Here is a 57,671-nt window from a genome sequence, read left to right on the forward strand (position 1 = left end):
TGCGACCAGGCGAAGCCGGCGAGCTGCGGCAGGAAGCGGCAGTAACTCGTCGGGCAGCAGGAGCAGTCGAACCACGGTCGACGCTCGCGGGTAACTGTTTCCCGATCATAATTCGTATCATCCACTGTGAGCGTATTAGCATAGAAGAAACGATCTCCCGAGAGGGAAATACCCGAGAGGCAGCCGTTGTAGAGCGACTGTTCCATCGCGTCGGCGTACCGTGCCTCTCCGGTCGCGTCGGCCATGCGGCGCGCGAACTGCGCGAACGCCATCGAGGCGCAGCTCTCTGCATATGCGGTTTGATTCGGCAGGTCGTAGTCGACGGTGAACGCCTCGCCGATGGCGGTCGATCCGCAGCCGCCGATCAGGTACATTCTTTTTTTCGTAACGCTGTCGAAGAGTGTGCGACAGGCGTCGAGCAGAGTCTCGTCGCCCGTGCGCATGGCAACGTCGGCCATGCCGATGTAGAGGTAGAGTGCTCGGACCGCGTGGCCGACCGCATCCTTCTGCTCGCGGACCGGAAGATGAGCCTGACGGTTCTCCAGATCGGCTTCCGAGAGAGGTACATTGCGTCGTTTGGCCTCTTCGAGGAAGAAGTTGGGTTTTCTGCCGCGTTCGTCGATGAAATATTCCGCAAGGTCGAGATACTTCTGTTCTCCGGTCGCGTCGGCGAGTTTGCACAGCGCAAGTTCGATCTCCTCGTGTCCGGGATAGCCGTGGAGTTTGCCCGGTTCGGTTCCGAAGACCGTCGCGATGTAGTCGGCGTAGCGGCAGAGCGTGTCGAGGAACTTCCGATTCCCGGTCGCGCGGAAGTGGGCGACGGCGGCTTCCATCATGTGCCCCGCGCAGAAGAGTTCATGCCGGTCGAAGACATTCTTCCAGCGCCGATCGGGTTCGACCTGGGTTCCGTAGGCATTCAGATAGCCGTCCGGTTGCTGAGCGGAGATGACGAGGTCGACGTATCCGTCGAGTTCAGCGGCGAGCTTTTTGTCCTCCGGATTCTGCGCGAGTGCGAGCGCCATGCCTTCAAGCACCTTCGCGACGTGGGCGTCCCAGAACATATGTGGACAATTCGGCATTCCGGGTTTCCAGGCGAGGCGGAATGAGTCGAATCTGCCACTCTCCCTGCATTTTGCGACTGCAGCGGGAATCGTGAATTTGCGGCAGCTTTCGATCCGCTGCGAGAAGACCGGATCGTTCAAGTGCACGGCAGTCGGCTCCACCGGAAAAAATGCTGATCTCATGGAGAAATTCCTTTCCTCGAAATGGATGTTCTGAGCGGGAGTGATGTTTTTTTCTGAAGGACGTTGTACGGCCGCAGCCTGTTTCCGTGTTATGGAATCCGCCCGTTCGTCTTTCAGATTTCCGCAACCGGAAGAGAGAAGGACAATGAACGTGGTGTGTGCGAGGATCAGCGGAAAATAGTTTTTCAACGTCGGCCACCTCTTGGTGAAAGGAGTTTCTCTTGATTGCGAAATATTATACCTCAATTTGCTTTTTGCGGCGAGAGTGATAAATTAGATGAAAAAGGAGACAATTCCGACTTCATGAAAAAGATGGAACTAGTTGAACTCATTCATGCCGGGCGTTTTGTTTCACGTGGGAGGGGGAGGCACATAACCCGGATTATCGACAGTTACGAGTTGATTTTCGTGCAATCCGGAACGCTTGAGATGTTTGAAGCGGAAAGAAATTATGCCGTTCCGGCCGGGAGTTTTCTGCTGCTGCACCCGGGACTGCGGCATGGTGGATTGTCCGCCTACGGGAACGATCTGGTTTTCTTCTGGTGTCATTTTCTGCCGCGCGGCGTCGAACGGAAGGCGCGGCTGGAGGCGATGGACACCTGTCGGGCGGTGGTTCGCCCGGAACGGATGGGGGAGTATTTTCAGCTGCTGCTCTCCGAACTGCGCGAGGTCGGCTCCGGCTGTTCGGCGGATCTGCTGGCCGAACTGCTGCTGGCGGAAGCGGAACGGATTTCTCCTGCCGCCGAAGCAGACGATTGTGTCGCTTCAGAGCTGGCGAGCCGGGCGAAGGAGTACATCATCCTTCATTTCGAGGAGTCGCTTTCGACCGCGGTTCTCGGAGAGGCGCTTCACTGCAATCCGGATTACCTGAACCGGGTCTGTCATCGCAGTTGGGGACACACCGTGACGGAGGAGATCAATCTTGCGCGGTTGCGCTACGCCTGCCGTCTGCTCTCTCAGGGAAAACTCAGCGTGAAGGAGATCGCATTCGAGTCGGGATTCAACGATCCGGCCTATTTCCGGCGGCGGTTCCGCCGGGAGTTCGGACTCTCCCCGGCGGAGTACCGCGCGGCTCATTCTCTCGGGCACGTGAATACGGCCTGAAATCCGGATCGTTTTCCGACTCATTCGAAGAACACGACCGGATAACGCAGCGTGTTGCGCTCGTCACCGACACCGGGAGCGAGCCGGATCCATCCTTCCCGCTCGTCGCCGGGAACATCACTGTCGTTCACGAGCAGATTGAATCGGAATCCCTCCCACAGCATCTGCGGGGTCAATCCGATGGCTTTGAACGGGATGTGGATTTCACAGGTCGTGACGGATCCGACACGGCCGGCCTTCGACCGGATCGCGGAGCGCGCGGCTGCGGCCGTGAATCCTTCCGGCGCTCTCCACACCCAGTGTTCTCCGCCTGCGGAAGTCAACGCGTTTCCGAGTTCCCACTCCCCCTTCTGACCGGGCAGCTGGAAAAAGAGCTGCAAGCTGTCGCCGCGCCAGATTTCGGAACCGGAGTCGTTCTGGCGGTGAATGTCATCGGTCACTTCGGCCCGGACGACCAGTTCGTCCTGTTCGATTCCACAGCTGATGCGCGCACTCAGATCTTCCGGGCCTTCCCAGATGGAGTGTCCCGGTACTTTGTCGTAGACGCTCACAACCTGTCCGCGGCGGTTGAGCACGAAATCGGGATTCTCCGGCGACAACGCGCGCGAGAGTTTCCACGCCGGATAGACCGGAATCAAAATTTCGGCTTCGCCTCCTCCCGGAATCGCGATCCGAAGCGGGAGTTGCCGCATTTCCGTACCGAGTCCGCTGCCGACGGTCAGGGTTTTGCGGATTTTCGTCCGGCTGCCGGGGACGGCTTTCAGGAGGAATTTCTTTTCCCGGATCTGAAACGGCTTTTCCGCGGCGAGTTCGCACTTCAGCATCGGAATGGAGTCGTCCGGCAATTCGAACTCCAGCGTAGCCGGCCTTCCTTCCGCAACGGGGCCGATTGTGGCGATGTTCAGCACCGGATGGAATGCGAGACGGCTGCCGCCCTCCACAACGAGGCTCTCCGGAATTCGGCCGGGCTGAAAGAGAAAACGACCGTTTTCCAGAGGCACATCGGTCGAATTGCCCATGATGTCGACCCGGCGGACGCGGGTTCCGTCGGTCGTCCCCGCGTAAAGGCCGCCGGTGGCGTCGTCGGCGGAGACTTCCCGCCAGGCTCCGAGGATAAGTTCTCCTTTTTTCCGGAACAGAAACGCGAATTCCCCCGTCCCGAGCGGCAGTTCACGATCGAAATCCGCATCCCGGTAGAGGTTCACCAGTGCCGCGAAGGCCGGATAGACCGCTTTCGGATAGAAGTCGTTTGTGACCATGCCGTAATTGTGCTCCGCATCGGTCACGCTGAAGCCGTCGTTGCGCAGATCGTACCAGGTGTAGCCGATCGCGCCGCGCGCCCGGGCGAAGATCAGTTTTTTGAAGAGCGATTCGGCCTGAAGCTGTTCCCGTCCCCCGAGCGAATGCATGGCGGTTTCGTTTGCAAACCAGGGAACGGCCGTGCCGGTCTCGCGCCGCTGCGGCAGAAACAATTCGTCGATCACCTGCCGGAACACGCCGAATTCTCCGTGCTGATGAAATGCGTGCACGTCGAATGTTCCCCGGGCGAGTTCGAGAAAACGGCGTTGATACTCGACCTGGGCCGGAGCGGTGAGCCCCGCAAAACCGCCGTTCATCATGCGCGCTTCCGGATCGGCTCTGCGGATCTCTTCGGCCGAGGCCGCGAGCAGCCGCGCATAATCTTCCACGCCGAAGTTGGCGAAGTGTGTGAGATCCGGTTCGTTCCAGACCTCCCAGAAACGGATTTTCCCGCGATAGCGGCTCACCGTGTTGCGGACGTACAAGCGCCAGAGTTCAAGATCAGGCATGGAGCGACCGTTGTTCAACCGGTCGGGCGAGCCGTCACGCATCTTTGCGTCGGCGGCTTTGCCCCACTGGTTGCAAAGCCCGAATCCGGCCTGAAGCTCCATCCCGGAAGCGGCGTATTGTTCCACCATGCGGTCGTAGAGCGTGTAATCCCACGCGCCTTTTTTCGGCTGGACGATCTCCCAGCCGGGCGAGGAACGGATCACCTTCGCGCCTGCGAGCGCACAGGCGAGCACCTCAAGTTCCCGGTCACGGATTCCCCAGCGTTCGGTATGCGTGCAGATTCCGAAAAGAAATCCCTGCGCTCGTCCCGGAGTCGGTCCGGCGGGGGTCATGCGGGCGAAGCTGATCCGCCCGGAAACTCCTTCCGAAGAGTTCTCATCCGGATTGACAAAGCGATAGTCGACGTAGTAGATTCCGTCGCGCGGAAATGGAGTCGTGTCAACAGGAATGCGCATTGATTTTCCGGCGGGCAGAGCGATGTCCCGTTCGAACTGGGCGCATTCTCCGAAGTAGTCGGAAAGCGTGAACTTTCCCTTGAGTGTGAGCGGCCTCTCCGCCCGGTTGGTCAGCACGAGTACCGCGGTGCGGCTCTTCCCCGGCAACAGCAGATGAAGCGGATGGCCTGTATCCACCGCTGCGGAGAGTGCGGCGGCGGTTTCTTTCTCCGTCCATAATTCGAGCGTTTCGAGTTCGAGCCGGAGCGAGCCGCCGCGGTTGTCGATCCGGAGTTGCTCGATTCTTACGGGCGAGGCAAGCCCGGCAAGCGGAAACGACAGGCGGTTCCGGCCGGAAACAAGGGGGAGCGCCGTGAGCAGCTGCGACTTCCCGGCGCCGTCGCGGACGCGCACTGCCACCGTGGCGTTCCCGTTTTGAAGCGTACAGCTCAGACGCAGTTCCCGGCACTCCTCCGCCGGGCGGATGGCGAACATTCGCTCGTTCAGAAAAATTTCGCCGTTCCGGTCAGCCGAGACCGTCTGTTTTTCGAGTCTGCCGGCTCCCCAGCTTTTCCAGAACTCCGCTTTTTCATCGAAGTTCCAGGAGTATTCGAGCACCGGAATCTTCTTCTTTTCCTCCGGAAAGCGGAAACGAAGTGCGCCGAACCAGACCGGACCGGAACTCTCCCGGCAGAACCCCGCTCCAAATCCGATGAGCCGTGCGGGGAAATCGATCGTCTTGTTCCCGTCGCCTCCCCAGCAACTGTTGAAGTTGCGCGGCGTGAGGCGGCAGCGGATGGTTTTCCAGCCGGGGAGATCGTCTCCGGCCGGGCAGCTCCACTGGAACACCTCGCCGGAGGCGTCGGCGATCCGGAATCCGCAGCTGTCAAGCTGCCGTCTGCCGCTGGAACTGTAATCGAGCGCGAGTTCCAGCTCCTGAAACGAGGTGATTTGGAGCGGCTTGCGCAAATTCACCTCCGCAAACTTGAAGCGGCTGAAATCCCAGCCGAGTCGGGTTGCGGGTTTCCCGTCGGGAGCGGTTGTGAATTCCAGACTTTGGCCTCGCGTTTCTCCTTTGTACAGGTAACTTCCGCCGGCACGGAGAAATGAGTTGTCCATCTCCTGCGCGCCGGAAAGAGCAGAGGCCAGCGCCAGTGTCAGCCCCGTGAAGAATGTGTACGGTTTTCTCATGATTCAGTCGACATACCAGGAGTAATGTTCCTGGAGCAGCTGGTTGTTGTCAGGATCGAAAAATACCTGACTGTTGTATTTTTTGACATGCAGACCGATGCAGAGCCCGTTCCGCTCTCCCCCCTGACCGTCGTGCCCGTATTCCGGCTTGAACTCCCACCAGGGGGCGGTATTCGTCCCGTTCTGCTGACTGTATTCGTTGCCGCCGAGAATGATGCGGTCGGAAAGCAGAACCATGTTCGGCGTGTTCCTCCCATATTTGGAGGGGTTGGAGTTGCTGATTTTGTCCAGGCGGATCGCCCGTTCGCGTGGAATGTCCTGACCGGATTTGTAGATGGCGGTTCCGTTGGTGCCGAGCCCGTAGTTGAAGGTGTAGCTGACCCGGGTTTTCTTGCTTCCCGCGATCGGATTTTTATCGGTCGGACAGGTCAGAATCGGGGCGACCGTCCGGAAACGGGCGCCGTGGCTGCCGTCTCCTCCCATGATCTGCACGAGAATCTCGTCCCATGACCATGGCTGGGATTCATCGGTACTGCCATTGGTGCGCGGCGGAAAGTAATCCCCGTTCTCATACATCGCCAGCCCCGTGCCGAGCTGTTTGAGATTGTTGATGCAGGCGGTTGATTGACCGGCGTATCTGGCCCGGTTCAACGCGGGCAGCAGCATCGATGCGAGAATGGCGATGATCGCAATTACCACCAGCAGTTCAATCAATGTGAAATATCTCATCCGTTTCTTCATGATTTTCCTCCTTCTTGTTGAAGAGTTGAAAAATTTTACAGCATCAGATTTCTGACACTGGCTCGACGATGCAGTTCCGGAGGAGTCAGAGACCGTTCCGGAAATTTTTTCTCCGGCATCAGGATGATCTCAAACGCCCGGTCCATCAGTACACGTGCCGGATAGGAGACCGTTGTGAGTGCCGGTATCGTATAATTTTCACTTCCACAGAAACAGGATGTCGCGATGACGGAAATCTCATCGGGACATCGCCTCCCCAGCTCGTTCAATGCCGCAAGGCCTGCCTGCGCGCCGGGACACGTATCGTAAAAAATGGCCGTCACTTCCGGATGCTCCTGCAGCAGTGGCAGCGTTCCATAGTACCCGGCATCGAGAGAACTCTGCCAGGAGGCGTTCACCATGGGAGACTTCCGGATGTTCTTCCAGCGCAATCTGCGATCGTACAGCGCCTGCTTGACGCCGTTCAGAAACTCCTTGCGGCTTGGAGTGAACGGTTCGTTTGCCACATAACCGATTTCGCGATGGCCGTTTTCCAAAAGCTCATTCATCAGCAGAAATCCCTGCCGGAACTGGTCGCCGCAGACGCCGTAAAGCCCCGGCATCCGGCAATCGGTGAACTGATCCGCAGCCACGACCCGCCGCGCATATTGCAGCAGCTGGTGATAAACGCTGCACGGCACACCTTCCCCCGGGGGAATGACAATGACCCCGAGCAGTTCGGTCGAGCGCTCCGCCATGGAAAACAGAATCGAGTAATCGCTTTTCGGCCGCAGTTTCACCGGAGTCAGCCGGATGTTGTGCTTCGACGCAAGCTCTTCCGCCTGATCGACCATCTCCCAGAGGATGGACCCGAAAAAATTCGGGTAAACGATGATGATTTCTCCTTGAAAACGACCGGTCCTCCCGGTTTCGCCGTCCGCATACCGGATCTCCGTGTCGCGCGGCATGACGTAGGTCCCGCTGCCGATTCGCCGCCGCACATACGATTCCCGCTCCAGTTCCACGATCACTTTGTTGACCGTACTGCGCGAAAATCCATACTTTTCGCTCAGCTCCCGTTCCGTCGGCAGCCGCGTCCCCGGCGCGCTGACCCGGATCTGTTCGAGCAATTGCAGCTTCAGGTGTTCGCTTTTTGACATCGATCAAAACCGCTTGAATCAAAGATTTTGCTATTTTTTATTGAATTGGTCTACACATATTATACCACAAAGCTGCGCCAATGTCAACTATTTTTCCGGAAAAATTTGATTTTTCCTGCCGCCGGAGGAGCCTTTGACCCGAAACGCTTTTTTCTTTCATTCCGGCGTGGGGGGCGGGCTTGAAATCGTGACGGGGGGGAGGTATATTGAACGAAGCGGGTCATTCTCTAACACAGGAGTTTTATGATGAAAAAACAGCAGATCGCCGCTCAGCTCTACACCCTCCGGGATTTTCTGAAAACCGAACCTGAAATCGCTGAATCCCTGAAGAAAGTCAAAGCGATCGGTTACGATGCCGTTCAAATTTCCGGCATGGGACCGATCGCGGAAGAGAAACTGGCCGCCATCTGCGCGGACCTCGGGCTTGACATCTGCGCAACCCACGAGGGCGGACAGATGATCGTCGAAGAGCCGGAGCGGGTCATCGAGCGGCTCGACAAACTGAACTGCAAATATACGGCTTATCCATGGCCGCACATCATTCCGGCGACGCGCGCGGAGGCGGTCGACCTCGCGCACAGGATCAACGCTTCCGCCGAAAAACTGGCCGCCGCCGGGAAAGTGCTCTGCTACCACAACCACGACATCGAATTCATGCGCATGGAGGACGGAGCGCTGATTCTCGACCTCTTTTATGACAACGCCCCCGCGCTTCAGGGCGAAATCGATACCTTCTGGGTGCAGGCCGGCGGCCAGAATCCTTCCTGCTGGGTGCGCAAACTCTCCGGACGCATGCCGCTGCTGCATCTGAAGGATTACGGCATCCACGAGCGCCAGCGTGCGATGTTCCCGATCGGTTCGGGCAATCTCGACTGGAAGTCGATCATCGCCGAAGGGGAGGCTGCCGGCGTCGAATACTTCATCGTCGAACAGGATGTCTGCCTGAAGGATCCTTTCGAGTCGCTCGCGGACAGCTTCCGTTATCTCGTGAAAAACTTCGTGAAATAATCCCGGAAACAGCGGGAGCCGGCAGATCATCCGGCGCGACACGAATCTTCTCTCGACTGCTCTGCGGGGGGGAGGCGCCGGGCGTCTCTGCCGCAGGGCATTTCAGCCGGAGTTCCTCGGGAACCCCCGGCTCCATGGTTCCCGGGGTCTTCGAACGTGGAAGGCCGCTCCGGGCACGGGATGAAGTGGTCAGCGCCGGATCTTCTCGATGATGGTGGTCGTCGAAAATCCCGGAACAAACGGTTTGAACCGGATCTCCGTCCCGGCCTCTTCGAGCGCCGCCCGTTCGGTCGGGTCGAGCTTCTCAAGCGTGTAATCGCCGCCTTTCACATAGAGGTCCGCGGCCAGTTCGCGCAGTTCGCGGTCGCACCGTTCGCCATCGAAGACCACTGCGGCATCGACGCTTGCAAGCGCGCAGAGCATGTAACAGCGACTGTACTGATCCACGACCGGCCGTTCGGGTCCCTTCAACCGGCTCACGCTCGCGTCGGAGTTCACCAGTACGAGCAGAGCGTCGCCGAGCGAACGGCTCTCGTACAGATACGCGGCGTGACCACGGTGCATGATGTCGAAACAGCCGTTGGTGATGACGAGTTTCTTCCCCTGTGAGCGCAGGGTTTCGCGCCACTTCTTCGCCTGTTCGAGAGTCATGACGCCGTCTGCGGGATTCTTATTCATGATTCCGCTCCTCCCGGCGGGATTCTTCCGACTCCTCAAGCGCCCGGACGATGACGCCCGCCTCGTGCAGCAGTGCAAGCGAAACGTCGTCGATCGAGTAGCGCGTGTGGTAGACCACTTCGCAGATTCCCGCGTTGATGATCATCTTCGCGCAGAGCAGGCACGGGCTGTAGGTCGTGTAGAGTGTCGCCCCCTTGACCGCGATGCCGTGGTAGGCGGCCTGCACGATCGCATTCTCCTCGGCGTGGCTGCAGAGGCACTGCGTGAGATTCGTCCCGGAGGGGGCGTCCGAATTGCAGCGCGGACAGCCTCCGTCCGAGCAGTTCCGCACGCCGCGCGGTGTGCCGTTGTAGCCGGTCGAGATGATCCGGCAGTCCCGCACCAGCACGGCCGCAACCTGCCGCCGCGAACAGTTGCTGCGGCTTGCCGCCACATGCGCGATGTCCATGAAATATTGATCCCAGCCAGGCCGCTTTCTCGTACTCATTGCTGCTTTTCCTTTGGTTCTGTTTGCGGTATTTCGCGGGTATCCTGCCGGCCGGAGAGCGCGAACTGCAGAATGGTGATGACCAGCAGAAACAGAAACGCCTGCGCGACCAGAATCGCCGCAGTGCGGAAATCCCCCCAGAACACCGGCAGAATCCCGAGTCCGATGCAGAGCGCCATCAGATGAACGAGCAGCACCGCCTGCCGCCGCGAGAGTCCCATACGGACGAACCGGTGCGAAATGTGGTTGTGATCGCCGATCCAGAACGGTTTCCCCTTCAACGTGCGGATCAGCACGACCATGCCGGTGTCGAAGAGCGGCAGCGCGAGGATGAACAGCGGCATCAGGATCGGGAAGCGCGAAAGCGAGAAATCGATTCCGAACCAGGTCACTTCCGCCGAGATCACCGCGGCCATGTAACCGAGAAAATGGCTGCCCGAATCCCCCATGAAGATCGTCGCCGGCGAGGTGTTGTAGAACCAGAATCCCGCACAGACTCCGCAGGTCAGAGCTGCGAGCGCCGTGATGAAGAACTGTCCGTTCAGCGCCGCGATGACCGTGAAGAATCCCATTGCGATGGTCACGGTTCCGACCGCGAGCCCGTCCATGTTGTCGAAGAAGTTGATCGAATTCATGAGCAGCATGATCCAGAAGATCGACGCCCCCCAGACCAGAACCGGATTCGTGAAGAAGATATTGACCCGCACCCCGCCGAGTCCGACCGCGATGAGCGCGATGAGGAACTGTCCGCCGAACTTGCTTCCGGCCGAGAGCGCATATTTGTCGTCCACAAGCCCGAGCAGAACCGCGAGAAATCCGCCGAGAATCAGAAATCCGAGTTTCGGAAGCGACGCTTCCAGCCCCGGCAGATGTCCCGCGATTTCGTCGAACAGCACGGCTATGCCTCCCCACATCGTCATTCCGACCGCACCCGCGATGCAGATGAACCACCCCGTGAAGATCGCCGCCCCTCCAAGCAGCGGCGTGGCGCGGCCGTGTCCCTTGTGGTTGGCCTGCGGCACGTCCATGAAATTGAATTTCCGCGCAAGCCAGCCGAAGAACGGTGTCGCCAGCAGTGTCGAAACCGCCCCCGCCAGAAACGCGAAGAGATAGATTTGATTCCAGACCGACATGAGATTCACCCCTTCCTGCACTCGCTGCGCCGGACATATTCAAAGAGAAAGATGGTCGCCGCCTGCGCCGCGTTCAGCGACTCGTAGTTGCCGGGCATCGGGATCATGACGTGCCGGGCTCCTTCGAGCGGCGTCACGCCGTTCGCTTCGCCTCCGATCACGATCACACTGCGGTCGTAGAGGTTCGGCGCGGTGAAGCAGCTTTCTCCATCGTGCGGATCCGTGAGCCAGGTTTCGGTATAGCCGAAATGTTTCGCCGCATCGCTCAGCGCGGCAAGTGTTTCGAACGAACGCAGCTTCAACGCGAATTGCGCGCCGAGCGCCGAACGAACCGCCTTGTCCCCGAAGGGATCGATCGAGCCTTTCGTATACCAGAGTTCCGAGAGGCCCGCGGCCCGCAGCGTCCGGCAGATCGTGCCGAAGTTTCCGGGATCTCCGAGCTGGTCGATCGCGAAGAGAAACGGATCCGCCGGGCGCACATGCGCCGGAGGCTCTTCCGGAATCGCGGCGACGGCGAGAATTCCCTGCGAATTGACCGTTCCCGAGAGTTCCCGCATCTTCTCCTCGCCGACGAGGAACCGTTCTCCGGGAATTGCGACCGCTTTGCATCCCGCCTCCGTCGCGACCGTAAAGCGAACCAGCTCCGGGCGGAGCGTATAAAGTTCCCGCGCCGCTCTCACCCCTTCGCAGACGCAGCACTTTGCCTTGCGGCGTCCGTGCCGGGTGTAGAGCGAACGGATCAGCGACTCATGCTTGCGCGTCAGCCCGTTCGAATTCATGCGAAATCCGCCTTACAGCGCCTTCGGTTCGGCGGGAACAGCACCGTATTCCCCCGATTCGATCGCCCGCAGCAGAGCCGCCGAGGATTCGTCCCAGCTGCTCGCAACACCCTGCGTCGAACCGTCTGACGGGGCCTGCTCCAGAAGCGCTCTGGCCCGGGCCAGATCGTTCTGGGCGACGAAGAGCCGGCCGGCGGCGAACCGCGCTTCGGCCCGCATCGCCGCCGGGAAGGTCGCATTCCCGCTCACTTCGGCAAATGCCCCGGCCGCTTCGGCGGGTTTGCCGGAGAGTTCGAGGACATACCCCCGGGCGAGCGCGACAGTCCCGTTGAGGAAGGGGTCCTCTCCGCCTTCGGCCAGCTCAAGCTGCTTGAGCGCCTCATCGTACTTCTTCTCCTTGATGCAGAGCTGTGCGAGCCGGTAACGTCCCGCCGGGGCGGCGGAGGTGTCGCCGTAGGTTTCGAGCGCCTTGGTCAGGGCGGCGATGTCCGCCGCTCCCGAGATGGCTTCCTGCGCCTTGAGTTCCGAGCTCTTCTGATGTTCCGCGGCCCAGCAGATCACGGCCACGAGCAGTGCGATTCCCACGACCACGAGCGTGAGCGGTTTCCAGTTGTCGACGAATCCCTGGCCGATCCGCTCAAAGTCGTTCATCATGGCTTTGGAGATTTCCGCGTTCAGCGCTTTCCTGTCGATTTGTTTCTTCGCCATACGTTCGATTCCTTATCGTTGAATTGTCTCAATCGTTGCTCATCAATGGTGCGAGAAGATGCGCTCGGGCGCGTGGTAGAGCGCAACGCCGAGTTCGTTCGCGCGCTTGATGACGTCCGCGTCGCGCAGCGAGCCGGAGGGGGCGATGATCGCGGTCACACCGGCTTTCGCGGCGGTTTCGACGCCGTCCTCGAACGGGAAGAAGCCGTCGCTGGACATGACTGAATCCTTCAGCGTGCCGCTGCCGGTGTATTTCTGGTTGAATTTTGCGATCGCCTGTTCGATTGCGCCGACCCGGTCCTGTTCACCGGTGCCGACCGAGAGCGTCTGGCCGTCTTTCATGATGACCACGCCGTTCGAACGGACGCTGAGGTTGACATACCAGGCGGCGAGGAGGTCGAGCTTCTGCTGTTCGGTCGCCTCGACGGTTGACTTCTGGTGCCCGCAGCGCTTGTTTTCCGCTTCGGCCGGAACCAGATCCTCGATGCCGTGCAGCGAGGTGAGCAGCGGCTGCGCCATCACGAGCGAGCCGTCGGCGAGAACCTTGAAGGTGTTGTGAATCTCTTTCGCCTCGCCGACAAAGCGCGGCAGCGAAGAGAGCGCGCCGCAGCGGATGATCCGGATGTGCCGGTTGAGCTTGTAGGTTTCGCCGTCATTGAAGATTTCGAGCACGCCGGGCGCATAGGAGGGGGCGACGACGCATTCGACGAATGTACCCATGATTTCGCGCGCGGTATCGGCGTCGACCTCGGAATTGAACGCGATCACGCTGCCGAAGGCGGCGCGGGCGTCGGCGTCGCGCGCCTTGAGGTAGACCGATTTCATGCTTTCGCCGGGCAGTCCGACCGCGGCGCCGGAGGGGTTCACATGTTTCATCACCGCGCAGGCGGTGCGGTCGAAGAACTTCACGATGTTGAGCGCGTAGGAGATGTCCTCAAGATTCGTCTGCGAGAGACCGCTCTTGCCGTTTTTCAGGATCTCCATGTCTCCGATCGCGCAGATTTCGCCGGCGGGTTTGTAGTAGCAGGCGGCCTGATGGGGGTTGGTTCCGTAGCGGAGATCGTCCACTTTCACGTAGGTGCGTCCGCCGATTGTGACTTCCGCGGGGAAGTCGCCGACATGTTTGGACAGATAGGTGTCCCGGGTCAATTCTTTTGCCATGATCTTATTTTCCGGTTAATGTTGAAAAAAATCATATCGTAGAATATAACACCGGTTGAACTTTCCGGCAAATGGAGCTATCTTCTTTTTGCAAGGAAAAAACGGGAATTATGGCAAACAAAGCACTCAAACACTCGTACAACGGATTTTTCATCACGTTCGAAGGTCCCGAAGGTTCCGGCAAAAGCACGCAGGTGCGGAAGCTCGCCGAACACTTCGCCGCCCGCGGACGCGAAGTCCTCGTCACCCGCGAACCCGGCGGAACGCCGCTGGCGGAACGGATGCGCACACTCGTGAAGAATTTCGACGGCCCGGAGAAGATGCACGCGAGCACCGAGCTGCTGCTCATGGAGGCTGCGCGCGCCCAGCATGTGCGGGAGAAGATTCGCCCCGCGCTCTCCGCTGGGACGATCGTGATCTGCGACCGTTTTGCGGATTCCACGACCGCCTATCAGGGGGGCGCGCGCGGCATCGAGCCGCCTGCGATCGACTTTCTGAACCGGTTTGCGATGGCCGAGTGCGTGCCGGACCTCACTTTTCTGCTGGACCTCCCGCCCGAAATCGGTTTCGCGCGTACCAGCATCCGGGAGGAGACCCGGGGGGAACATGACCGCTTCGAGGAGGAGAAGCTGGAGTTTCACGAGCGTGTGCGCGCCGCATTTCTGGCGATTGCCGCGCGCGAACCGGAGAGGATTCGCATTGTCGACGCAACCCGTTCTCCGGAGACGATTCACGAGGAGATTCGAGCAATTGCCGATGAGCTTGTACGATAGTTACCGGGAACGGTATCCGGTTATTCTTCAACATCTTGAAAACGCCTCCCGTACGGGGAGGCTCTCGCACGCGTTTCTGCTTCAGGCGGATTCCGAGCGCATCCGGCAGGAGTTTGCGACGGTGCTTGCGCAGCTTGCGGCGTGTCCCGAAAGCCGCGCCGGAAGGCCGTGCGGAGTCTGCCGTGTCTGCCGCGGGATTGAGGCACGCACCTTTCAGGAGCTCTATACGCTCACTCCGGTCGGGAAGATGTACGAGATCAAAATCGGCGACCGGAACAATCCGGAGCCGAACACGCTGCGCCATTTTGAAAAACAGTTTCACCTGACCAGCGTCTCCGGAGGGCGGCGCAAGGTCGGGATCATCTTCGACGCGGACCGGCTCAACGAAGAGTCGCAGAACGCGCTCCTGAAAACCCTTGAGGAGCCGCCGCCGGAGACGCTGCTCATCCTCGCGACCGGGAATCCCGCCGCGCTGCTGCCGACTACGCGGTCGCGCTGCCAGCTTCTGCCGCTTTTGTCGAACCGGTGCGAGTACGGGTTTTCGGGGGTTGAGGAGCTGGTTGCCGCACTGAACGAACTCGCCGGCCGGGCGCGCGGCAACCTTGCGCTTGCCGAGGCGCAGGCCGCTGTGATCTGCCGGGTGGCGGCGGGGCTCAACAACGACGCCGTTGCCCGGACTGCCGCGGAGTGGGAGGCGCGGGTCAATGCCGCCGCGCAGTCCGGCGACGCCGCTTACGTCAAGCGGGTCGAGGCGCAGGCGGCCGATGCGGGATACGGCGCGTACATGAAGGAGCGGGGAATGTTTTTAAGTGCGATTCACACCTTTGCCTCGCAGCTGTTTTTGCTTGCGTCGAACGTTCCGTTTGAAGCGCTTGCGAATCCGGAGCTGTTTCCGGCCGGGCCGCCGGAAGGTGTGACGCCGGAGTTCGCCGCACGGATGCTCAGGGAGGCGGATGAACTGCTGTTCACGCTCCGCTTCAATGTCAACGAAGAGCTGGCGCTGCGCGCGTTCGCAGTCGGCACAGCCATGAAATCATGAGGAGAAGTTCGATCATATGAAGAAATTATTCGGAACGGACGGAATTCGCGGTCGTGCGAACAGTTATCCGATCACCCCGGAACTTGCGCTGCTGGTCGGCAAGGCGACGGCGAAGGTGCTCGGCGGCGCGTCGGGTCATAAACGGGTCGTGCTCGGGAAAGACACGCGCATTTCGGGGTACATGCTGGAAAACGCGATCACGAGCGGATTGCTCAGCATGGGGATGGATGTGCTGGCGGTCGGACCGATGCCGACTCCGGCGGTCGCCCATTTGACGAAATCTATGGGGGCGGTCTGCGGAATCATGATCACCGCGAGTCACAATCCCGCCTGCGACAACGGCATCAAGATCTTCGCGGAGGACGGCTTCAAGCTGCCGGATTCGGTCGAACTCGAAATCGAGAAGGAGATTCTCGGCGGAAAACTCGCGGAGGACGGCGTTCCCGGCGAGGCGATCGGCAAGGCGTACCGCATCGAGGATGCGCGCGGGCGCTACATTGAGTTTGCGAAAGGATCGATCCGGAATTTGAGTCTGCGCGGGCTCAAGCTCGTTCTCGACTGCGCGAACGGCGCGGCCTACTCGATCGCGCCGCCGATTTTCCGGGAGCTCGGGGCGGAGGTGATCGAGACGGCGGTGAAGCCGAACGGACTCAACATCAACGATGGCTGCGGCGCGCTGCATCCGGAGAACATGGGCGAACTCGTCCGCAAGTACGGCGCCGACGCGGGAATCGCGCTCGACGGCGACGCCGACCGCGTGATCTTCTGCGATGCGGCGGGCAACGAGGTCAACGGCGACCGGATTATCGGGATGCTCGCGCTCTCGTTCCAGAGAGAGAAGAAACTCGCCTCGGATACGGTCGTGGTCACGAGCATGAGCAACCTCGGCCTCTCGCGCGCGATGAAGCAGATGGGGATCCGGGTCGAAGTGACCGATGTCGGCGACCGTTATGTGATCGAACGGATGCGCGCGGGCGGATTCAACGTCGGCGGGGAGCAGTCCGGGCACATCATCTTCATGGATTACGCGACGACGGGGGATGGAATCATCTCGGCGCTGCATGTCCTCAAGCTCATGAAGGAGAGTGGGAAGCCGCTCGCGGAGCTTGCCGGATTCATGACGGTTTTTCCGCAGGAGCTATGTTCGTTCGCGGTTGCTCGAAAGACGCCGCTCGACGAGCTTTCACTGCTTCCGGCGGAGATTGCGGCGTGCCGCGCGGCTCTCGGAGAATCCGGCCGCACGATCGTGCGTTACTCCGGAACCGAGAACAAGATCCGGATCCTCGTCGAGGCGGAGGCGGAAGCCGATGTCAAACACTGGATCGACCGTCTCTCCGCCGCCGCCCGGCGCGAATTGAACTGAATTCCTGTTCCGGAGAGCCTGCCGCGGCCGGGCGGGACAGTCATGGTTACGGATCGGTTTCGGCGAAGCGGAAGTGGCGGATGAGGAGTTCCGCCGCCGTTTCCGCATCTCCTGCGATCATCGCGTCGAGCAGACCGATCCGCTCCGAGCGCGGCGTCTCCGGGATCGTGCAGTTGCGCAGTGTCCGGTACGGCGCCGACCGTTTCAGCAGGTTCAGAGCAATCTCCCGGAAGAAGCGGTTGCCGCAGTGTTCCGCGATCAGCCGGTGCATCGCTTCATCCACAGCGAGCGACTCTTCCGGGCCGCCCGTTTCGATCCGTCTGCGCAGCTCGCGCAGTTCGGATGTCGGAATGTGCGGCAGCGCTTCGCGCAGAAGCTGCGGCTCGATCCGGCTCCGGCAGTCGAAGAGTTCCGCAATCTCCTCCGGCGAAGGCGAGACGACCCGGAGTCCCCGTTTCGGCAGCGGTTCGATCAGCCCTTCGGCCGTGAGACGGCGCAACGCCTCGCGCAGCGGAGTCCGGCTGATCCCGAACTCCGCGGCAAGGACCTCCTCGGTCAGGCGCGTTCCGGCCGGATACCGTCCGCCGATGATCCGTTCCGCCAGCAGCCGGTAGGCCTGTTCGCTCAAATTGCTCTTTCGCAGCATTAATCCACCCAGCTGACCTGCAGCGGATGCCGCTGCGGTATGCGTTTGTGCCGGTAGCGGGGAATCCCCGCGACGATCGCTCCCGTCACGATTTTTCCCTGAGGCAGTTTCAGGAGGTCGAGCAGCTGCGGGTCTCCATCCATCGCCGCGACCTCGAACAGTCCAGCCCAGCAGCTTCCGAGCCCGAGCATCGGGGCGTAAAGTTCGGCGTAGGTCAGCATGAATCTTCCATTCTGCCGGAACATCGGCCTGGTGGATTCATCCATGAGAGCGAGAATCAGGCACGGCGCATTTCGCAGGACATTGTCCCAGCCGGTAGCGCGATGAAACGCCACCATCGAGGCGAGATGAGGTGCGAGAGTCTGCCGGTTTTCCGCCCATGCCATGGTGGCGGCCGTGATCTCTTTGAGCCGGGAAGGATTGTCGATCACATGGAACTGCACCCCCTGGGCATTCCCTGCGGTTGGCGCAAAACGTGCGATGTCGAGCAGTTTCTCAATCGTTTCGTGAGGAACGCGCTCCTTTTCAAATCCGCGAATGGAACGCCGCGTGCGCAGAAAACAGGCGGCCTCCTCCGGTGTCGGGAGTTTTTCCGGATCAATGAGTTCCTGGTCGGCGCGCGGAGTTCTGGCATTGTTGAGCGCCTCTGTCGGGCAGACCGAGACGCAGTGTCCGCATTCGATGCACTGGTCCTCCCGGATCTGCGGACCATCTTCCCCCATTTCCAGCACGCAGGTGGGACAGTCTGTGATGCAGAATCCGCATTTGATGCACTTTTTTCTGTCGATTTTGATGAAGTCTGTACTCATTTCTTTCCTCCCTTCCTTTCCGCCGGAAGATTTCCCCCCGCATTGTACAGGCGGTCTTCTGATACAATACTGCATTTTTGGGAAAAGTTACAATCCGAAATCGAAAAAATGAAAATATTCCGAATTGTTCCGCGGAAAACTTGTATTTCAATCCATCTCTGTATACAGTATACAAATGATTTTCCTTATTTACAATCAGAAGGATGCGAGGCGATGAAGAACGAGTGGAAGGATTTCCGGATACCGAATGCCGCGGCATACCGGCCGGTCCGCCGTGCCGATTTCGGAGGAAGAGGGCTGGAGGAGCAGTCGCTGTACATCAGCGTTCCGATCGGGGAGGGGCCGCATCCCGTCGCGGTCTGGTTTCACGGCGGCGGGCTCACCGCCGGAGGGCAGGAGGTCCCGGATTGTCTCTATGACGGGCGGCTGATTGTCATCGAGGCGCGTTACCGGCTCAGCCCGGCATATCCCGCGCCCGCCGCGCTCGAGGATGCCGCCGCCGCCGTCGCGTGGGCGATGATCCATGCGGAGGAGTTCGATATCGACCAGGGACGGCTCTTTGTCGGCGGCATGTCGGCGGGAGCGTGGCTTGCGGCGATGGTCGGAATGGACGGCAGCCGGCTCGCCCGTCACGGGTTCGATCACCGGAAACTCGCGGGCCTCTTTCCGATCAGCGGGCAGATGACGACCCACTTCCGTTTCAAGGAAGATCTGCACTATCCGCAGTCCCAGTTCGAGCCGGTCATCGACCGGTATGCGCCGCTCGGACACCTCTGCGCCGATCTGCCGCCGATTCTGCTCGTGACCGGAGAATCGGGACTCGACATGCCGGGACGACCCGAGGAGAACGCACTCATGGCCGCCTCCCTGAAGGCGCTCGGGCATCCGCTGGTCCGCTGTGTGCATCTGAAGGGATGCGACCACGGCGCCGCGCTCGACAACTGCGGACCGGCGCTCACTGCGTTCCTCGACGAACTTCTGGAAGGGAAGAGATGAATGCTCTCTGGATCGCCGGGCCGCTGATCGGGTTCGTCGGGATGATGTCAGGCGGATTCTGGGGTGTCGGCTGCGGCTGGATCGTTGTGCCGGCGATGCTGATTCTCGGATTCGATCCGTTCGACGCGGTCGGCATCGGGCTGCTGCAGATGGTTCCCGCCACGATTCCGACCGTCGTGCGGCAGTTTCCCGAGATCGGCTGGCGCACGGGCGATCCGGGGAGGTTGCTGGTTCTGCCGCTTGCGGTCGGCGCGATCGGAGCTTCGCTCTTCGGGAAGATGTTCAACGAGAAACTCTTCGCCCTTTTCGGCGGACCGGAGATTTTGCAGTGGATGCTGGCCGGATTCATTCTGGTTGTCGCCTGTCAGACCGCCTGCTCACGCACGCTTGTCAGGGCCGATGAGTTTCCGAGCTTTTCCCCCGCGAAACGGGCGGGTGTGTTCGTCACCGGCGTTGCAACCGGGGTGCTCTCATCGATGCTCGGGGTCGGCGGCGGGCTTCTGATGCGGCCGCTGCTGACTTCGGGATTCAAAGTGCCGGAATACTTTACGAGCCGGATCGTGCGGCTTATGGTGACGTTGACCACGCTTTCGGGCGGAATCACCTACCTCTTTCAATCCGGCACGGTGGCGTGGCAGGTGCTCTGGGGCGCGGTGCTGGTTTCCGCGGGCGGATTCGCGGGGTTTCCGCTCGGGACGCGGATGCACACGGTCGCGTTCAATGCGGGATATGCGCAGTACATTCACAAGAGCTTTGCGATTCCGGCCGGTGCGATGTTCCTCAACACGCTGCTGAATGTGACCGGCTGCCGCGAGGCGAGCCGCATCGCGATGGTTGTGATCGCATTCGGCGTCGCCGCGGGACTCGTGCTCTTCACCTGGTATGCGGCGCACCACCGGAAGGAGAACGGCGGGGCGATCTAAGGGTTTTCGCGGCTTTTCGGCTTCGAAAACTTGAAAAAATCTCCGGGCGGGTATATTCTTAACTCCGTGAACATTCAGGGAGGCGCAATCGATGGGCTTGTTTAAATTCAGATGCGTATTCTGCCGTCAGAAGATCGCGGCGGAAGAGGAGTGGATCGGGATGTTTGCGGAGTGTCCGAGCTGCCATCGCCGGATCGACATCCGCCGCGATGACGAATTTCTCGATGATGTTCCGGAGCAGCCGGAGCCGGAGGTCTCGGCTCCGCCCGAACCGGAGGCTCCCCCGCCGTTTCCGGAACCGTTTCAGATCAACCTGCCGAAATGGGAGCTGCCGAAGGCGGAGAAGCCTTGAGAACACACGGCGTTGCCGCCGGATTGCGAGGTTTTTGCAATTTAAAACGCGGTTCCGCCGGGCGGGGACTTGCGAAAACCGTCTTTCGCGCATAAATTATACGGGTGTTGCAACTTTTAACCTTTAGTGGAGAGTATTGTTTCATGCGCCGACTTTTGTTTGCTCTTGCCGCCGTTGCCGCGGCGTTCGTTTTCGGCGGCTGCGCCGATCCCGAAGTGATGTCCGAGGTCCTTCAGCAGACGCAGGATCAGAGAATTTACACCCGGTACAACCTCTGGTATCTGAATCCTGCCGAGATCAGCTGCCTGAACATCCAGCAGGGGAGTTTTCTGCCGCTCGGCAGCGAAATTGAGCCGATCGGCACGAGTTACAGCATGATTACCGGAAAGAGCACGGTTTCGTTCCGCGACATGGACGGGCGGGAGTACACGATCATCTTCGATCCCGGATACCGGCTCTGTTCGTTGCGCGACTACATCTCCGCAACTTTCACGACTGAGCCGCCCGAGGAGATGCTCAAGGGGATTCCGCCTGCGACGCTTGAACGGATCAAAGCCGGGCAGGTGGTCGCCGGCATGGGGCGGCGTGACGTGCTGCTCGCCTACGGGCCGCCGCCGGCGGTGCGCACGCCGGATCTGCGCAACGAGACCTGGATGTACTGGCTTACCCCCTCCGAAACCGCGCGGGTGATCTTCCGCGGGGACACGGTCCGCAATGTGCTCAACCTCAATGAGTGAGATGACGTTCAGCGGATTTACGGCGGGGGAGCTCGCCGGGGCGACCGGCGGTCGCTGGACGGCGGATCCCGGGGAACTCCGGTTCAGCGGGGTGTACACCGATACGCGGCAGCCGGGAGCCGGGCGGCTGTTCATTGCCCTTGCCGGGGAGAAGTTCGATGCGCACGACTTTCTCGGCGCGGCGGTCGCTTCCGGCTGCGGCGCGCTCTGCATCGCGGAACAAAAGCGCGGGAAGATTCCGGCCGGTTGTCCGGTTCCGGTGCTTCTGGTGGATGAGCCGCTCCGTGCTTATCAGGCGATTGCGCGGGCTTACCGGATGCGTTTTCCGGCGCTCAAGCTCGCCGCCGTCACCGGCAGCGTCGGCAAGACCAGCGTCAAGGAGATGCTGCGCGCGATCTTTTCCGAAGCTGTCGGCGGGGAAAAGGTCCTTTCCACTGTCGGAAATACGAACAATCAGATCGGGGTTCCGCAGAATCTGCTCCGGCTGACGCCCGACCATTGCTGCGCGGTCATCGAGATGGGAACCAACCATCACGGGGAGATCGAGCCGTTGAGTCGCTGTGCGCTGCCGCAGGTGGCGCTGGTCAACTCGATTGCGCCGTGTCATCTGGAGTTTCTCGGGGATCTCGCCGGGGTTGCGCGCGAAAAGAGCCGGATTTTCTGCGGTCTGCCGTCGGACGGCACGGCCGTGATCCCGATGGAGTGTCCGGCCCGGGAGGTGCTGGAAGCGGCGGCGGAACCGTATCGCGTGCTGCGTTTCGGCGAGGAGTCCGGGGATGTCCGGGCGCGTTATCTCGGGGGCGAGCTTGAAGGCAGTTCGTTCAGGCTGCTGTTTCCGGATGGGGAAGAGTTCCGGGTTTCGTGGAGACTTGCCGGACGCCATCAGGCGCGGAACGCCGCCGCTGCCGCCGCCGCCGCGCTGGCGGCGGGAGTCGAACCCGCGGTGATCGCGAAGGGATTGGAGCATACGGTTCTGCCGGGCATGCGCAGTCGCGTGACCCGGATCGACGGCGTGACCTATCTGAACGACGCCTACAATGCGAATCCCGGCAGTATGCGCGCGGCTTTCGAACATCTGGCGGAGTTCGCGGATCCCGTCCATCTCGTGCTTCTGCTCGGCGAAATGCGCGAGCTCGGGGCGGAGTCGGAACGCGAGCACGTCGGAGTGTTTGAGCTGGCAAAGAGGATGTTTCCCGGCTCACGCATCGCGACGGTCGGGGAGGGATTTCGTTGCGCGGGCTGTGAGCGCCACTTCGAGAGCGCGTCGGAAGCGCGGAGTTTTATCGCGGAGGCGAGGGCGGGCGACCTCGTGTTTGTGAAGGGGTCGCGCGGAATCGCCGCGGAGGAGGCGCTGCCCGCAGCGGCGCGCTGAATCGGGAAAGGAAGAGGATACCATGATTCTGTCATTTGAAAAAGTGCTCGGGGAGCTGTTGATTGCACGGCGCGGTTTTCACGGGAATGCCGCGCGCGGGCGGGTGGTGAACGACTCGCGCAAGGTGCTTCCGGGAGATGTGTTCGTCGCGATTCCGGGGACGGTCAGCGACGGGCACAACTACATCGACGCCGCAATCAAGGCGCGGGCGCAGGTTGTGATTCATCAACATCCGCTTTCGCACTACGAGCCGGCGACGACCTATCTCATGGTGACGAATACGCGCCTGGCCTATGCGCGCTGCTGCCGCGAATTCTGCGGTCGCCCGGATGAAAAACTGCCGCTTTTCGGCGTGACCGGCACGAACGGAAAGACCACGACGGTCTACCTCATCGAACATCTGCTGCGGGAGGGAGGGCGCTCCTGCGGACTCGTCTCCACCGTTGAAACGCGCGACGGCAAGGTTGTGCGTCCGGCCGACTGCACGACGCCGGAAGCGGGGACGCTCTTTCCGCTGCTTGCGGAGATGCTCCGGAACCGGATGGCGGCCGCAGCGATGGAACTTTCGAGTCACGCGCTCGATCAGGGGCGGGTCGCGGGGGCGCGTTTCCGGGTGGCGATCTTTACGAATTTGAGCGGGGATCATCTCGATTACCACCACGATATGGAGCATTACTATCAGGCGAAGCGGCGACTCTTTACGGAACAGCTCTCATCGAAGGGGGCGGCGGTCATCAACGTCAATGATCCTTACGGGGCGCGGCTGGCCGAGGAGCTTTCCGGCGATGTGAAACTCATCACCTTCGGCGGACCGGATTCCGATGCGAAGTGGCACATCACAAACGTCGAACTTTCGGCGGACGGGGTGAAATTCCGGCTGGAAGGGCGCAGTTCGGCATTCGATGTCGCGTCGAACCTCATCGGTGAGCACAACATCTGCAATCTTGCCGGTGCGATTCTCGCGGTGCGGGAATTCGGGCTGAAACCCGATGAGATCGACCGCGCGCTCGCCGTCCCGATTCAGGTTCCCGGACGGCTCGAACGGATTGACAGCCAGATGGGGTTCCCCGTCTACGTCGACTACGCCCACACCGACGATGCGCTGAGCCGTGTGCTGGAGATTCTGCGGCGGATCACGGCCAGACGGGTGATTGTGGTCTTCGGCGCGGGCGGCGACCGTGACCGGACAAAGCGGCCCCGCATGGGACGCGCGGCGGCGGAGGCGGCAGACCGGATCGTTTTGACCAGCGACAATCCGCGCAGCGAGAATCCGGAGTCGATCATCCGGGAAATCGCCTCCGGAATTCCAGAGGGGGTCGCGTATGAAGTCGAACCCGATCGCGGCCGGGCGATCCGCCGGGCGATTCAACTTGCCGAACCGGGCGATGTGGTGCTCGTGGCGGGCAAGGGACATGAGAGCTACCAGGAGATTTGCGGAGTTCGGCATTCGTTCGACGACCGCAAGGCCGTCAAGACGATTCTTGCGGAGCTGCGGGCCGCGTCGAAGTGACGGCTTTTCCGGAGAACGTGGAAAATTTCGCTGCATTGCTGCCGTTGCGCTTGATTTCCGGGGCGGGGATGTTATCTTGAATGAAAAAGGAGAAGCGCATCATGATCCGTCCCCCAGCTTACAGCGATATGCTCCAGAACTATTATGAGGAGAAGTTTCTGCGTTTGCGCGCGGAACGTCAGGCACGGCTGGCCGCCGTTGCAACCCCGGAGGAGGCGCGCGACTATGCCGCGTGGGCGCGGCGCACGGTGCGCGGGGCGTTCATGCTGCCGGAGGAGCGTACGCCGCTTTATGCGTGCGTGACGGCCGACATGGAGGAGGACGGTGTCCTGACGGAGGCGGTCCTGTTTGAACCGCGCCCGTGCTATCTCGCTTCCGCTCTGCTGTACCGCCCTGCCGGGGAGGTTGCGGACGGGTCGTTGCCGGCGGTGCTGGGACTCTGCGGCCATTCGCAGAATGGAAAAAGCTGCGATACGTACCGCACATTTGCGCGGACGCTTGCGAAGATCGGATTCCTTGTGCTGCTTGTAGACCCGGCGGGTCAGGGGGAGCGACTGCAGTTCGTGCGCACTGCCGGAGACCGTTTTTCCGACTGTTGTGTGTTCGAGCACAATCAGCTGGGGAAGATGCTCGGGCTCTTCGGCGACAGCTTCGCCTGCTGGCGGGTCTGGGATGCGATGCGCGCGCTGGATTATCTGCTCTCCCGGCCGGAGGCGGACGTCTCGCGAGTCGGCGTGACGGGGAACTCCGGCGGCGGGACGATGTCGACCTATCTCTGGGCGCTTGACGACCGGCTCACGATGGCGGCGCCGGGTTGTTATGTGACAAGTTTTTATCGGAATTTCGACAATGAACTTCCCGTTGATGCGGAACAGGCGGTTCCGGGTCTGGCGGCGGCGGGATTCGAAATGGCGGATTTCCTCATCGCGCGCGCCACGGAACCGTGTTTGATTCTCGGGCGCGGCAACGATTTCTTCGATCCGCGCGGAACGCGCGAGGCGTTCGACGAGTGCCGGAAGATTTATGAACTGCTCGGAACTCCGGAGCGCATCCGGCTCTTCACCGAGGCTGGCGAGCACGGGTACGGGCCGGGCAACCGGCGGGCGATGTACCGCTTTTTCGCCGGGGAGGCGGGCCTTGACGGGGAAACCGAGGAGCTTTCCGCCGGGACGGATCTGCAGGCCGCTCCGGACGGGCAGGTGAACTGGATTCCGGGCAGCCGGACGCTGCCGGAGTTTCTTTCCGGCTGGTGCGGAGAGCCGATTCCGGAACCGATGGGGGTTCGCGATTTTCTCGCGCAGGCCGGAGTGACGGCTTCCGTGGCGGTTCCCGATTACAAGGTGCTGCGGAACGGGCGGGTCGATTCGAAGGTGATTTCAATTTTCGGACTGCGCAGCGAACCGGGAATTCTCGCATTTCTTCACCTGTGCGACGGGCGGGAGTGGAATTGTCTCCCCGCGGAGGAGAAGGCTGTGCTGATCGTCGCCGCGCGGGATGGAGAGGAGGAGTTGCTCGCTGCGTCCCGGCCCGAGGACGGGGCGCGGCTTTTCACGCTTGATGTGCGCGGGTTCGGCAAGAGTTTCCCGCTCACGAGCGACCGTGACAGCGATTTTTTCTCCCCGTACGGAACGGAATATTTCTATGATGCGGCAGGGGTGATGGTCGATTCTCCGCTCTTTTTCGGGCGGGTTCGCGATGTGCTGGCCGCTCTGGCGTTTCTGCGCGCGGGCAACTACCGGGAGATCCGGGTGGTCGGTCGCGGAGTTTCGCTGCTGGTGACGGCGTTTGCGTGCTGTGCCGCTCCGGAGCTCTGGAACTCGCTGACGCTGGAGGGCGCACCTGCATCGATGCGCGACCTGGTCCGGAAAGCGGTCTATCCGGAGCCGCAATCCTACGCGCCTCGCGGCATGCTCCGTCACTTCGACCTTGCCGAACTCTACGCGGAACTCGCCGTGGGCCACTCGCTGAAGCTCGCCTGAGGACTCCGGTTCACCTGCGGTGGAGCCGCGAATCGATCAGAGCGCCGAGCCAGCTTGCGAGCGCGATGATTCCGGCGGCGGAGAGTTCCCCGGTGACGGCGAGCTGTATCGCCGCCAGCCAGGTTCCGAGGATCACGATTGAGATTACGAGCCGCGCCGGTTCGATGAATGCGGCAATTTTCTTCAGAAAAAACAGAAGATTGGCCAGCGGGATCAGCGGGTACCAGACGCGTCCGCCCTGTTCCTTCGGATTGCGCATCCCGAGCCAGATTCCGCAGAGATAAACCGCCAGAAAGAGCGTTCCCCCCGCTGCCACCAGCGGCTGTGACGCGAGCGCCGCGGCGAATCCGAGCGCCGTCAGAGCGATGAGTTCAGCCAGCAACAGCAGCAAATAGAGCTGACCCGCGCCGAATGCGCTCCAGCCCGCGCCGAACGCGTAAATCAGATGCAGTCCCGGCAGAGTCGCCCACAGCGGAGAATTCCACGGCGGCAGGAGCGGTTCCTCTCCGGAAGAGCTCCCGGGTTCCGGGGACGCGGCTCGCCGTGCGGACTTCGGGCGCGCGGGAGGTTCGTCGTCGCTCTCCCGGAGGGGAGGCGGCGCGGGGGAGGGCGCGGGAGATTCCGGGGGGAGCGGCGCGGGAGATTCCGGTGCGGGCGGCTGAATCCGGTCGAGCTCTTTGAGCACCGCCCGGGCGGCTTCTTCGAACAGTTCGAGTTCGTCGGCGCGGAGTGTCACGCCGCTTTCGTGAGCGACGCGGTTGCGGACGGTGCCGATGAAGTGGATCAGTCGTGCAACCTCTTCCGGAAGAGCGGAGCCGAGCGAATCGGTTTTTTCGCGCAATCCTGAACCGGTGGCGCCGCATTCGGCGAGTCTGCTTTCAATTTTTCGGGTGGCGTCGATCACGCGTCCGGTGATGATGATTGGTTCGTCACTGTTCATGGTATGTTTCTTCGGGGTTTCTCCGGCGATAACATACCCCGTGCAAGGCTCCTTGTCAAGAAGTTGCTGAAAAAAGCCGCCGGAGTGTTGCGATTTTGCCGGAGCCGCGTTATATTACACATCATGACCCGTTTCTTGTATCAGTGACCGACCGGATGAGCAATATGGCGAAAAAGCCCCCGGAAACACATAAACCGCCGGTGAAAAACTCGGCAAACGTGCGCAGTGACAGCGACAAGCTGTTGCGGACGCTGATCGTGCTGTTTGTTCTGATGGGGGTGGCGGCTGCGCTGATTTTCGGTCTCGTCTCTCTCCGGCGGGTGCTTTTTACATCGAATCCCCGGTTTCTGCTGCGGGAGGTCTCCGTGCAGTCGGAGGGTTATTGGCGCGACCGCGCACCTGTTCTCGCCTCCCGGCTGGGGATTCATCTCGGGGACAACCTTTTCACGATTGACCCGGGGGAACTGCGCCGCCGGTTGGCGGCCATCCCGAATGTCGAGCATTGCGAAGTGATCCGTGTGCTGCCGGATACGTTGCACCTGCGGATTGTGGAACGGATTCCCCGTGCGATTCTTTCCAGTCCGGGCGGCCGGTTTGTGGTCGACGAAGACGGCGTGGTGATTCCGCGCCGGGAGTCGATGGCGGACAAGCTGCCGCAGCTGCCGGTCATTTTCGGATTCCGGAGTTCGACCGTCGAACCGGGCCGGAAACTGGAAGAGCTGGCACCTGCGCTTGAACTGATCATGCAGACCGCGCTGAACTTCCCCGACATCCGGATTATGGCCGTGGACATGCGCAACCCCGCCAAAACGACGGTGTCCATGCGGTTCCGCGATCAGAAGGTGTGCCGGGCGTTGATCCCGGCCAGGGACCGGAATGTTGTTCTGCTGCTGACCGCGCTTCAAAGTGCGATTCTGCATGCGGAACGCCGTGGCGACACGCGCGGCATCTTCGATCTTTCATTCGACGGAAACGTGATCATCCGTTGAACCGGACGCAAAGGAAGAAAACAAACGGGAAAGAGTTGTGCGGCTCTTTCCCGTTTCCATGTTTCCGACTCCTCAGAGAGTGGAGAAATCCGCGGCGATGTTCGTTGCCTCCTTGAGGATGAGGTCCTTGTCGCCGGAGTTCTTTTTGTCGTCGCCGGTCTGCTGTTCGTAGAGCTTGTCGGCTTCGTCCTGAAGCTGCTTCTCCTCGCGATACTCCCGCCAGCGGGCCTCCTCGTTCAGTGAAACGGTCTTGCGATCCTTGTACTTGTTGTAAAGTTCGAGTTTTTTGAGGAACGCACCGTATTCGGGATCTTTCTCGATGCGCTCCTTCGAGAGCGCCTTGAGCTTTTCGACCTTTTTCCCGAAATCGGAGGTGAACGACCTTACCCCGGGCGCCGGTTTCACCGAATCCCACGGCAGATGGTTGTTCATGAACATCTCTCCGACTTCCATCTGGTCCGTAAGCGACGGCAGCGGGATGTCCGCCGCAATGCCGAGCTGCTGGACGGATCCCCCCGCGATGCGGAAGAACATCGCCGTCTCATAAGTGGCCGAACCGGCCGGAAAATCTTCGCCGATGTAGTGCAGATAACGGTCGAGGGGAACCACGTCGAGAACCGTTCCCTTGCCGAAAGTGCGGCTGTCTCCGACGATGATTCCGCGTTCACAGTCACGAATGGCGGCGGAAAAGATCTCCGCGGCGGAGGCCGAGAGCTTGCTCGTGAGCACCACGAGCGGTCCGGCATAAATTTGCTCGTCGTCTTCATCGGACTTGACGGCGATCCGCTGGTCGGCCGAACGGATCTGCACGACCGGACCGGAGGGGATGAACAGCCCAGTCAGCGTAATCGCTTCGGGCAGACTGCCGCCGCCGTTGCGGCGCAGATCCATCACAACCGCGTCAACCTTCTCCTTTTTGAAGTTTTCGAGGATTTTCTTCACGTCGCGGGTGCAACTTTTGTAGTTCGGGTCGCCCTTCATGGCAGCATCGAAATCCATGTAGAACCCCGGCAGCGTGATGATTCCGATGCGCCGTTCCCGGCCGTCGGCGGCTTTGACCGTGCGGACTTCGCCCTTGGCTTCGCTCTCGACAAGCACAATCTTGTCGCGGGTCAGCGTGATGGTCTCCGGAACGGCGCTGCGCCCTTTTTCGCCGGGAAGGATGGTCAGGGTGACCTTCGACTTTTCGGGGCCGCGGATGAGCTGCACGGCTTTCGAGAGCGGCATGTCGATCACATCGACCGGTTCTTCGTTCTCCTGGGCGACGGCGATGATGCGGTCTTCGACCTTCAGCCGTCCGTCGAGGGCGGCCGGCCCGCCAGGCGTGAGGCCGACGATTTTGATGTAGCCGCCGTCGCTCGTGAGCGTCGCTCCAATGCCGGAAAGCGAGAGATTCATCGACATTTCGAAGTCCTCTTCAAGTTTCGGCGCATAGTAGTTCGAATGGGGACCGTAAACCTGGGCGAGAGAGTTCAGATAGATGCCGAGGATGTCGACCTTGTCTTTCTGGGTGATGTCGTTGCTGATGTCGCGCAGCCGGCTGAGCACCTTTTCCCCGGGGTTGCGGATCTCCCACTTCGCGGCGGTTTCGAGCCGTTTTTTCTCCTCTTCGGTCAATTTCCCGGCGTTTTCGGCGCGCTCCTCCTCCTGCACACGGTTCATGAGGCGGTAGGAGAGAACGTCGTTTTTGAGCCGCAGATACCAGAGTTTTTCAAGTTCTTCGCGGTTTTTCGCCCGGGGGGCCTTGCTGCGATCCGGCGTGAAACTTTCATCGAGTGCGAAGTCGAACGGCTCCTTGAGCCGCTTCTCCGCAAATGCGCGAAACTCCCCGACCCGTTTGCGGAACACGTCGTAAACCCGGAAGGCGAATGAACTGTCGCCGTTCTCAAGCTGCCGGCAGAGTGTGTCCCGTTCTCTGGCGAATCCGGCGACATCTTCTTCGGTGAAATAGAGTTTCCCCGGATCAAGTTCGTCGAGATATTCGTCGAACAGCTGCCGGGAGAGGGGCACGTCAAGTTTCTGTTGACGGTAATGGTTCCGGGAGAGCAGCCGCGCGGTCATCCTTGTGATGAGCGCGAGTTCCTTGTCCCCGTATTCCGCCGCGGTTCTGGCGGGGGCCGCCGCAAACGCGGGAGCAAGAAAACCCGCCAGCAGAACGGCGGAGAGAAAGCGTCGAAATGTTTGATGCATTATATGAAAATCTCCTTCCTTATCATGATGTATGATAAATTTTAAGATAACACGTTTGGTCGGAAAATAAAGCCTGCAAAGCGGACAAGTTGCTTTTTTTTTTCTATTTTCAGGTTATATTATGAAGAAATCGTTGAGTTTCAGTTGGATTCCAAACACGGGTTCAGGAAAGAGCATCATGCAGCAGAGCATCCGCCCGGAGCGGGCTATTTTTTACGCGGGCGACACCGTCACCTTCCTTCTGGACGGCCTCAAGGGAAGGGCGGGTCGAGCGATTTTGCGGACGACCATCGGACGTGCCGCCGTCCGGCGGCACGAGTTGATCGACCACACCGAGAAGGGGAGCGCCCTGCTCGGAATGGAGTGGCACGACATCGAAATGGAAGCCGCGGGAGACGGTTCGTATTCGCTGACGCTGCCGCTGGTGGAGGTCGGTGTGTTCGAGGCGAAATGCTGTTTCGTTCCGGCGGGACACTCCGCCATCGAATGGCCGCCCGGTGAGAATTTCCGCATCAAGGTCGAGCCGGCCGCGGGCATCTGCGGGAACACGATGTATTCGGCGTTCGTGCGGCAGTTCGGCGAAAACTGCGCGAAGAAGGTTTCCGAACCGTCGCCGGAGACGGTTTCCGCGCTCGACAAGGCGGGATATACGGTCATTCCTCCTTCCGGGACATTCCGGCAACTGGCGGCGCACCTGGATCACATTTTCGACGATCTCGGCTGCCGGATTCTGCAGCTTCTGCCGATTCATCCGATGCCGACGCAATATGGGCGGATGGGGCGGTTCGGCAGTCCGTTTGCGGCGCTCGATTACTTCAGCGTCGACCCCGCTCTTGCGGATTTCGACCCGAAGGCGACGCCGATGGAGCAGTTCGACGAGCTTGTCGACCAGGTGCATGCGCGCGGCGGCCGCATTTTCATGGACATTCCCGTGAATCATACGGGCTGGGCGTCGAAACTTCAGATGGAGCATCCGGACTACTTCGTGCGCGAGGCGGACGGCACATTTGTCAGCCCCGGCGCGTGGGGGGTGGTCTGGTCGGATTTGTGCAAGCTGAACTACCGGGAGGAGAAGGTTCACCGGCTGATGGCGAAGGTGTTTCTCTTCTGGTGCCGCCGCCGGGTGGACGGTTTCCGGTGCGACGCCGGATACATGCTGCCGGTCGAGGCGTGGGAGTACATCATTCCGAAGGTGCGCAGCGAGTATCCCGACACGGTTTTCCTGCTTGAAGGGCTCGGCGGACCGCTGCCGGTTCAGGAGGAACTGCTCGGCCGGGCCGGGTTGAACTGGGGATACTCCGAACTTTTCCAGAACTACACGCGCGATGAAATTTCGCGTTATTTCCCGTATGTCGACCGCTGCAGCCGCAGCTTCGGGACGCTCGTGAATTTCGCCGAAACCCATGACAACGCCCGGCTCGCGGCCTCCGGAACGCGGTACGCCCGGCTTCGTTTTCTGGTAGCGGCGATGCTTTCGGAGGACGGCGCGTTCGGTTTTGCGAACGGAGCGGAATTTTTTGCGACGGAGAAGATCGATGTTCACGGAGATTCGGCACTGAATTTCGGGGCGGAACCGAACCTCGTCGGGTTGATCCGCAAACTCAATACGCTTCTGGCCGATCATCCCGCGTTTCAGGCGCATGCGAAGGTGGCGCTTGTGCAGGAGGGGCCCGGCAATGTTCTGGCCGTTCTGCGCACCGCCCCGGACGGTAACACGATTCTCGCGCTGCTGAATCTCGATTGCGAAAACCAGGGCACGGTCCATTGGAAGAGCGGACTTACGGCCGGCGAAGGGACGGATCTCATCTCGGGGCGGCCCGTGCATTTCGGTCACGACGGCGGATTTTCCACGTGCGAACTGGAACCGGGGGAGGCGCTCTGCATCGGATTCGACCACTATCGCATATCGGAGCGCGCCTGCCGGATCGAACCGGAACGGTCACGGCTTCAGCGCTCAGAGGCGATGGCGATGTCCATCCAGGTTGCGCTCGGTGGACTCAAGGCCGGCCGGGCGGGAGCGGGGCGCGAGATGCTGCAGGATCCGGAATCGTTCTGCGCCGCCGCGGCCGGCGTCGCGCTGCCGCCCGTGACCCGCTACCGGATCCGCTGTGACGCGCGGCGGCACGTCATGATCCCGCCGGGGGATGTTCTGCTGGTCGAGGGGGAGCATCGTTTCCGCATGGCGATTTTCAACGGGAAGCAGGCGGTGGTGGTTTCGAACAGCCTTGAGGCGGAGGACGGCCGCCATATCGCGCTTGTTGCGCTGCCGGAGAATCCTGAACCTCGGGGGCGGGATCTCTCGATTCAGATCTGCTGTTTTACCGGAGAGAAGGGGGCGTGTCGTTCCTGCGGGCATCTGCTTCAGCTTCCCGGCAACGGGCGGAGGCGGTTCCGCATGAGATGCTCGGCCGGGGAGATTCGCGAAGGAGGCGTGCAGGCTTTTTCGGCGAACGACCTCGGCGGGGCGAGTCTCTTCCGCGCGGCGTGGGGAGAGATGGAGAGCAAATACGAGGCGATTCTCGCGGCGAACGTGAATCCCGATTATCCGGTGGACCGCCGCGTCATGTTCACGCGGCTGCGCGGCTGGATTCAGGTCAACGGCTACTCGCAGCCCCTCGATATCCGCTCGATTGAGTCGTTCACCGCCACGGCGGAAAACCGCTGCTGCTGGAGTTTTCTGGTGCCGGCCGGGCAGGGGTGCCGGGTGCGGATGGAAATCGAGTTCGAAGGGGCTGTCCGCGGCGACGCGGTTCGTTTCCATTTCCGCCGTCCGCCGGTTCCCGAAGGAGCGAGCGGTGACGGCCGTTTGCTCGACGACGAGACGCCGGTGCGGCTGATCCTGCGTCCCGACCTTGAGGATCGGGTGAACCACGCAATCACGAAGGCGTACACGGGGCCGGAGACGCGCTTCCCCGAGTCGGTGCGCGAGACCGCCGACGGATTTGAGTTCGCACCCTCCGACTGCACGCTGGAGATCCGGCTGGAGAACGGCACATTCCACCGCGAGCCGGAGTGGCACTATCTCGTCGACCTTCCCGCCGAACGTTACTACGGACTTGAGGACAAGACCGATCTCTTCAGCCCCGGTTACATCGAGATGCTGCTCCCTGGCGGCGGCGAGACCGGGTTGTACGCTGAGATCCGGAAGAGCGGGACGGCGCCGGAACTTGCGAAATTCGCCCCGCACGACGCGGCGTTTCCGCCGGAGTCGGTCGAGCCCGGTGCACTGTTCGAACCGGTGATGCGCCGTTTCATCGTCCGGCGCGACCGCGAGAATACGGTCATCGCCGGGTATCCGTGGTTTCTCGACTGGGGACGGGACACGTTGATCGTGCTGCGCGGACTTGTCGAGGGGGCGTTCGAGCACGAGGCCGCCGCGATCATCCGGCAGTTCGCCCTGTTCGAGCGGAACGGAACGATCCCGAATATGATCCGCGGCCTCGACGACCGGAATCGCGATACGAGCGACGCTCCGCTCTACCTCATCGTGGCGACCCGCGACTACGCGTCCTTCCACTCCGACGCCATTTTGCAGACGCGATGCGGTGCGCGCACGCTCGGTGAAGTGCTGCATTCCATTGTCGAACATTACCGGCGCGGCACGCCGAACGGGATTCGCATGGACGAGGAGTCCGGGCTTGTTTTCAGCCCCTCGCACTTCACGTGGATGGATACGAATTTTCCGGCCGGAACCCCGCGTGAAGGGTATCCGATCGAGATTCAGGCGCTCTGGTATGCCTCGCTCGCGTTTCTCGGGAGGACGGAGCCGGAATACGCGCGTCTGGCGGAACGGGTGTGCAACAGCATCGAGGAGCTTTTTTTCCGGTCTGTGAAAGGGTCGTATTTCTGCAGTGACTGCCTGCATGCGAAGCCGGGCGTTCCTGCCCGCAGCGCCGTTCCGGACGACCACAACCGGCCGAATCAGCTGCTGGCCGTGACGCTCGGCGCGGTGAAGGATCCGGAGAAGCGGCGCGGCATTCTCGCTGCCGCCGAAGAACTTCTGATTCCCGGCGGAATCCGGACGCTGGCCGACCGTCCGGTCGAGTGGAAACTGTACATCGAGCGTGACGGGCGGCTGCTGAATGATCCCGCCCATCCGTATCAGGGGTACTATCGGGGGCCGGAGGACACCTCGCGCAAGGTGTCGTACCACAACGGAAGTGCGTGGTGCTGGCCGTTCCCGGCCTACTGCGAGGCGCTCTATCTGCTCGGCGGCGAACCGGTGCGCGAACGTGCGCTCGCGTTGCTGCTGTCGACGGCGCACTACTTCGAGAGCGGAATTCCGGGACAGCTCCCGGAAGTGGCCGACGGCGATTATCCGCACCGGCCCGGCGGCTGTCCGGCGCAGGCGTGGAGCGCATCGGAGTTCTTCCGCGTCTACCGGATGCTGACCCGATGAAGACGCTGTTCCGGAATTTGTGGCTGGCGGACGGGGCCCTCTCGCCGCTGCGCCGTGCGGCCGTGCTGGTCGACGGCGAACGGATTCTCGGTGTCGAGCCGGAGATCACCGCCTCCGCGGCGGATCGCACGGTCGAGCTGCGCGGACGGATTCTTGCGCCGGGATTTCTCGACGTTCACGGGCACTCTGACCTCTCGCTCATGGCCCGGCCGGAGGGATTCGGCAAGGTTTCGCAGGGGATCAGCTGTGAAATCATGGGTAACTGCGGGCTTTCGGCCTTCCCGCTCAGCCGGGAAAATCGCGAACACCTCGAAGAACTCTGGGCGCAATATGGAACGGCGCTCGACTGGGAGGATTTTTCCGGGTGGCGCGCGGCGCTGCGGAATCGTTCGGCGCGCCTCCGCGCGGAAGCGCTGGTCGGCCACAACACGTTGCGCGCCGCCGTTGCCGGGTATGAAAATGAGACGCTTTCGTCCGTACAGCTCGAAACGATGAAGCAGCTGCTTGCACGTGAACTTGATGCCGGGGCGCCGGGACTCTCGACCGGGTTGCTCTACGTTCCCGGCAAGTTCGCTCCTCCCGGGGAAGTCGTGGAGCTGATGCGCGTTGTCGCCGCGCACGACAAGATCTACGCCACCCATTTGCGCAGCGAAGGGAACGAACTCCTCGAATCACTCGATGAGACGATCGAATGCGCATTGAGAGCGGGGTTGAAAAAAGTGCACATCAGTCACTTCAAAACCGCCGGTTGCGCGAACTGGGGCAAACTCGACGGTGCGCTCGAACGGCTCGAATCGGCGCGGGCGGCGGGAATCCGGATCACGGTCGACCGTTATCCGTGGACGGAGTCGATGACGCAGCTGAGCGTGATTCTGCCGGGAAAAGCGGGTGACCTCGACGATTCGTCGCTTGCGCGGCTGCTTGCGAACGCGGAGGAACGGCAGCGCGTCGCTGCGGAACTTGCGGCATCGCGCCCCGCCGATTACTGGGCCGGCGTAACGCTCGTCTCGACCCGCTGTGCGAAATTCCGGGGGGACGGCGGCGGAACCATCGCTGCGCTCGCTGAACGGGAACAGCTCTCCCCGGCAGAGCTGGTCGTCGATCTTCTGGCCGCCGATGCGGCCGGGACAACTGCCGCCTTTCGCGGCATGTCGGAGGAGAATCTGCGCCGGATTCTTTCACTGCCGTTCTGCATGATGGGCAGCGACGAGAGCGCTCGTCCCGCGGACGACTCGATCGGGCGCAGCCATCCGCGCGGGTTCGGCAGTGCGGCACGTTTTCTGCGGCGGCTGCTCGATGCGGGTTCTCCGATCGAGGCCGTCGTCCACCGGATGACCGGGCTTGCCGCCGAAACCTTCGGACTGCCGGAGCTCGGGCGCATCGAACCGGGGAAGACGGCAGATTTTGCGGCGTTCGATCCGGAGGAGGTCGATGCGACTGCGGATTTTGCGAATCCGCACTCTCCGGCGGCGGGAGTTCTCTTCACAATGGTGGGGGGAGAGTTCGTCTACCGGGCTTGACGGGAGGGGAATCCCGTGGTATGGTATCCCCGGGGAAAGGCGGGATGACATGGAACACACTTCGGCAAAAACAGCGGCGGTCTATCACCGGATCAGTTTTTTTTCGGATGAATTTCCGTTCAGCATCCATCGTGAGTTCGACCTGCCCGCCGACTTCAACGAGTCGAAACGGTTCCGCCGCGAGTTCTGGAAGATCGTCTACGTGGTCGACGGCCGCGGCGAGGAGATCGTGAACGAGGAACGGTATCCGCTCGTTCCCGGTACGGTGTTTCTCGTTCATCCCGACGATGCGACCACCTTCCGGATCGAGAGCGAGGCACTTGAAATCTACAACATCCTCTTCATGCCGGAACTTCTGCGGGACGGACTGCGTGAGCTTCAGGATGACTTCGACTTTTTCTCGATCATGCACCGGGACGGGCGGAAGACCGGCGGCTCCGCTTTGTACATCACCGAGGGGGATCCCGAGATCCGACGCATTGTCCGTACGCTCGAACGCGAATTCGACCGTATGCCGCAGAATTATCGCGTCCGCATCCGCATCCTCCTGCTCGAACTGTTGATTCTTCTTGCCCGCAAGGCCGGGAAGCGTCTCCGGAACCGGGGAGCTGAATCGATCCGGGGATACATCGATCATCTGATCGACCACCACTTCCGTGAAGAGTTCAAACTGGATTTTCTCGAGGCGCGGACCGGTATCGATAAAAGCCGGCTCTGCCGCATCTACCGTGCCGACTCCGGCATGACGATCATGGATGCGCTGCGTCTGCGTCGTCTGAAGGAAGCTGCCGAACTGCTGATTACGACCGACAAAACGGTCTCCGAGATCTGTTTCGCAGTCGGGTTCAATGACCTCAGCTATTTTTACCGGGCCTTCACCGGTTGTTTCGGTCTCAACCCCGGCGGATACCGGCGGAAATTTTCCGACCCGGCTTCGATGTGACGGGCCTGGTCGGGGAGGAGTTCCGGGAGAGGCCTGGAGGGAGGAGGAACTTCTTCCTCCTCCGTTTCCCTGTTCAGTCGAGGTTGTAAATTCGTTTGCCCTGGCCGTAGACTCCGGTCCAGTCGCGGTTGAACTGTTCGATGCTCATATCCGTGAGCGGGTGTTCGGCGAGGTGCCAGAGAATATCGGGACTGATGGTGATGGCCTGGCATCCTGCGAGAGAGACGTCGTTGACCTGCTGCACATTCTTGAACGAAGCCGCCAGTACGCGCGCAGACATGTTGTGAACCTTGAAAAGCGTCGTAATCATCTGCACGACGGTGACGCCCATGCCGCTGATGTTATCGATCCGGTTCAGGTACGGGGCGGTGAAGTCGACGCCGGCCTGAGCCGCGAGGAGAGCCTGACCGGGGGTGTAGATCGCGGTTGCGGTAACCTTCATCCCCAGTTGTTTGAGTCTGGGCATCGCCTTGTATCCTTCGGTGGAAACTGGCACTTTGATGTAGAGATTTCCGCCGATTTTCTCCTGGAGAGTTTCGGCGTCCCGGATGATCTCTTCACAGGTTTCGCCGATCACCTGCGCGTGGAGCATCTTATCTCCGATAACGGCCCGGATCTCCTTCAGAATCGTGAAGAAATCACGTTTCTCCTGCGCGATGATGGAGGGGTTGGTCGTGACTCCGGCGAGCGGAAACACTTCCGCGGCCTTTTCGATTTCCTTGACATTGGCGGTATCGAGCAGATAAAGCATTTGATTCCTCATATCAGTTCTGTGCCGGGAAGGCCTGCCGTCGGAGCGGGCTCCGGCTGTTTTTATGAAGTACATAATATACATGATCTTGTCTTGTTTTGCAAGACAATTCGTCCGGAGGAGGGAACGGTGATATGGGTGATGTGGGTGATGTGGGGGATGTGGGTGATGTGGGGGATGTGGGTGATGTGGGGGATGTGGGGGATGTGGGGGATGTGGGGGATGTGGGGGATGTGGGGGATGTGGGGGATGACGAGGTTTTTAGAGAAAAACTGGTGATGTGGCTTTTGCGGGGGAAAGATTTTCCCCCGCGCCCCCATTTTTTTCCGTTGTGCGGCGGTTGCGGGGTGATGGGGAAGTTCCCTCCCGGGTCGCGGCGGCGGCTTTGCCGCCTTACTTGTCCGCCTTCGGCGGCCAACTCTTCATCGCGCGCTGGCGCGCGCTGCGGCAGAGGGCCTTCGCTGCGCTGCGTTCACCTGCGTCGTATTTACTCCTTGCTCCTTTGCCGCAAGGCAAAGGAGTTCGTTCACATCCGCTCCGCGGCGCTTACCGCGCTTATTGTGCCGGGCAGAAACGTTGCATGGAGGAGTTCGTGCAGTAGCGTAGTGCTGGGCTGCAACGTTGGGTCTGGGATTTCATGCTGCGGCGTAGTGCCGGGCAGCAGCGTGGCGTGGGGAGGCGTGCTGCGGCGTAGTGTAGGGCTGCAACGTTGGGTCTGGGATTTCATGCTGCGGCGTAGTGCCGGGGAGCAGCGTGGCGTGGGGAGGCGTGCTGCGGCGTAGTGTAGGGCTGCAACGTTGGGTCTGGGATTTCATGCTGCGGCGTAGTGCCGGGCAGAAATGTTGCGGGGGAGTTCGGGGAGCGCTTATTGTGCCGGGCGGAAACGTCGCGAGGGGGAGTTCAGACGCCTGACGTTGCGCGTCTGCCGACCCACACCCTTTGTTCCGTCCAGCAATCCTCGTTCCGGGCCGGAAGCGTTCGAGAGCAAATCTCCGCAATTTTCCTTTTGTCGACGACAAAAGGAAAATTGCGAAATTCGCCCCCGGGTGCTACCCGGTCTGGGAGGAGGTTTGGAGGAGGGGCGAAGCGCCCTCCTCCAAATTCCCTTTTCCCCTGAGCCGGAGAGCATTGAGGACGACGGTGACGGAGCTGGCGGCCATGGCGGCGGCGCCGATGACGGGGGAGAGTTTCCAGCCGAGCAGGGGATAGAAAACGCCTGCTGCGAGGGGGATGCTTACGGTGTTGTAGAAAAACGCCCAGAAGAGGTTCTGGCGGATGACGCGCATGGTTGCCCGGCTGAGTTTGATGGTGGCTGTGACTTCGGCAAGATCGTTCTGCATGAGTACGACGTCGGCCGACTCCATGGCTACGTCGGTGCCGGAGCCGATGGCGATGCCGAGGTCGGCCTGGACGAGGGCGGGAGCGTCGTTGATGCCGTCGCCGACCATGGCGACGAGGTGCTTCCCGTTGTCCTGTATTTCCTTTACGGCGTTTGCCTTGTCTTCCGGCAGAAGTTCGGCACGGAAACCGGAGAGTTGCAGTTCTCCGGCGATTTTCCGGGCGGAGTCGGAGTTGTCTCCGGTCAGCATGAAGGTTTTGATTCCGAGCTTGTTGAGTCTGGCGATCACATCGGCGGCGCCGGGCTTGAGGGCGTCGCCGACGGCGATGACTCCGGCGGGCTGGCCGTCGCGGGCCGCGCAGACGAGGGAGCTTCCGGGAGGGAGTGCGAGGGAAGCGAATGATTCCGGGTCGATCTCTTCGGCTTCCAGCATCCTGGCGTTGCCGAAGAGCCAGCGTTTCCCGTCGATTGTGGCCGAGACGCCGAAGCCGGGGCGCGAATCGAATTGCGTTGCCGCAGGCAGCGGAAGTTGTTTCGTCTCCGCTTCCCGGACGATGGCTGTCGCGAGCGGGTGGGTGGAGTTTTTTTCCGCAGCGGCGGCCGCCGCGAGCAGCTCGTCCGGCGTGATTCCGGGGAGGCATTTCACTTCGGATACTTCCGGTTTGCCGATGGTCAGAGTGCCGGTTTTGTCGAAAACGACCGTGTCGACTTTTCCGGCGGTTTCGAGTGCCGCGCCGCTTTTGATGAGGATTCCGGAGTTCGCGCCGCGCCCGATTCCGACGATGATTGCGATCGGCGTCGCAAGTCCGAGTGCGCACGGACAGGCAATGACCATCACTGCCAGTGCGAATTCGAGTGCCGCAGCGAATCCCGCCCCCGCCAGAAGCCAGACCGCCAGCGTGAGCGCCGCCGCCGCAAGCACGCCCCAGACGAAAAATCCCGCGACCTTGTCCGCCACTCTGGCGATCGGTGGGCGCGATCCCTGAGCCTCTTCCACGAGCTTGATGATGCGCGCGAGCGTGGTTTCTTCTCCGATCCGTGTCGCGCGCATGACGATCGAACCGTTGCGGTTGATCGAGCCGCCGGTGAGCGGATCCCCCGGAGACTTGTCGACAGGCAGCGGTTCTCCGGTCAGCATCGACTCGTCCACGCAGGTTTCTCCTTCCTGATTCACGCCGTCGACCGGAATCCGTTCGCCGGGCTTCACGCGGAGTCGATCTCCGGTCCGGATGAGCGCCGTCGGAATCTCCCGTTCACTGCCGTCGGGTTCAAGGCGGATCGCGGTTTCGGGAGCGAGCTGCATGAGTTCGCGGATCGCGCCCGAGGCTTTTCGTTTCGACCGTCCTTCGAGGTATTTGCCGAGCATGATGAGGGCGACGATCATCCCAGCCGTGTCAAAGTAGAGATGCGCGAATTCTCCGCGCGCGCAAAGCCAGAGCGAATACGCGACCGCCGCTCCGGTCCCCGAGGCGATCAGGGAATCCATGTTCGGACTGCCGCGAAAGAGCGCCCGGAATCCTCCCGTGTAAAATCTCCTTCCCGCAATGAGCACCGGCAGCAGCAGGATCATCTGGATCAGCGCGTTCCATCCCGAGTCCGCCGGGAGGAGCGGCCGGAAAAACATGCCGTGCATCGCAACAAGGCAGAGCAGAGCCGCAAAAGAGACCGCGACGCCGAATCGGATTGCGTCACGGTGTGCCTCCGCCGCCTCCTTCTCCTCCGGCCGTTCCGCGGCCGCGGGAGAGGCCGTGCTCCCGGAGATCAGCGTCGGTTCGAATCCGGCTTTTTTGACGGTATCGGCGATGGTTTCCGGAGTGAGCGAGTCATCCGCGGTGAGGGTCATGCGGTTCGTCGCGATGTTGACGTAGACCTCCGACGCGCCGGGAAGCGCCCGGACCGCCCGCTCGACAGCGGCGGCGCAGGCGGCGCAGTGCATCCCGCCGACCGCGAATTCCAGTTTCGCTGCCGGAACCGCCGAACCGGGGGTGGAGATCAGCGTCGGTTCGAATCCGGCTTTTTTGACGGTATCGGCGATGGTTTCCGGAGCGAGCGAGTCATCCGCGGTGAGGGTCATGCGGTTCGTCGCGATGTTGACGTAGACCTCCGACGCGCCGGGGAGCGCCCTGACCGCCCGCTCGACAGCGGCGGCGCAGGCGGCACAGTGCATCCCGCCGACATGAAAATTCAGTCTGCTCATTTTTTTTCATTTCCGAATTTTCGTGCCGGGCACTTCTTCCCGCAGCTGCCGCAGTTGCACTCCCCCTTCCGGAACTTCCGGACCAGAAACCAGATCGCCGCCACCGCGATCAATATCACCAGAACCTTGTCCCAGTGATGAATGAATGCACTGTACCATTCCATCTGAACGACTCTCCTCTCCCGCACCGATGCAGAACAGATCCATCCGGCGCTTCATTAGTTGTTTCTAATTATTATAATGCTTCCTGTCGGAAAATCAAGTTTTTTTTACCGGAAACCCCGATCCGGGGCATTTCTCCGGGAAAGTGGAATCCGGTTTGGCCCACTGTAATTCTATCTATTTACATTGGCATTAATATTAGCATGTTAGCCATTTTTGCTGTATTTTATATGTTTTTTCCTGTTTTCAGCGGATATCTCTTGACACGGATGGGAATCTAAGTCATAATTAGAGTTGTGAACCGGAACAGGAGGTGGAAACGTTGGATCGAATGTTGCAGTTACCGTCGGAAAAGGGGGATGTTCCGCTTTATATGCAGATTGCCGATACGCTGCGCCGGTTGATTGACGACCGGACGCTGAAACCTGGTGAAAAGATTCCGCCCACCCGTGAATTGCGCGACCGGTTCGATGTAAGCACGATCACGGTCGAAGCGGGGCTCAAGGTCCTGGTGGATGAAAAATACCTGGTGCGCCATCCCCGCCGCGGCACTTTCATCAATCCGGCTCTGGCATGGCAGGGGGCGCGGCAGGTTTCTGAGAAATTGGTGATCCGGATCGTGTTCGGGGGCATCGATCTCAACGACCGTTACTGGTTCATCGTGCTGAACGCTCTGGAGGGGTCCCCGAAACTGGCCAAGGCCGATAAGCTCTTCTGCCGCCTTCGTCCGGGAGTTCCGGACGGGGAGCAGATCGACCGCCTGGCCGAAGGGTGTTCGGGACTGGTGCTCTGCGGCTACACGCCCCGCGCACTGATCGAAGGGTTGAGCGAACGACGCAAGCCGTTCGTCATGATCGGAGGTCTTGACAGCGATGCTCCGGCGCAGGTTGAGATCGATGCGGTGGTTCATGATGACATTCACCGTGCATTTTTGTCGACACGCCACCTGCTCGATCTTGAGCACCGGCGCATCTGCTGTGTTGCGGGTCCGGCCGGGAGCCGCCTCGCCGGTGACATCGAGACCGGTTACCGGGCCGCTTTGAAAGAGTACAATCTGCCGCGGAGTGCAGCCATGATCGTGCCGGTTGCCGCGCACACCATCAAAGCCGGTTTTGAGGCGGGACTCAAGCTGCTGACGGCTTCGCCGCGTCCGTCCGCGGTATTCGCCTGTGACGACCGGCTGGCGGTCGGAGTGGCAAAGGCGGCGCTGCATCTCGGATTCCGGATTCCGGAAGATCTGTCGCTGGTCGGCTGCGGCAATCAGGACATTGCCAGAATCCTCTCGCCGGAATTGACGACGACGCCGAGTTATCCGGAGCGGTCGGCTGAAATTGCGGTCGACAAGCTGTTCGGACAGCTCAACGATCCGCAGCATCGCCGTTCCCGCACCGTGCTGCAGATCACGGAGCTGGTCATCGGCGGAACCACACGGATCTGGCGTCCTTCGCCGGAGCTCTCCGAACGATTGATTCACAGCAACAGAATTTGACGGCCATGGAACGGGGAAAGGGAAGATGATGAGAAGTTTGCAACCGATGTTTTGTGCGGCACTCGCCGCTCTGGCCGCCGGAACGCTTTCGGCCGCTCCGCTCACGGTGGAGTTCCGCGCCGGAGAACCGCTGAAACTCGAGAATCTGCGCCGGGAATCGCACCAGGGCGTTCAATTCGGGGACTCCGATCGACTGGTGATTTCCGGCAACGGGGAGAAGGCCGGTTCCGTCACTCTCGACAGCCGCGCGTTCGGCCGGGAGTCGTTCGGGGATTTTGAGTGCCGGGCGTTGACGCACGGATCGCTGAATGCGTCTCCCGCTTCCAGGCTGATCTTTTCCGGATCGGAAAACGGGGTCGACTTCTCGCCGCTCGCCGTGACCGCGGGCGGGCGCAAAGGGTTGACCGGAGGATACTCGATGAGTACTCTGCATCACACATCCTATTCTCCGGTGCGCTATCTGCGGATTGAATTCCGTGATTTGCCGCCGGGGGATTACTGGAAGTTGCAGCTTGCGTCGCTGCTGTTTCCCGAACCGCCGCCGGAGTGCTATGAACGGGAGCTTGTGCTGAAGTTTACGAATGAGGCGCCGCTGAAACTCGAGAATCTGCGCCAGGAGAGTTATCAGGGGCAGCAGTTCGGACTGGAGTCTCCGCGTCTGGTTCTGCAGAACGCCGACACCGGAGCGGTGACGGCTGATCTGGCGAACTATCCCGGCGCCCGGGCGTTCCGCGAACTTACGCTGAAAGTTGTCGCCCAGAGTGCGCTCAAGGGAAACGCGAAGGAGCATCTGGTTGTTCAGGCTTCGAATGACGGCCGCACATGGGTTCCACTGGAGCTCGCTCCGGCCGGAAAGGCCAGAGGATTGACCGGGGGGTATCGGCTCGAAACATTCACCGCGAAATGCGACCGCCCGTACCGCTTCGTTTCGGCACGGATCACGGGAGTTCCGGGGAAACTCTACTGGCATCTGCAACTCGCGGAGCTGACGCTCAAAGTCAATGGCAAAGCGGCTTCGCCCGCCGGGGAACCCGTTCCGCAGGGCAAGCGGTTCGATGCGCCTTCTCCGGCGGCGGGGGCGCGGATCGCGCTTCGGCTTCACACGCTTGGATTGGAGAAGGCGAAACTGTTTTTTTTCGCTGACGGCGTGAAACTTTCTCCCCGCCAGCGCGACGGCGCGGCCGACGGCGGCGGCTGGCGCGAACGTACGGTCGAGGTGTGGAGCGACAAGCCGTTCCGGACTCTCCAGGTGGCCGCCTCCACCGAACCGGAGTGGGCGGTTCAGCTCGGAGAAGTGAAGTTCATCAACGACCGTGCCGCGTATGAGCGGGAGATGCTCGGGCCGGTTCCTTCCTACCGGATCGGAAAGGAGTCCCCCGTTTGCTCCGTGGACCGTATCTACGCCAGTTATCTGCAATCACCCGACGCGGTGAAACTCGAAATTTTCGACAGTGTGAAATGGGGGGCGGCAAAACTGGATCCCTCCGGATTCCGGGCGCCGAACTGGAACGGGCTCTCGATTCTGCGCGAACCCGGACGCGAGGTGCTTGCGACGCTCTACCGGTTCCGACTCGCGGCTGACATCGATCCGGAAAAAGAGGATCTTGTTTTCACCATTCCCCAGAGTGCGTTTACGACCACGATTTATCTGGATGGAAAGAAGATTGCAAATTATCATGAAGGATTTCTGCCGGTTTCAACCCTGCTGACCGACGCCATGCAGCCGGGCAGGGAGCATGAAGTCGTCATCAAAGTGGAGGGATATCGGTCGGCTTATGATTCGAAGGGGAGGGTTCTGTTTCCGATCGGGGCGATGGCGCCGTGGACGAGCGGAATCACGCAGCCTCCGGTTTTCGAAAAACGTGCGAAGCTCCGGGCGGAAAATCTGTTTGTCCGGAGCACCCCCGACGCTGTCGCCGTCTCCGCTGAAATCCACAACGGAACCGCTTCCATGAAGAGCGGAAAGGCCGCGTTCATCGTGACCGACGCGGAGGGGCGGGAACTTCTGCGCAGCGAAATCCCGTTCCGGGTTTCCGCCGGAACGAGCGCCCCGGTGGAAGCGGTTCTGCCCGCCGACGGCAGGTTGAAAAAGTGGGACATCGGCAAGCCGAATCTCTATTTTGCCCATGTCGAGTTCGATGCCGGGAGCGGCCGCCAGGTTTCGGCGCCGGTTCGCTTCGGGTTCCGCACGGTCGAATTGCGGGGGGACAGCCTCTTTCTGAACGGCCGCAAGATTCGGCTTCGCGGGCCCTGGGCGCACATCGGGGAGTGGACGTTCCGCCGTTCTTACGAGGGGCGCTCCCTGAACGACCGCGAACTCTTTGAAACATTGCTGGCAAACGGGTTGAATGCGGGGCGCCTCCACTGCCAGCCCTTCAACCGGGCGTTCTACGATGCGGCCGATGAGGCGGGGTTTCTGATTATCGCGGAGGCGGCGCTGGCGCATCGCCCGGCGAACCAGGCAAGTCTCGAACACATCGACCGGTTTGTCCGGACGCTGCGGAACCACCCTTCGATCGTGATCTGGTCGGGATCGAACGAGTTCGAACACTGGATCACTCCGCGTCCCCGCAAGACGATGGATTTTCTGCTTGAGGTGCAGAACCGGATCAAGGCGCTCGATCCGAGCCGCCCGGTTCAGCACAGCGGCTTCGGCGACGCCTGGGGGAAACTTGATATTTACAACATCCACTATCCTGCTGACAACAAAGGATTTCCACGTACACTCTACTGGACGCGGAACCCGTCGATCCTGCCGAACAAGCTCTACCGCGAGAATTTCACAAGTTACAATCCCGTCGGCAAAAAGCCGCTCGCATACGGCGAGGAGCGGATTCCCGGCGACGGAGTGGATCTGTCGATGCTCTTCGGCGAGACCGCCCTGCGGGCGCGGCTTGCAAACACGCCGGAGGGCAAGCGCGAAAACCTGCGCATGCTCGCTCGCGACTGGGCGCTGCGCACCCGCGCCGAGCGCGAACAGAATGTGCTGCTCTTCTGCCCGAATGTCTTCTATGTCGGCCTTGATTCGGTGTTTGTGAAGGAGCTGTCGCGCGATTTCCGCGATGTCGGAGCATATCCGAAATTCCGCAACCCCGTGCTTCAGGCCGGGAGGAAGGAACAGATTCCGGTTGTGCTGTTCGAGGATTCCGGACGGCCGTTCCGCGGAAACGTCCGGCTGGAGCTGGTTTCGGAGTCCGGCGCCCCGGTCGCCGATGTCCGGCTTGACTTCAGCAGTCCGGGCGGCACCCTCGCGGAGAGTTCCGCCGTTCTGGATATTCCGGAAAACGCCTCCGGAAAAGCGAAGCTCGTCACCACGACGTGCAATTCCGAGGGCGCGGAAGTGTTCCGTGATGAGACGGAGTTCCTGATCGCGCCGCCGGCCGATCTGCCGCAGTTGGAAGGGACGCTGCATGTCTGGGGCGAGCTCGGCGAACTTGCGTCTTTTGCGAAACGCTGCGGTCTCCGTCTTGCGGCGGTCTCTTCGCCGGAGCAGCTTAAATCCGCGCGGCGTCCGGCACTCTGGGTCTCCCCGTCGGTTTCCGATGTCGAACTTCAGAAATATGCGAAAACCCTGGCCGATCTCGTTGCTGCGGGAGGCCGGGTCATTCTGGCGGAACGGGTGCGCGGCACGATGTGTCTGCCGTCCGACGCGATCTGGAACGGGGATTCCGAGGCGATCTCCTGCATCGGTTTCGTGCGCGGCGCTCATCCGGTTACAGAGGGGATCGACGATCTCGAACTGCGGTACTGGGAACGCGATTTTGCGTTGACTGACGGAGTCACCGGCAAGCCGGAGAACGGCAATTTCCGCATCCTGGTCGATGGAGGGGCAAACTGTGCCGAAACGTATCTCTGGGAACTTCCTTTCGGAAAGGGCTTCTATCTGGTCAATCACCTGAAGCTGACGGCCAATGCCGTTTTATTGCCGCAGGCGGAAAAACTGCTGCATCGGCTGATCTCGTACGCGCTCTCCGCGCCGGAAACCCGTCTCGAACCGGGGGCCGTGCTTGGTGCTGACGAGGACTTCTCCGCCGGCATCCTGCTCGACGCAGGCTGGAAAAGTGCCGCCGAACTGCCGGAAGCGGAGACGCTGGCCATCACCGGCGAGGCGTTGCGAAAACTCGGGACGGACGCGGTCGCAAAAGCCGCCTCACGCGCCCGGAACATTCTGGTATTCAATGCGCCGGAGGCCGTGGTCGGCAAACTCTCTTCCGCTCTGGCCGGAGCGGCGCCTGGAACGGAACAGGTCAAACTTCAGAGCGGCGACCGATTTTATTTTTCGGCGGACGACGAACTGTTCAACGGCATTACCTCCGCAGATCTGAATTGGGCGGCCCGGGCGGAGTTGCCGTACCGGTTTGTCGATGCCGGGCCGTTTCGCAGTTCGATCGCTCACGGGGCGGACGCGGTGTGCCGCAAGCCGGACGGCGGAGTCGTGCTCTTTCTGAATCTGCCTCTCGACCGGGACGTGCCTTCGGCGGGAACGCGGGCGCGTTTCCTCTCGCAGCTCGCGACGAATCTCAACGTTCAGCTTGAGGCGAAGAAAGTGAAGAATCACGATCCGGATGCCGTTCGCAACACACCGGTCGATCTCGGGCCGATCGTGAATGCGTCGCGTGCGGTCTATTTCGGCGGGCCGTTTCCGTCGGGCAACGTTGAGCTCTGCGGGGTGCCGTTCCGTCTGCCGGTCGCAAGCCGGGAGCAGTCGGCGGATTTCTTCCGGTTCAACGCCCGCAGAAACTTCAAAGGAACGCTCGAATTCGATACCCCGATCGACCGCTTCACCACTGAGACGCCGGAACGGGTCAAACTGCCGCTCGCGCGGGTACAGGCCGAGAGCATCTTCTTCCTGCACGGCGCGAATCGCAACTGGAAACTTGAACGCTTCCGGTCGGGATCGCAGGTCGGAGAGTATCGGATCCTGTTCGAGGACGGTTCCTCCACCCGGATTCCGCTGACTTTCGGCGTGAACATCGGCTGCGTGCGCGGCAGCCTCGACCCCGTGCCGCGTGCAAAACTCGCGGGCGTCTGGCAGATGCCGCCGAACGGAGACGGGGAAAGTGCCGCGGCTTTCGTCTATGAGTGGGAGAACCCGACGCCGGAGAAGAAGATCGTCGGAATCGAACTCGTGAACGGATGTAATGTTCCGCACGACCTCTTCCTCTTTGCCGTGACGCTCCGGGAACCCGTCGCGCAGTATCAGTGAACGAACAATTCAAGCCGTGCAAATGCACCATAAAACACAATATGGGAGAAGAAAGCAGCAGGAGAAAAAATCAGAGAAGATGCAGCATCCGTGACATCCATTTAAACCAGAAGGAAGTTGACATGAGAAGAAGACAATTCACCTTGATAGAGCTCCTCGTTGTAATTGCGATCATCGCCATTCTCGCCTCCATGCTGCTGCCCGCATTGAACAAGGCGAGGGAGGCGGCCAAACGCTCCAGCTGTCAGAACAATTTGAGCCAGATCGGGAAATATATTTCGATGTACGCGATGAGCTATTCCGATTACATCGTACCGATGCGCACCCCGGGAAAGGACGGCAACCAGGACTGGTGGAACAGCAAGCTGAGCCTTCCCGGCGGCTGGCAGAGCAAACAGCTGTATTGTCCGTCGAATCCGGAACGGGGAGACGCGAGATTCCGCAGCTACGCCAAGAACGGCGAAACCGGAAGCGAAGGAAAGATCACGGCCGTGCGCAATCCCTCCGGCAAGTGCATTCTGACCGATTCTCCGCCGCAGCCCGATGCCTGGGCGCTCTACTTTCACTGGAGCTGGGGAGGCAAGAATGGATATGACAGACGACACAACAACGGGGTCAACATTCTCTGTGTCGACGGGCATGTCGAATATCTGAACTACGCGGAATGTTCCGCCAGTCTGACCTGGCCCTGGTCGCTCTGGAAATACCTTGAACCGTGATGTGCGGGCAGCAAAACGGTGGCGAACCTTTCCACCGGGCAGGGGGAAGGCGGTTCGCCGCCGTCTGATTTTGATGAAAGTTGCGGAACGGAGTTATTTCCCGCTCATGATCTCCTCGTATTCGCGGAGGATCGACTGTTTTTGTTCGGCGGTCAGAGCGGCGAGCGGCAGGCGCGGGTCGCCCGCGTCGATCCCCTGCGTCGCCATCAGCACCTTGCCGCAGGCGACACCGCCGTAGCGGACCAGCAAATCGACGCCGCGGCAGACTTTGCTCATCCCGGCCTCGACCGCCTCCCAGTCTCCGCGGTCAAAGGCGCGTTCGATCTCGAAATAGAGATCGGACTGGTAGTTGTAGGTGCTGCCGATGAATCCTCGTGCGCCGAGCGCCCGCGCTCCGGCATAGAATTCATCCGTTCCGTAGACGATGTCATATTTTCCGCCGAGAACCCGGCGGCACTGCTGGTACTCGTAGAGATTCATGCTGTTGAACTTGATCCCGGCGAGTGTCGGGATGACCCCGTCGGCTTTTTCAAGAAACTCCGGCATCGAGAGGTTGATTCCCGAAAGCGACGAGTGATAGTAATAGAACCGGCAGTGCGGCGAGAAAGACGCCGCTTTCTGACAGTAGCGCACGAGCAGATCCACATTCGCCGGTTTGAAGTAGTTCGCAGGAACCACGCTCACGGCGAAAACTCCGAGTTCGTCGGCTCTGCGTCCGAGCGTCTCGACATCCTTGAGCGAAAGCGCTCCGGTGTGGACGATGAGTTTGAGTTTCCCCTGCGACGCCTTGTGCCAGAGCTCCATGACTTTCAGTCGTTCCTCGACCGAGCAGGAGATGCCTTCTCCCGTGCTGCCGCTGATGTAGGCGCCGGTCAGCCCTTTGCGGATCAGCAGCTCCGCCTGCTGCGGAATGACATCCCAGGCGATTTCTCCGTTCTTGTCGAACGGGGTGTGCGGGGCTGCAATGAGCCCGGTCAGATGTTCCATGCTGTTCATATAACCAGATCCTTGTGATTGTTGTGGATTTCATGGGGCAGGGCAGGTTGCCGTTCCGTCCGCGGCGTCGCGGAGCTCCCGCTCTCGAACCGTCCTCCCGGAGAGAGCGGGCCGGATTTCAGCATCCAGGTTTGAGCGGAGGGGTTCAGTACGCAGTCGGCCTTTTCCGCGTCGGGCATTCCGGCGGCGGAGAGCAGCCAGACGATTTTGTATCCCCGGTGTTCCACGGAGAGCGAAGCGAGTTGATCGCCGTCGTAACGTACGTTCCAGTGGCCGCAGCGGAAACGTTCACAGTGTCTGTTGTAGAATGCGAGCCACTCCCGCACGATCTCCCGGCGATCCGGAGAGAGCGCCGCAAGATCCATCGAAACCATCGGCACGCCCGCCACCGCACAGATCATGTGCCGCGCAATGTTCGAGGCCGATTCGCGAGGATGCCAGCAGGCCGGATCCGCATGAATCGCGACTCCGTCCCCGAGCATGATCCGCAGCTGGGCGATCCGATGCAGATTCTCCAGATAATCGAACGGCGTGTCGTTCGCGCGGAACTGCGTGGCGAATTCGAGCGTCGCCGGTGTCGAATAGAACTGCCGGAATTCAATCAGCGCACGCGGATTGACCATGCGAACCGCGGCGGAAAGCCGGCGGAACGCATTCCAGGCGTCCCGCCCGTGCGGACGATCCGGATCGACCGGAACGTGCGCGAGAAAGTCGACCTTGAGTCCGTCGAGCCGATACGTATGAAACAGTTCCCCGAGTTCGCCCAGAACCCGCTCGAACTCTTCCGTGCAGGCGGGATCGAAAACCCGGTAACTGCCCGGTTCTCCCGCGACTCCGGGCGCGGATTCCGGCGTGATGTGTTTTTCTCCGATGAAAAACGGAGCCGTCCAGAGCAGATAATTCAAACCGAGTTTCCGGGCGCGGCGGACGTGTCCGGCAAAGTCGGGCAGCTTCTGTTCCGCAACCTTCCACGGGCCGATCTCATCGTACCAGGTCGTGACGGATTCCGGCGTGACCCGCCGCGAGGTGTTGTAACTCCAGCCGTCATCGACGATAAAGGTTCCGAATCCGAGTTCCGCAGCCTCTCCGGCGGCTTCGTCGAGAAACGCCGTGTCCAGTGCCGCATGCCGTACATACCACGTGCAGTAGACCGGAGCCCATGCCCCGTCCGGCACTTCCGGCGCATGGATGCCGAGCCGTTCCCGACAGTTCTGAAGCAGTTGCGGCCACGGTGCGTTGCTGCAGTCGGTGATGAGTTCAAACGGTTCGGTTTCCGGGGTGATCGCGATTTCGACCGTGACGTCGTAACGGCACTCCTGCTGATTCATCGCAAGCCGGATCACCGTGTCGTCGATCAGGTTGGTCGAGTAGAAACTCAGCCGGTTGCGGTGCGCGGCGTTGAACAGCGCCAGATAGGGAAAATTGCGATTCCCCGCGCTTTCGAGCCGGATCTTCCAGTCCAGCTGCATCCGCGGCCGGAAGAGATCCGGTTTCCAGTAGCCGTGCAGATCGATGATCGGCACGGAAAAGCGGATCTCAAGTTTCCCTTCCGCCTGTTTCAGGCAACCGTCCGAAACCGGCACATTGGTGCCGTGCACGGTGTCGAGCAGCCGGTTGCGGCGATTGTAAATCAGAAATTCCATCTCAGTTATCCATCGTTGCGAGTGGTCGTGTTCAGAGTTTTAAGGGTCAGACCGTCGAGATTGCGGCGGTTGGGCCAGGCGATCGAAAGCAGGGGCGGCAGAACAAGTGTGATCACCAGTCCCGGCAGACCGAGCCACTGGAATCCCCACCGTTCCCCTTCCGGCATCGCATAGTACATCAGGTAGGGGAAGGCCAGATTCACCACGCCTCCCGCCGCCAGGGCGACCAGAATCGCCCGCGCCGAGATCCGCGTCGAAAGCACTCCGTACAGAAATGCCACGAACAGGATCGGCCAGAGATTCGACCAGACGCCGATCACCTCCATCAATGTCGTGCGCACCCCCTGGCCGAAGACGATCATGAGTCCCGAGACGCCGATCGCGAGAATTCCGCCCGCGACCGTGAGAATGCGGCAGTAGCGCATCTCCGCCGGTGTTCCCGCCAGCAGCGGGCGCAGCGGCGAGACCACATCCTTGAAGAACACCGTCACAAGGCTGTTGATCGCACCTGCGACTGTGCTCATGAGTGCCGAAAGCAGCGCCGTGACGATCAGCCCCGGCAGCGGAGCGGGCAGTTCATGGTTGATGAAATATCCGAGCACCTGGTCGCCCCGGATCCCCACCGGCAGCTGCACCGTTCCGCTGTTGTAGCGGTAAAACAGAAAGACGCCGATGAGGTAGAGCATTCCGACCACGGGGATGCTGATGAGGTAGTTCGCGTAGCTCGAACGAACCGCCTGCTGATAGCTTTTGCTCGTCAGCAGCCGTTGAATTACGAGCTGGTCGCAGCTCATCGTCATCAGCGGCCCGAGCACAAGCCCGTAGAGCAGAAGCCAGAAGTTCCAGCGGTCGTGAATGTTGAGCCGGTAGAACGCGGGATCGGCGAAGAGTTCGAAGGTCTTGTCGTGCGCATGAGCAAAACTCAGCACCGTCGCCGGATCGAATCCGGTCACCTGAAGCAGCCGGAACAAAATTGCGACGATTCCGCCGAAGATCACCACCGACTGAATCACGTCCGCGAGGATCACCGCCCGCACGCCGCCCACAAGCGTGTAGAACACCGTGAAGATTCCGACCGCGATGATCGTCAGCCACGGCGGCCACCCGACCAGCGACTCGAAGATCACCGCGGCCGCGTAGAACACCCCGCCCGTGTAGAAGAGGCGGATCAGGATGAAGATCGTCGCCGCGATCATCCGGCACGGACGGCTGTAACGCCGTTCAAGATATTCGTAGGCCGTGAAAGTCGGCGCCGAGAAGAAGAAGCGCAGAAAGAGGTAGATCCCCAGCGGCAGAAACAGAATCTGCCCCGCGCCGAGCACCATCATCGCCATGCCGTAGTTGTACGCTTCGCCCGGAATCGAGACGAAACTGATTGTGCTGAAGAGCGTTGCGAATACCGCCAGCGCCACGACGATCCAGTTCATCGACCGTTTCGCCATCAGATATTCGTCCGTGTCCTGCGTCCGGCCGAAGCGGCTGCGCAGCGACAGAAACACCACGATCACCAGATAGAGCGCAACTACGCCCCAGTCGATCCATCCAAGTTGGCTTTCCATCACTTCGCGCTCCCCTCTTTCCCGTTTTGATCCAGATAGACGGTCAGCGATTCGAGTTCAGCTGCGCCGGTCGTTGCGGAGGCGCCGTCGCCGAACCATGCCGCGGCTTTTCCCGCCGGATCGGCGGAGAGGGTTCCGGCGGCGGCGATTTCGCCGTCAACGAGAACCACGGCCAGTCCGTTTGTCCGGTCGAGCGCAAGCGCGAAGTCGTGGGCCTTTCCCGCAGAGAGCGGGAATTCCCCCCAGCCGTCGATCGTGAAACTCGATTCGAAGAGCTTGATCACCAGCGGGATCGGCCCACCTTTGATCCCCGGAGGAATCAACGCGAAGTTGAATGCGCTCTTTCCCGGTTCCGAACGGACGACCCGCGCCCGGAATTTCGCGCCGCAGATGTCGCCCGCCGTGGCGGGAACCGGAGCGCGGAAGATCTGGAACTTGTTCTGCGGATTGTCGTTGTCGAGCAGCAGGATTTTTTCGCCGCCGCGCTCTTCGAGCCGGGCGAAGTCGCTGCCGTAGGTCGTTTTCCACGGGGCGCGGGGCATCCCCTCCGCGGCGCGGAAGCCGAAGGCTGCGGGCAGGGCGGAGAGTTTTTCCGCAAGCTGCCTGACCGGGGTCTGGTCGGGGAACTCGACCTTCAGCGCGGCGTCGATGGTGCCGGGACCCTCGGCGGCGAGTCCGCCCTGCTTGAGCTGCTTCACGGCCTCCGCGGAGAGCGGCAGCTCCGCCGTGCGGCCGATCGCGGCCGGGGCGATGTTGTCGAGCACGAGCCGGTTGTTCCGGTAGACGCGGAAGGCGCCTTCATTGAGCTCAAGGAGATATTCGTCCTGCTGCGCCGCGGCGACCGCGAGCGTCTGCCGCTTCGGATCGGTCAGCGAGAATACGCCGTCGGGCGTGATCCGGATCGCTCCGAACCGGCGGCCGTCTCCGATGGCGAGCAGATGATCGCCGTTCCGGGCGTCGAGTTTTACGCGTCCGATCATGCGCGGAGCGAGTCCGGCAGCCGGTTTGAATGGCAGCAACACGGCGTTTTCAGCTCTGTTTTCGCGATCCCAGCCGGAGACGGCGGGAGCCTTCTCCGCAGATTCGGGGAACCTTACGTCGATCACGAACTCCTGAAGTTCCGCCGCGCCGGAGGGTTCGGTGATCGAGATGTTGCGCCACAGCGCCGTTCCCGTGCCCGGTCCGGAGAGCGAGCCGAAGAGAAGGCTGCTGTCGTTCATCTTGTCGAGATAGTAGCTGTAACCGGAGAGATCCCCCTCCGGAGTGTTGACGCGCACGCGCGCCGGAGCTTTCAGCAGTTCCCGGCCGTCGACGGACAGCGTGACCTTGTCGGCGGTCATGCGCAGCTCATAGCGGTGGAACCGCCCGGTGGTGTCGAATGGAGCGGAGACCTTTCCGTTCAGCAGCGCGACTTTCCCCGGCATGAGTGAAACGATTTCGACGTGACGGTTGTCGGCAAGACGCAGCACCGCGCTGCGGTCATCGGTCGCGGAGAGCAGTTTCGCCTCGAATTTCGCGGTGACCGTGTCGTTCCCGCCGTAGACTGGATAGAGCAGATTTGCGATGTCGCCTTCTCCGGAGCCGCTGTCGGTCAGCCGGTAGGCGTTCTCCACGATCTCTTCGCTCTCGGCGAAGTTGTGCGCCGTCCAGAGCCGCCGCCAGGGAGCCTGGCGCGCCCCTTTGAGCAGATAACTTCCGTCGGCGATCAGCCGCTGTTTCGGGCGGGCGGCGTTCTTCACTTTCGCGGAGAAGGCCACTTCGTTGGCGCCTTTGCGCAGAGCGCCTTCCGGAATCGAAAAGAGCAGGCACTTTCGTCCGCGGGCGGTCTGCGTGAGTTTGCGCCCGTTGACGGTGACGGTCAGTTCGGTCGATTCCGGAATGTCGCCGTAAAGCACTGCCGAGACTTCGGGCGAGTGTCCCTCCCGGCGCAGTGCTTCGAGATCATCCCCGAAGGTGAGCGGGAAGCGGCGCGGTCTGCCGGGCTGAAGCCGGACCGGGTCAAGGCTTGAGAGCCGCGGCAGCCGGTTGAACCGTTCGCCGTTGAGCAGATATTTGTTCGGCGTGTCGACGACGATGTCGGTGAGAAAGTAACGCTTGTCAAGATATTTCACATCCGCCTCACTGCCGAGCATGAGGTTTTTCACCCGCTCCGGCGTGAAGACGTTGAAGTAGTAGAGCCCGTCGACTCCGGCGGTGAGCGCAGCCGCCTGCCGCGCATGCCACGCCTCGGGGATGTCGCGGATCAGCAGCCCCGGCGGTTCGTCGAAACGCGGCATGTCGAGCGAAGCGAGCAGCTGAATCCCGTATTTGCGGCAGAGTTCGACCGAACTCTCCCACGGATTGAGCCGCATATTTCCGCCGGCGACCATGATGTCGAAGAGTTTCAGCTCCATCCACCGCTCGAGATCGAGCCCGATGCCGCGGCAGTAACCGACCGAATCCGGTACGCGCAGAGCGATGAGGATCGGTTTCCCCCGTTTTCTGCCGGCCTTCTCGGCCGCGGCGCGGATGTCGCGGAAAAGTCCGGTGAAGAGGTCGCGCTGTTCCTGCGTCGCCTCTTTTCCCCAGCCGACGCTCTTGAAGATGTGCGGCCAGCGGAAAAAGTCGAACTCCAGCCCGTCCACCTCATACTTGTCGCACACCTCCTCGACCAGCCGGAGCAGTTTTTCGCGGACGATCGGCGATTCGTAATCGACCGCGCTCCACGCCCCGAAAGGGGGGCGCTTCTGCTGGCTGCCGAAGAGAAGTTCAGGGTGTTCCCGCTTGAACTCCGGGAAGAGCCAGACCCAGCGGTTCTTTTCGCCGGGAGCCCACCAGGAGTCGTGGATGTCGTTCATGCGGAACGAGGCGAAGATCTCTTTCCCGTTCGCGTGGCAGTAGTCGACCGCGAGCCGGAAGGGGTCGGTCCCCTGGCGCACGAGTTCCGGGTTCGCAGCGAAGGCGGCGGGCGTCTGCGTATTGCGCTGAAGCATTCTGCCGACCTTCGAGTCGAACGTCGTGGTGGTAAAGGAGATCTGCACGACGTAGAACATTCCGTCGACCCGGGACCCCTCCATCGTGCGGAGGCGGCGGCTGAGGAAGTTCTCCGGCGTCACGGGCAGATTTTTCGGATACCAGGTGGCGTCGTCGCCGTCATTGTTGTAGATGACGCGGCGCGGACGCTCCAGCGCGGCCTTTCGCGCCGCTTCCCACTCGCCGGTTTCGGCGGCGGTCAGAATCGAGCCTGCCAGCAGCAGGCAGTAGAGCGGAAATCTCATCTTATTCTCTCTCAGTCAAGCCAGGCGGCGTTCCGGACGATGTTTTTGAAGGTCTCCTTGTCCAGGCCGCCGGCTCCGTTCATATCCGGATATGGGTTGTTGAAGATGATCGATTCGGCATGGCCGTCGGCGAACGCGAAGTTGGCCCGGTCCGAATGGCGCTTGAGGCCGCTGAACGGCTCGGGATCGGTGCCGTTCCCCGCCGGTTCACTGAAGAGTTCGTAGAGAACCTTCGTGCGGAAATTGATCCGTCCGTTGTTGGTGGCGCCGGGCTGACCGCCGTCCCACATCACCGCCACGTTCGAACTGTTCTGGATTTTACCGGCCTTGATCGCGGGGTAGATCCCCTTCGTGTACCAGGAGTGGTGCAGTACGCCGTTGAAGGTGTAGCAGTTGCTGCCGAGCGCAGCCGGATTCGCGCTGCGGCACATATAATTCGCCGCAGTGCCGCCGTAGGGTTCGTAGAACCCGCCGCCGGTCGGAACCGCATTGTTTCCGATGTTCTCTTCCCGGTTCGCATAGGGCGAGGGGATCCCCTTGTCGACGCTCGGGAAAATCTCCTGGTTGTCCGCGAGATACATATTGTTGCACATGCCGAGCTGTTTCAGATTGTTGATGCAGTTGGTCGCATACGCACGCGACCGGGCCTGGTTCAGGGCGGGCAGCAGCATGGCTGCGAGAATTCCAATGATTGCAATCACGACAAGAAGTTCGATCAATGTGAATGTGCGGCGCGCGCATGAGCTCTTCTCCGCGTGGAAGCCGAGGCTGCGGGATTTGCTGCGTGAGAGATTCTTGCTTGTTTCGTTCATCATGCTGCTCCTGTTTGGGTGTGGTTGAAAAGAAATATGGCGGCCGGTCCGGTCATTCGGGCCAGCGCACCAGATGTTCCTGAAGGGCTTCGAGAGTTTTCTCCGTTTCTCCGGCCTTGAAATGCTGAAAGATCCGGTGATGGCACGCCTGCGTCTCTTCGAACGCCTCCGAAAAGGCGGGGTGCTGGTAGTGGAACATCGCCCCCTGAAGGAAGGCGAACATTTTGATGAGCAGATTGTCATGGGAGGCCGCCACAAGCTGTTCGTGGAATTCGAGATCGGTGCGGCTGAAATTTTCGAGATCCTTTTCGCGGGTGAACCGGTCGAGATCCTCCAGAATCAGCGCGAGCCGGACAAGATCCTCCCGGGTGCGGCTGGTGAGCGCCTTGCGGACCGCTTCACGCTCGACCGCGTACCGGATTGTCTCCACGCTGCGGGGATCGCT

At 61.1% G+C, this 57,671-nt stretch carries 43 protein-coding genes (1 of these 43 running past the window's edge); 20 read left to right on the forward strand and 23 right to left on the reverse strand.

The features are described 5' to 3' along the window. On the reverse strand, positions 1 to 1,244 hold a 1,244-nt coding region (locus Q0K10_RS06000), incomplete at its 3' end, for a beta-L-arabinofuranosidase domain-containing protein (RefSeq protein WP_294504551.1). A gap of 303 nt (positions 1,245 to 1,547) precedes the next feature. Here Q0K10_RS06000 and Q0K10_RS06005 point away from each other — a divergent pair. Further along, on the forward strand, positions 1,548 to 2,348 hold the full coding sequence (locus Q0K10_RS06005; RefSeq protein ID WP_294504554.1) for an AraC family transcriptional regulator: 801 nt from the start codon (positions 1,548 to 1,550) through the stop codon (positions 2,346 to 2,348). A 20-nt stretch (positions 2,349 to 2,368) separates the two neighbouring features. Here the strand turns inward: Q0K10_RS06005 and Q0K10_RS06010 are convergent, their stop codons facing one another. The 3 genes from Q0K10_RS06010 to Q0K10_RS06020 are packed head-to-tail and all read right to left on the reverse strand — an operon-like array spanning position 2,369 to position 7,662. After that, complete coding sequence (locus tag Q0K10_RS06010; RefSeq protein ID WP_294504556.1) at positions 2,369 to 5,782, reverse strand: sugar-binding protein; 3,414 nt, start codon at positions 5,780 to 5,782, stop codon at positions 2,369 to 2,371. A gap of 3 nt (positions 5,783 to 5,785) precedes the next feature. Further along, a complete protein-coding gene (locus Q0K10_RS06015; RefSeq protein WP_294504558.1) occupies positions 5,786 to 6,523 on the reverse strand; it encodes a type II secretion system protein in 738 nt (245 codons plus the stop codon). A gap of 35 nt (positions 6,524 to 6,558) precedes the next feature. Beyond that, positions 6,559 to 7,662 carry a LacI family DNA-binding transcriptional regulator gene (locus Q0K10_RS06020; RefSeq protein WP_294504561.1) on the reverse strand — a complete coding sequence of 368 codons (1,104 nt, stop codon included), beginning with the start codon at positions 7,660 to 7,662 and terminating at the stop codon, positions 6,559 to 6,561. Positions 7,663 to 7,905: 243 nt separating this feature from the next. On the opposite strand from Q0K10_RS06020, the gene Q0K10_RS06025 reads away from it, so the two are divergent. Next, positions 7,906 to 8,670, forward strand: a complete 765-nt coding sequence (locus Q0K10_RS06025) for a sugar phosphate isomerase/epimerase (protein ID WP_294504565.1) — start codon at positions 7,906 to 7,908, stop codon at positions 8,668 to 8,670. 189 nt (positions 8,671 to 8,859) lie between these two features. Here the strand turns inward: Q0K10_RS06025 and Q0K10_RS06030 are convergent, their stop codons facing one another. From Q0K10_RS06030 to Q0K10_RS06055, 6 genes are read right to left on the reverse strand one after another with little or no spacing between them, the layout of a single operon-like run. After that, positions 8,860 to 9,348, reverse strand: coding sequence for an adenylyltransferase/cytidyltransferase family protein (locus Q0K10_RS06030; protein ID WP_294504568.1), 489 nt, complete (start codon positions 9,346 to 9,348; stop codon positions 8,860 to 8,862). Continuing rightward, positions 9,341 to 9,835: a dCMP deaminase family protein gene (locus tag Q0K10_RS06035; protein ID WP_294504570.1), complete on the reverse strand. Its 495-nt coding sequence runs from the start codon at positions 9,833 to 9,835 to the stop codon at positions 9,341 to 9,343. The genes Q0K10_RS06030 and Q0K10_RS06035 overlap by 8 nt, the downstream gene beginning before the upstream one ends. Beyond that, the gene (locus Q0K10_RS06040) at positions 9,832 to 10,968 is read right to left on the reverse strand and encodes an MraY family glycosyltransferase (protein WP_294504572.1); all 1,137 of its coding nucleotides are present in this window, start codon (positions 10,966 to 10,968) and stop codon (positions 9,832 to 9,834) included. Before Q0K10_RS06040 ends, Q0K10_RS06035 begins: the two co-directional genes overlap by 4 nt. Positions 10,969 to 10,973: 5 nt before the next feature. Further along, a complete protein-coding gene (locus Q0K10_RS06045; protein WP_294504574.1) occupies positions 10,974 to 11,747 on the reverse strand; it encodes an RNA methyltransferase in 774 nt (257 codons plus the stop codon). A 12-nt stretch (positions 11,748 to 11,759) separates the two neighbouring features. After that, positions 11,760 to 12,455: a tetratricopeptide repeat protein gene (locus Q0K10_RS06050; RefSeq protein ID WP_294504576.1), complete on the reverse strand. Its 696-nt coding sequence runs from the start codon at positions 12,453 to 12,455 to the stop codon at positions 11,760 to 11,762. A gap of 42 nt (positions 12,456 to 12,497) precedes the next feature. After that, complete coding sequence (locus Q0K10_RS06055) at positions 12,498 to 13,616, reverse strand: hypothetical protein (protein WP_294504578.1); 1,119 nt, start codon at positions 13,614 to 13,616, stop codon at positions 12,498 to 12,500. Between the two features lie 110 nt (positions 13,617 to 13,726). Here Q0K10_RS06055 and tmk point away from each other — a divergent pair, with 110 nt between their 5' ends. Genes tmk through glmM form a run of 3 tightly spaced genes read left to right on the forward strand, consistent with a single transcriptional unit; the run spans position 13,727 to position 16,791 of the window. Then, the gene (tmk, locus tag Q0K10_RS06060) at positions 13,727 to 14,389 is read left to right on the forward strand and encodes a dTMP kinase (protein WP_294504579.1); all 663 of its coding nucleotides are present in this window, start codon (positions 13,727 to 13,729) and stop codon (positions 14,387 to 14,389) included. Next, on the forward strand, positions 14,373 to 15,428 hold the full coding sequence (locus Q0K10_RS06065; RefSeq protein ID WP_294504581.1) for a hypothetical protein: 1,056 nt from the start codon (positions 14,373 to 14,375) through the stop codon (positions 15,426 to 15,428). Before tmk ends, Q0K10_RS06065 begins: the two co-directional genes overlap by 17 nt. Positions 15,429 to 15,444: 16 nt before the next feature. Continuing rightward, positions 15,445 to 16,791: a phosphoglucosamine mutase gene (glmM, locus tag Q0K10_RS06070; RefSeq protein ID WP_294504585.1), complete on the forward strand. Its 1,347-nt coding sequence runs from the start codon at positions 15,445 to 15,447 to the stop codon at positions 16,789 to 16,791. Between the two features lie 46 nt (positions 16,792 to 16,837). Here glmM and Q0K10_RS06075 read toward each other — a convergent pair whose 3' ends face one another. Further along, positions 16,838 to 17,437, reverse strand: a complete 600-nt coding sequence (locus Q0K10_RS06075) for a GntR family transcriptional regulator (RefSeq protein ID WP_294504587.1) — start codon at positions 17,435 to 17,437, stop codon at positions 16,838 to 16,840. After that, positions 17,437 to 18,246 (reverse strand): nitroreductase family protein, encoded by an 810-nt coding sequence (locus tag Q0K10_RS06080; RefSeq protein WP_294504591.1) that lies wholly within the window; start codon positions 18,244 to 18,246, stop codon positions 17,437 to 17,439. Before Q0K10_RS06080 ends, Q0K10_RS06075 begins: the two co-directional genes overlap by 1 nt. Before the next feature lie 213 nt (positions 18,247 to 18,459). Here Q0K10_RS06080 and Q0K10_RS06085 point away from each other — a divergent pair, with 213 nt between their 5' ends. The 7 genes from Q0K10_RS06085 to Q0K10_RS06115 all read left to right on the forward strand — a co-directional run bounded on the left by Q0K10_RS06085 (position 18,460) and on the right by Q0K10_RS06115 (position 26,115). Further along, on the forward strand, positions 18,460 to 19,242 hold the full coding sequence (locus tag Q0K10_RS06085) for an alpha/beta hydrolase (RefSeq protein ID WP_294504595.1): 783 nt from the start codon (positions 18,460 to 18,462) through the stop codon (positions 19,240 to 19,242). Beyond that, on the forward strand, positions 19,239 to 20,165 hold the full coding sequence (locus Q0K10_RS06090) for a sulfite exporter TauE/SafE family protein (RefSeq protein WP_294504597.1): 927 nt from the start codon (positions 19,239 to 19,241) through the stop codon (positions 20,163 to 20,165). Before Q0K10_RS06085 ends, Q0K10_RS06090 begins: the two co-directional genes overlap by 4 nt. Positions 20,166 to 20,256: 91 nt before the next feature. Next, the gene (locus Q0K10_RS06095; protein ID WP_294504598.1) at positions 20,257 to 20,517 is read left to right on the forward strand and encodes a hypothetical protein; all 261 of its coding nucleotides are present in this window, start codon (positions 20,257 to 20,259) and stop codon (positions 20,515 to 20,517) included. Positions 20,518 to 20,660: 143 nt separating this feature from the next. After that, entirely contained in the window at positions 20,661 to 21,254 is a 594-nt protein-coding gene (locus tag Q0K10_RS06100) for a hypothetical protein (protein ID WP_294504602.1), read from the forward strand. Further along, the gene (murF, locus tag Q0K10_RS06105) at positions 21,247 to 22,626 is read left to right on the forward strand and encodes a UDP-N-acetylmuramoyl-tripeptide--D-alanyl-D-alanine ligase (protein WP_294504605.1); all 1,380 of its coding nucleotides are present in this window, start codon (positions 21,247 to 21,249) and stop codon (positions 22,624 to 22,626) included. The genes Q0K10_RS06100 and murF overlap by 8 nt, the downstream gene beginning before the upstream one ends. A gap of 22 nt (positions 22,627 to 22,648) precedes the next feature. Next, entirely contained in the window at positions 22,649 to 24,136 is a 1,488-nt protein-coding gene (locus Q0K10_RS06110; RefSeq protein ID WP_294504607.1) for a UDP-N-acetylmuramoyl-L-alanyl-D-glutamate--2,6-diaminopimelate ligase, read from the forward strand. 80 nt (positions 24,137 to 24,216) lie between these two features. Further along, positions 24,217 to 26,115, forward strand: a complete 1,899-nt coding sequence (locus tag Q0K10_RS06115) for a S9 family peptidase (protein ID WP_294504611.1) — start codon at positions 24,217 to 24,219, stop codon at positions 26,113 to 26,115. Positions 26,116 to 26,125: 10 nt separating this feature from the next. Here Q0K10_RS06115 and Q0K10_RS06120 read toward each other — a convergent pair whose 3' ends face one another. Further along, positions 26,126 to 27,055, reverse strand: a complete 930-nt coding sequence (locus Q0K10_RS06120; protein WP_294504614.1) for a hypothetical protein — start codon at positions 27,053 to 27,055, stop codon at positions 26,126 to 26,128. Positions 27,056 to 27,219: 164 nt separating this feature from the next. On the opposite strand from Q0K10_RS06120, the gene Q0K10_RS06125 reads away from it, so the two are divergent. Then, entirely contained in the window at positions 27,220 to 28,044 is an 825-nt protein-coding gene (locus Q0K10_RS06125) for an FtsQ-type POTRA domain-containing protein (protein WP_294504617.1), read from the forward strand. A gap of 72 nt (positions 28,045 to 28,116) precedes the next feature. Here Q0K10_RS06125 and Q0K10_RS06130 read toward each other — a convergent pair whose 3' ends face one another. Next, positions 28,117 to 30,234 (reverse strand): carboxy terminal-processing peptidase, encoded by a 2,118-nt coding sequence (locus Q0K10_RS06130; RefSeq protein WP_294504620.1) that lies wholly within the window; start codon positions 30,232 to 30,234, stop codon positions 28,117 to 28,119. 178 nt (positions 30,235 to 30,412) lie between these two features. Here Q0K10_RS06130 and Q0K10_RS06135 point away from each other — a divergent pair, with 178 nt between their 5' ends. Genes Q0K10_RS06135 through Q0K10_RS06145 form a run of 3 tightly spaced genes read left to right on the forward strand, consistent with a single transcriptional unit; the run spans position 30,413 to position 37,096 of the window. Beyond that, a complete protein-coding gene (locus Q0K10_RS06135) occupies positions 30,413 to 34,633 on the forward strand; it encodes an amylo-alpha-1,6-glucosidase (protein ID WP_294504622.1) in 4,221 nt (1,406 codons plus the stop codon). Beyond that, entirely contained in the window at positions 34,630 to 36,153 is a 1,524-nt protein-coding gene (locus tag Q0K10_RS06140; RefSeq protein WP_294504625.1) for an amidohydrolase family protein, read from the forward strand. Before Q0K10_RS06135 ends, Q0K10_RS06140 begins: the two co-directional genes overlap by 4 nt. Before the next feature lie 49 nt (positions 36,154 to 36,202). Beyond that, positions 36,203 to 37,096 (forward strand): AraC family transcriptional regulator, encoded by an 894-nt coding sequence (locus tag Q0K10_RS06145; RefSeq protein WP_294504627.1) that lies wholly within the window; start codon positions 36,203 to 36,205, stop codon positions 37,094 to 37,096. Between the two features lie 73 nt (positions 37,097 to 37,169). Here the strand turns inward: Q0K10_RS06145 and Q0K10_RS06150 are convergent, their stop codons facing one another. Further along, on the reverse strand, positions 37,170 to 37,847 hold the full coding sequence (locus Q0K10_RS06150; RefSeq protein ID WP_366942968.1) for a fructose-6-phosphate aldolase: 678 nt from the start codon (positions 37,845 to 37,847) through the stop codon (positions 37,170 to 37,172). Positions 37,848 to 37,976: 129 nt separating this feature from the next. Here Q0K10_RS06150 and Q0K10_RS06155 point away from each other — a divergent pair, with 129 nt between their 5' ends. Continuing rightward, complete coding sequence (locus Q0K10_RS06155; RefSeq protein ID WP_294504632.1) at positions 37,977 to 38,126, forward strand: hypothetical protein; 150 nt, start codon at positions 37,977 to 37,979, stop codon at positions 38,124 to 38,126. 770 nt (positions 38,127 to 38,896) lie between these two features. Here Q0K10_RS06155 and Q0K10_RS06160 read toward each other — a convergent pair. Beyond that, the gene (locus Q0K10_RS06160; RefSeq protein ID WP_294504634.1) at positions 38,897 to 41,383 is read right to left on the reverse strand and encodes a heavy metal translocating P-type ATPase; all 2,487 of its coding nucleotides are present in this window, start codon (positions 41,381 to 41,383) and stop codon (positions 38,897 to 38,899) included. Further along, a complete protein-coding gene (locus tag Q0K10_RS06165) occupies positions 41,380 to 41,547 on the reverse strand; it encodes a FeoB-associated Cys-rich membrane protein (RefSeq protein WP_294504636.1) in 168 nt (55 codons plus the stop codon). The genes Q0K10_RS06160 and Q0K10_RS06165 overlap by 4 nt, the downstream gene beginning before the upstream one ends. 329 nt (positions 41,548 to 41,876) lie before the next feature. Between Q0K10_RS06165 and Q0K10_RS06170 the strand changes: the two genes are divergently transcribed. The 3 genes from Q0K10_RS06170 (at position 41,877) to Q0K10_RS06180 (ending at position 48,959) form a co-directional block, all read left to right on the forward strand. Then, positions 41,877 to 43,034 (forward strand): GntR family transcriptional regulator, encoded by a 1,158-nt coding sequence (locus tag Q0K10_RS06170; protein ID WP_294504638.1) that lies wholly within the window; start codon positions 41,877 to 41,879, stop codon positions 43,032 to 43,034. 25 nt (positions 43,035 to 43,059) lie between these two features. Then, on the forward strand, positions 43,060 to 48,240 hold the full coding sequence (locus Q0K10_RS06175) for a glycoside hydrolase family 2 TIM barrel-domain containing protein (RefSeq protein WP_294504641.1): 5,181 nt from the start codon (positions 43,060 to 43,062) through the stop codon (positions 48,238 to 48,240). A 122-nt stretch (positions 48,241 to 48,362) separates the two neighbouring features. Further along, positions 48,363 to 48,959: a prepilin-type N-terminal cleavage/methylation domain-containing protein gene (locus tag Q0K10_RS06180; RefSeq protein ID WP_294504643.1), complete on the forward strand. Its 597-nt coding sequence runs from the start codon at positions 48,363 to 48,365 to the stop codon at positions 48,957 to 48,959. Between the two features lie 93 nt (positions 48,960 to 49,052). Here Q0K10_RS06180 and Q0K10_RS06185 read toward each other — a convergent pair whose 3' ends face one another. The 6 genes in view from Q0K10_RS06185 to Q0K10_RS06210 are tightly spaced (at most 49 nt apart) and all read right to left on the reverse strand, a layout consistent with a single transcriptional unit that may run on beyond the window. Next, on the reverse strand, positions 49,053 to 49,946 hold the full coding sequence (locus Q0K10_RS06185) for a dihydrodipicolinate synthase family protein (RefSeq protein ID WP_366942969.1): 894 nt from the start codon (positions 49,944 to 49,946) through the stop codon (positions 49,053 to 49,055). Between the two features lie 5 nt (positions 49,947 to 49,951). Then, positions 49,952 to 51,598, reverse strand: coding sequence for an alpha-galactosidase (locus Q0K10_RS06190; protein WP_294504647.1), 1,647 nt, complete (start codon positions 51,596 to 51,598; stop codon positions 49,952 to 49,954). Between the two features lie 5 nt (positions 51,599 to 51,603). Next, positions 51,604 to 53,157: a sodium/solute symporter gene (locus Q0K10_RS06195; RefSeq protein ID WP_294504649.1), complete on the reverse strand. Its 1,554-nt coding sequence runs from the start codon at positions 53,155 to 53,157 to the stop codon at positions 51,604 to 51,606. Continuing rightward, positions 53,157 to 56,414: a hypothetical protein gene (locus tag Q0K10_RS06200; protein ID WP_294504652.1), complete on the reverse strand. Its 3,258-nt coding sequence runs from the start codon at positions 56,412 to 56,414 to the stop codon at positions 53,157 to 53,159. Before Q0K10_RS06200 ends, Q0K10_RS06195 begins: the two co-directional genes overlap by 1 nt. Positions 56,415 to 56,425: 11 nt before the next feature. Further along, positions 56,426 to 57,229, reverse strand: coding sequence for a prepilin-type N-terminal cleavage/methylation domain-containing protein (locus Q0K10_RS06205; protein ID WP_294504655.1), 804 nt, complete (start codon positions 57,227 to 57,229; stop codon positions 56,426 to 56,428). 49 nt (positions 57,230 to 57,278) lie between these two features. Next, positions 57,279 to 57,671, reverse strand: the 3' portion of a protein-coding gene (locus Q0K10_RS06210; protein WP_294504657.1) for a GntR family transcriptional regulator. 201 nt of this gene lie beyond the right edge of the window; 393 of the gene's 594 nt are visible here — the last part of the coding sequence; its start codon lies off the right edge, out of view — the gene reads right to left on this strand; it ends in the stop codon at positions 57,279 to 57,281.

This window comes from uncultured Victivallis sp., from assembly GCF_944391105.1.
Taxonomy (GTDB): Bacteria; Verrucomicrobiota; Lentisphaeria; order Victivallales; family Victivallaceae; genus Victivallis.

Excerpts from the sequence above, each read along its gene's own strand:
- Q0K10_RS06025 (WP_294504565.1), top strand. The coding sequence starts at position 7,906 with ATGATGAAAAAACAGCAGATCGCCGCTCAGCTCTACACCCTCCGGGAT.
- Q0K10_RS06175 (WP_294504641.1), top strand. The coding sequence starts at position 43,060 with ATGATGAGAAGTTTGCAACCGATGTTTTGTGCGGCACTCGCCGCTCTG.
- Q0K10_RS06090 (WP_294504597.1), top strand. The coding sequence starts at position 19,239 with ATGAATGCTCTCTGGATCGCCGGGCCGCTGATCGGGTTCGTCGGGATG.
- Q0K10_RS06095 (WP_294504598.1), top strand. The coding sequence starts at position 20,257 with ATGGGCTTGTTTAAATTCAGATGCGTATTCTGCCGTCAGAAGATCGCG.
- tmk (WP_294504579.1), top strand. The coding sequence starts at position 13,727 with ATGGCAAACAAAGCACTCAAACACTCGTACAACGGATTTTTCATCACG.
- Q0K10_RS06075 (WP_294504587.1), bottom strand. The coding sequence starts at position 17,437 with ATGCTGCGAAAGAGCAATTTGAGCGAACAGGCCTACCGGCTGCTGGCG.
- Q0K10_RS06190 (WP_294504647.1), bottom strand. The coding sequence starts at position 51,598 with ATGGAATTTCTGATTTACAATCGCCGCAACCGGCTGCTCGACACCGTG.
- Q0K10_RS06135 (WP_294504622.1), top strand. The coding sequence starts at position 30,413 with ATGCAGCAGAGCATCCGCCCGGAGCGGGCTATTTTTTACGCGGGCGAC.
- Q0K10_RS06205 (WP_294504655.1), bottom strand. The coding sequence starts at position 57,229 with ATGATGAACGAAACAAGCAAGAATCTCTCACGCAGCAAATCCCGCAGC.
- Q0K10_RS06045 (WP_294504574.1), bottom strand. The coding sequence starts at position 11,747 with ATGAATTCGAACGGGCTGACGCGCAAGCATGAGTCGCTGATCCGTTCG.
- Q0K10_RS06030 (WP_294504568.1), bottom strand. The coding sequence starts at position 9,348 with ATGAATAAGAATCCCGCAGACGGCGTCATGACTCTCGAACAGGCGAAG.
- Q0K10_RS06185 (WP_366942969.1), bottom strand. The coding sequence starts at position 49,946 with ATGGAACATCTGACCGGGCTCATTGCAGCCCCGCACACCCCGTTCGAC.
- Q0K10_RS06120 (WP_294504614.1), bottom strand. The coding sequence starts at position 27,055 with ATGAACAGTGACGAACCAATCATCATCACCGGACGCGTGATCGACGCC.
- Q0K10_RS06035 (WP_294504570.1), bottom strand. The coding sequence starts at position 9,835 with ATGAGTACGAGAAAGCGGCCTGGCTGGGATCAATATTTCATGGACATC.
- glmM (WP_294504585.1), top strand. The coding sequence starts at position 15,445 with ATGAAGAAATTATTCGGAACGGACGGAATTCGCGGTCGTGCGAACAGT.
- Q0K10_RS06005 (WP_294504554.1), top strand. The coding sequence starts at position 1,548 with ATGAAAAAGATGGAACTAGTTGAACTCATTCATGCCGGGCGTTTTGTT.
- Q0K10_RS06165 (WP_294504636.1), bottom strand. The coding sequence starts at position 41,547 with ATGGAATGGTACAGTGCATTCATTCATCACTGGGACAAGGTTCTGGTG.
- Q0K10_RS06160 (WP_294504634.1), bottom strand. The coding sequence starts at position 41,383 with ATGAGCAGACTGAATTTTCATGTCGGCGGGATGCACTGTGCCGCCTGC.
- Q0K10_RS06115 (WP_294504611.1), top strand. The coding sequence starts at position 24,217 with ATGAAAAAGGAGAAGCGCATCATGATCCGTCCCCCAGCTTACAGCGAT.
- Q0K10_RS06110 (WP_294504607.1), top strand. The coding sequence starts at position 22,649 with ATGATTCTGTCATTTGAAAAAGTGCTCGGGGAGCTGTTGATTGCACGG.
- Q0K10_RS06150 (WP_366942968.1), bottom strand. The coding sequence starts at position 37,847 with ATGCTTTATCTGCTCGATACCGCCAATGTCAAGGAAATCGAAAAGGCC.
- Q0K10_RS06055 (WP_294504578.1), bottom strand. The coding sequence starts at position 13,616 with ATGGCAAAAGAATTGACCCGGGACACCTATCTGTCCAAACATGTCGGC.
- Q0K10_RS06080 (WP_294504591.1), bottom strand. The coding sequence starts at position 18,246 with ATGAGTACAGACTTCATCAAAATCGACAGAAAAAAGTGCATCAAATGC.
- Q0K10_RS06170 (WP_294504638.1), top strand. The coding sequence starts at position 41,877 with ATGTTGCAGTTACCGTCGGAAAAGGGGGATGTTCCGCTTTATATGCAG.
- Q0K10_RS06015 (WP_294504558.1), bottom strand. The coding sequence starts at position 6,523 with ATGAAGAAACGGATGAGATATTTCACATTGATTGAACTGCTGGTGGTA.
- Q0K10_RS06195 (WP_294504649.1), bottom strand. The coding sequence starts at position 53,157 with ATGGAAAGCCAACTTGGATGGATCGACTGGGGCGTAGTTGCGCTCTAT.
- Q0K10_RS06125 (WP_294504617.1), top strand. The coding sequence starts at position 27,220 with ATGGCGAAAAAGCCCCCGGAAACACATAAACCGCCGGTGAAAAACTCG.
- Q0K10_RS06180 (WP_294504643.1), top strand. The coding sequence starts at position 48,363 with ATGAGAAGAAGACAATTCACCTTGATAGAGCTCCTCGTTGTAATTGCG.
- Q0K10_RS06200 (WP_294504652.1), bottom strand. The coding sequence starts at position 56,414 with ATGAGATTTCCGCTCTACTGCCTGCTGCTGGCAGGCTCGATTCTGACC.
- Q0K10_RS06050 (WP_294504576.1), bottom strand. The coding sequence starts at position 12,455 with ATGGCGAAGAAACAAATCGACAGGAAAGCGCTGAACGCGGAAATCTCC.
- Q0K10_RS06085 (WP_294504595.1), top strand. The coding sequence starts at position 18,460 with ATGAAGAACGAGTGGAAGGATTTCCGGATACCGAATGCCGCGGCATAC.
- Q0K10_RS06140 (WP_294504625.1), top strand. The coding sequence starts at position 34,630 with ATGAAGACGCTGTTCCGGAATTTGTGGCTGGCGGACGGGGCCCTCTCG.
- Q0K10_RS06040 (WP_294504572.1), bottom strand. The coding sequence starts at position 10,968 with ATGTCGGTCTGGAATCAAATCTATCTCTTCGCGTTTCTGGCGGGGGCG.
- Q0K10_RS06010 (WP_294504556.1), bottom strand. The coding sequence starts at position 5,782 with ATGAGAAAACCGTACACATTCTTCACGGGGCTGACACTGGCGCTGGCC.
- Q0K10_RS06020 (WP_294504561.1), bottom strand. The coding sequence starts at position 7,662 with ATGTCAAAAAGCGAACACCTGAAGCTGCAATTGCTCGAACAGATCCGG.
- Q0K10_RS06100 (WP_294504602.1), top strand. The coding sequence starts at position 20,661 with ATGCGCCGACTTTTGTTTGCTCTTGCCGCCGTTGCCGCGGCGTTCGTT.
- Q0K10_RS06065 (WP_294504581.1), top strand. The coding sequence starts at position 14,373 with ATGAGCTTGTACGATAGTTACCGGGAACGGTATCCGGTTATTCTTCAA.
- Q0K10_RS06145 (WP_294504627.1), top strand. The coding sequence starts at position 36,203 with ATGGAACACACTTCGGCAAAAACAGCGGCGGTCTATCACCGGATCAGT.
- Q0K10_RS06130 (WP_294504620.1), bottom strand. The coding sequence starts at position 30,234 with ATGCATCAAACATTTCGACGCTTTCTCTCCGCCGTTCTGCTGGCGGGT.
- murF (WP_294504605.1), top strand. The coding sequence starts at position 21,247 with ATGAGTGAGATGACGTTCAGCGGATTTACGGCGGGGGAGCTCGCCGGG.